At 68.4% G+C, this 53896-nt stretch carries 61 protein-coding genes and 1 pseudogene (1 of these 62 cut by a window edge); 35 read left to right on the top strand and 27 right to left on the bottom strand.

Annotated elements, in window-relative coordinates; translation table 11 throughout:
* Both VMD50_RS22435 and VMD50_RS22430 read right to left on the bottom strand, forming a co-directional pair.
* A protein-coding gene (locus VMD50_RS22435) for an NAD(P)H-dependent flavin oxidoreductase (RefSeq protein WP_325430850.1) crosses the window boundary here: on the bottom strand, positions 1-851 show its 5' portion. The gene continues 136 nt to the left of window position 1, outside the view; the window shows 851 of its 987 coding nt (coding positions 1-851); its start codon is at positions 849-851; the stop codon falls past the left edge of the window.
* Positions 848-1240: a tautomerase family protein gene (locus tag VMD50_RS22430; protein WP_325430848.1), complete on the bottom strand. Its 393-nt coding sequence runs from the start codon at positions 1238-1240 to the stop codon at positions 848-850. The genes VMD50_RS22435 and VMD50_RS22430 overlap by 4 nt, the downstream gene beginning before the upstream one ends.
* Positions 1241-1333: 93 nt before the next feature.
* Between VMD50_RS22430 and VMD50_RS22425 the strand changes: the two genes are divergently transcribed.
* Positions 1334-2197: a LysR family transcriptional regulator gene (locus VMD50_RS22425; protein WP_325430846.1), complete on the top strand. Its 864-nt coding sequence runs from the start codon at positions 1334-1336 to the stop codon at positions 2195-2197.
* A 92-nt stretch (positions 2198-2289) separates the two neighbouring features.
* Here the strand turns inward: VMD50_RS22425 and VMD50_RS22420 are convergent, their stop codons facing one another.
* The 7 genes from VMD50_RS22420 to VMD50_RS22390 all read right to left on the bottom strand — a co-directional run bounded on the left by VMD50_RS22420 (position 2290) and on the right by VMD50_RS22390 (position 6579).
* A complete protein-coding gene (locus VMD50_RS22420; protein WP_325430844.1) occupies positions 2290-3147 on the bottom strand; it encodes a lipase family protein in 858 nt (285 codons plus the stop codon).
* Entirely contained in the window at positions 3147-3755 is a 609-nt protein-coding gene (locus VMD50_RS22415) for a YbhB/YbcL family Raf kinase inhibitor-like protein (protein WP_325430841.1), read from the bottom strand. The genes VMD50_RS22420 and VMD50_RS22415 overlap by 1 nt, the downstream gene beginning before the upstream one ends.
* A 68-nt stretch (positions 3756-3823) precedes the next feature.
* Complete coding sequence (locus tag VMD50_RS22410; RefSeq protein WP_325430839.1) at positions 3824-4285, bottom strand: nitroreductase/quinone reductase family protein; 462 nt, start codon at positions 4283-4285, stop codon at positions 3824-3826.
* Positions 4286-4331: 46 nt separating this feature from the next.
* Positions 4332-4775 (bottom strand): SRPBCC family protein, encoded by a 444-nt coding sequence (locus VMD50_RS22405; RefSeq protein ID WP_325430837.1) that lies wholly within the window; start codon positions 4773-4775, stop codon positions 4332-4334.
* Between the two features lie 37 nt (positions 4776-4812).
* Complete coding sequence (locus VMD50_RS22400) at positions 4813-5826, bottom strand: zinc-binding dehydrogenase (protein WP_325430835.1); 1014 nt, start codon at positions 5824-5826, stop codon at positions 4813-4815.
* 19 nt (positions 5827-5845) lie between these two features.
* Positions 5846-6268, bottom strand: coding sequence for an SRPBCC family protein (locus VMD50_RS22395; protein ID WP_325430833.1), 423 nt, complete (start codon positions 6266-6268; stop codon positions 5846-5848).
* On the bottom strand, positions 6265-6579 hold the full coding sequence (locus VMD50_RS22390) for an ArsR/SmtB family transcription factor (RefSeq protein WP_325430831.1): 315 nt from the start codon (positions 6577-6579) through the stop codon (positions 6265-6267). Before VMD50_RS22390 ends, VMD50_RS22395 begins: the two co-directional genes overlap by 4 nt.
* Before the next feature lie 78 nt (positions 6580-6657).
* Between VMD50_RS22390 and VMD50_RS22385 the strand changes: the two genes are divergently transcribed.
* The 5 genes from VMD50_RS22385 to VMD50_RS22365 all read left to right on the top strand — a co-directional run bounded on the left by VMD50_RS22385 (position 6658) and on the right by VMD50_RS22365 (position 12000).
* Positions 6658-7368, top strand: a complete 711-nt coding sequence (locus VMD50_RS22385) for an MBL fold metallo-hydrolase (RefSeq protein WP_325430829.1) — start codon at positions 6658-6660, stop codon at positions 7366-7368.
* 205 nt (positions 7369-7573) lie between these two features.
* Entirely contained in the window at positions 7574-9862 is a 2289-nt protein-coding gene (gene aceA / locus VMD50_RS22380) for an isocitrate lyase ICL2 (RefSeq protein ID WP_325430827.1), read from the top strand.
* 91 nt (positions 9863-9953) lie between these two features.
* On the top strand, positions 9954-10145 hold the full coding sequence (locus tag VMD50_RS22375; RefSeq protein WP_325430825.1) for a hypothetical protein: 192 nt from the start codon (positions 9954-9956) through the stop codon (positions 10143-10145).
* Positions 10146-10324: 179 nt separating this feature from the next.
* Positions 10325-10684, top strand: coding sequence for a hypothetical protein (locus VMD50_RS22370; protein ID WP_325430824.1), 360 nt, complete (start codon positions 10325-10327; stop codon positions 10682-10684).
* 152 nt (positions 10685-10836) lie between these two features.
* Entirely contained in the window at positions 10837-12000 is a 1164-nt protein-coding gene (locus tag VMD50_RS22365; RefSeq protein ID WP_325430822.1) for an LLM class flavin-dependent oxidoreductase, read from the top strand.
* 4 nt (positions 12001-12004) lie between these two features.
* On the opposite strand, the gene VMD50_RS22360 is transcribed toward VMD50_RS22365, so the two are convergent.
* Positions 12005-13564: an FAD-dependent monooxygenase gene (locus tag VMD50_RS22360; RefSeq protein ID WP_325430820.1), complete on the bottom strand. Its 1560-nt coding sequence runs from the start codon at positions 13562-13564 to the stop codon at positions 12005-12007.
* Between the two features lie 124 nt (positions 13565-13688).
* Here VMD50_RS22360 and VMD50_RS22355 point away from each other — a divergent pair, with 124 nt between their 5' ends.
* Positions 13689-14018: a hypothetical protein gene (locus VMD50_RS22355; RefSeq protein ID WP_325430818.1), complete on the top strand. Its 330-nt coding sequence runs from the start codon at positions 13689-13691 to the stop codon at positions 14016-14018.
* 40 nt (positions 14019-14058) lie between these two features.
* Here VMD50_RS22355 and VMD50_RS22350 read toward each other — a convergent pair whose 3' ends face one another.
* From VMD50_RS22350 to VMD50_RS22340, 3 genes and pseudogenes are all read right to left on the bottom strand, one after another.
* Entirely contained in the window at positions 14059-14526 is a 468-nt protein-coding gene (locus tag VMD50_RS22350; protein WP_325430816.1) for an SRPBCC family protein, read from the bottom strand.
* Between the two features lie 63 nt (positions 14527-14589).
* Positions 14590-16108: pseudogene (locus tag VMD50_RS22345) on the bottom strand (allophanate hydrolase).
* Entirely contained in the window at positions 16108-16293 is a 186-nt protein-coding gene (locus VMD50_RS22340) for a hypothetical protein (RefSeq protein WP_325431118.1), read from the bottom strand. Before VMD50_RS22340 ends, VMD50_RS22345 begins: the two are co-directional and overlap by 1 nt.
* 265 nt (positions 16294-16558) lie before the next feature.
* Between VMD50_RS22340 and VMD50_RS22335 the strand changes: the two genes are divergently transcribed.
* The 10 genes from VMD50_RS22335 (at position 16559) to VMD50_RS22290 (ending at position 24480) form a co-directional block, all read left to right on the top strand.
* Entirely contained in the window at positions 16559-16786 is a 228-nt protein-coding gene (locus tag VMD50_RS22335) for a Rossmann-fold NAD(P)-binding domain-containing protein (RefSeq protein ID WP_325430814.1), read from the top strand.
* Between the two features lie 12 nt (positions 16787-16798).
* On the top strand, positions 16799-17542 hold the full coding sequence (locus VMD50_RS22330) for an SDR family NAD(P)-dependent oxidoreductase (RefSeq protein WP_325430812.1): 744 nt from the start codon (positions 16799-16801) through the stop codon (positions 17540-17542).
* Between the two features lie 37 nt (positions 17543-17579).
* Positions 17580-18323, top strand: coding sequence for a DUF899 domain-containing protein (locus tag VMD50_RS22325; protein WP_325430810.1), 744 nt, complete (start codon positions 17580-17582; stop codon positions 18321-18323).
* A 13-nt stretch (positions 18324-18336) separates the two neighbouring features.
* The gene (locus tag VMD50_RS22320) at positions 18337-19323 is read left to right on the top strand and encodes a sigma-70 family RNA polymerase sigma factor (RefSeq protein WP_325430808.1); all 987 of its coding nucleotides are present in this window, start codon (positions 18337-18339) and stop codon (positions 19321-19323) included.
* A 12-nt stretch (positions 19324-19335) separates the two neighbouring features.
* Positions 19336-19899: a maleylpyruvate isomerase N-terminal domain-containing protein gene (locus VMD50_RS22315; RefSeq protein ID WP_325430806.1), complete on the top strand. Its 564-nt coding sequence runs from the start codon at positions 19336-19338 to the stop codon at positions 19897-19899.
* Between the two features lie 83 nt (positions 19900-19982).
* Positions 19983-21821, top strand: a complete 1839-nt coding sequence (locus VMD50_RS22310; protein WP_325430804.1) for a fatty acyl-AMP ligase — start codon at positions 19983-19985, stop codon at positions 21819-21821.
* 82 nt (positions 21822-21903) lie between these two features.
* Entirely contained in the window at positions 21904-22581 is a 678-nt protein-coding gene (locus tag VMD50_RS22305; protein ID WP_325430802.1) for a metal ABC transporter ATP-binding protein, read from the top strand.
* Positions 22582-22587: 6 nt separating this feature from the next.
* Positions 22588-23349, top strand: coding sequence for a metal ABC transporter permease (locus VMD50_RS22300; RefSeq protein WP_325430800.1), 762 nt, complete (start codon positions 22588-22590; stop codon positions 23347-23349).
* Positions 23350-23388: 39 nt separating this feature from the next.
* On the top strand, positions 23389-24066 hold the full coding sequence (locus VMD50_RS22295; RefSeq protein WP_325430797.1) for a hypothetical protein: 678 nt from the start codon (positions 23389-23391) through the stop codon (positions 24064-24066).
* Between the two features lie 45 nt (positions 24067-24111).
* On the top strand, positions 24112-24480 hold the full coding sequence (locus VMD50_RS22290) for a SpoIIAA family protein (protein ID WP_325430795.1): 369 nt from the start codon (positions 24112-24114) through the stop codon (positions 24478-24480).
* A gap of 17 nt (positions 24481-24497) precedes the next feature.
* Here the strand turns inward: VMD50_RS22290 and VMD50_RS22285 are convergent, their stop codons facing one another.
* The gene (locus VMD50_RS22285; protein ID WP_325430792.1) at positions 24498-24977 is read right to left on the bottom strand and encodes an MPT63 family protein; all 480 of its coding nucleotides are present in this window, start codon (positions 24975-24977) and stop codon (positions 24498-24500) included.
* Positions 24978-25180: 203 nt separating this feature from the next.
* A complete protein-coding gene (locus tag VMD50_RS22280) occupies positions 25181-25948 on the bottom strand; it encodes an SDR family oxidoreductase (protein WP_325430790.1) in 768 nt (255 codons plus the stop codon).
* 57 nt (positions 25949-26005) lie between these two features.
* Here VMD50_RS22280 and VMD50_RS22275 point away from each other — a divergent pair, with 57 nt between their 5' ends.
* Positions 26006-26497: a nuclear transport factor 2 family protein gene (locus tag VMD50_RS22275; protein ID WP_325430788.1), complete on the top strand. Its 492-nt coding sequence runs from the start codon at positions 26006-26008 to the stop codon at positions 26495-26497.
* 9 nt (positions 26498-26506) lie between these two features.
* Complete coding sequence (locus tag VMD50_RS22270; protein WP_325430786.1) at positions 26507-26851, top strand: nuclear transport factor 2 family protein; 345 nt, start codon at positions 26507-26509, stop codon at positions 26849-26851.
* A gap of 156 nt (positions 26852-27007) precedes the next feature.
* Here VMD50_RS22270 and VMD50_RS22265 read toward each other — a convergent pair whose 3' ends face one another.
* From VMD50_RS22265 to VMD50_RS22255, 3 genes are all read right to left on the bottom strand, one after another.
* Positions 27008-27607 (bottom strand): class I SAM-dependent methyltransferase, encoded by a 600-nt coding sequence (locus VMD50_RS22265; protein WP_325430784.1) that lies wholly within the window; start codon positions 27605-27607, stop codon positions 27008-27010.
* A gap of 159 nt (positions 27608-27766) precedes the next feature.
* Positions 27767-28519: a DJ-1/PfpI family protein gene (locus VMD50_RS22260; protein ID WP_325430782.1), complete on the bottom strand. Its 753-nt coding sequence runs from the start codon at positions 28517-28519 to the stop codon at positions 27767-27769.
* A 19-nt stretch (positions 28520-28538) separates the two neighbouring features.
* Positions 28539-29489, bottom strand: a complete 951-nt coding sequence (locus VMD50_RS22255) for a GlxA family transcriptional regulator (RefSeq protein ID WP_325430780.1) — start codon at positions 29487-29489, stop codon at positions 28539-28541.
* Positions 29490-29599: 110 nt separating this feature from the next.
* Here VMD50_RS22255 and tpx point away from each other — a divergent pair, with 110 nt between their 5' ends.
* Complete coding sequence (tpx, locus tag VMD50_RS22250) at positions 29600-30094, top strand: thiol peroxidase (RefSeq protein ID WP_325430778.1); 495 nt, start codon at positions 29600-29602, stop codon at positions 30092-30094.
* 28 nt (positions 30095-30122) lie between these two features.
* On the opposite strand, the gene VMD50_RS22245 is transcribed toward tpx, so the two are convergent.
* Positions 30123-30500, bottom strand: coding sequence for an NYN domain-containing protein (locus tag VMD50_RS22245; protein WP_325430776.1), 378 nt, complete (start codon positions 30498-30500; stop codon positions 30123-30125).
* A 34-nt stretch (positions 30501-30534) separates the two neighbouring features.
* Positions 30535-30975, bottom strand: coding sequence for a hypothetical protein (locus VMD50_RS22240; protein ID WP_325430774.1), 441 nt, complete (start codon positions 30973-30975; stop codon positions 30535-30537).
* A 67-nt stretch (positions 30976-31042) separates the two neighbouring features.
* Here VMD50_RS22240 and VMD50_RS22235 point away from each other — a divergent pair, with 67 nt between their 5' ends.
* The 5 genes from VMD50_RS22235 to VMD50_RS22215 all read left to right on the top strand — a co-directional run bounded on the left by VMD50_RS22235 (position 31043) and on the right by VMD50_RS22215 (position 40062).
* Positions 31043-32227, top strand: a complete 1185-nt coding sequence (locus VMD50_RS22235) for an acyl-CoA dehydrogenase family protein (RefSeq protein WP_325430772.1) — start codon at positions 31043-31045, stop codon at positions 32225-32227.
* 362 nt (positions 32228-32589) lie between these two features.
* Positions 32590-34044, top strand: a complete 1455-nt coding sequence (locus VMD50_RS22230; RefSeq protein ID WP_325430770.1) for a condensation domain-containing protein — start codon at positions 32590-32592, stop codon at positions 34042-34044.
* 39 nt (positions 34045-34083) lie between these two features.
* Positions 34084-35448, top strand: a complete 1365-nt coding sequence (locus VMD50_RS22225) for a hypothetical protein (protein ID WP_325430768.1) — start codon at positions 34084-34086, stop codon at positions 35446-35448.
* Positions 35449-35467: 19 nt separating this feature from the next.
* Entirely contained in the window at positions 35468-36832 is a 1365-nt protein-coding gene (locus VMD50_RS22220; RefSeq protein WP_325430766.1) for a hypothetical protein, read from the top strand.
* A gap of 137 nt (positions 36833-36969) precedes the next feature.
* Positions 36970-40062 (top strand): MMPL/RND family transporter, encoded by a 3093-nt coding sequence (locus tag VMD50_RS22215; protein ID WP_325430763.1) that lies wholly within the window; start codon positions 36970-36972, stop codon positions 40060-40062.
* A gap of 30 nt (positions 40063-40092) precedes the next feature.
* On the opposite strand, the gene VMD50_RS22210 is transcribed toward VMD50_RS22215, so the two are convergent.
* Together VMD50_RS22210 and VMD50_RS22205 are read right to left on the bottom strand one after the other, a co-directional pair.
* A complete protein-coding gene (locus VMD50_RS22210) occupies positions 40093-40788 on the bottom strand; it encodes a response regulator (RefSeq protein WP_325430761.1) in 696 nt (231 codons plus the stop codon).
* The gene (locus VMD50_RS22205) at positions 40770-42467 is read right to left on the bottom strand and encodes a sensor histidine kinase (protein ID WP_325430759.1); all 1698 of its coding nucleotides are present in this window, start codon (positions 42465-42467) and stop codon (positions 40770-40772) included. The genes VMD50_RS22210 and VMD50_RS22205 overlap by 19 nt, the downstream gene beginning before the upstream one ends.
* Before the next feature lie 187 nt (positions 42468-42654).
* Between VMD50_RS22205 and VMD50_RS22200 the strand changes: the two genes are divergently transcribed.
* From VMD50_RS22200 to VMD50_RS22185, 4 genes are all read left to right on the top strand, one after another.
* Positions 42655-43581 (top strand): universal stress protein, encoded by a 927-nt coding sequence (locus VMD50_RS22200; protein ID WP_325430757.1) that lies wholly within the window; start codon positions 42655-42657, stop codon positions 43579-43581.
* Between the two features lie 48 nt (positions 43582-43629).
* Positions 43630-44529 (top strand): NAD-dependent epimerase/dehydratase family protein, encoded by a 900-nt coding sequence (locus VMD50_RS22195; RefSeq protein WP_325430756.1) that lies wholly within the window; start codon positions 43630-43632, stop codon positions 44527-44529.
* A 180-nt stretch (positions 44530-44709) separates the two neighbouring features.
* Positions 44710-45156, top strand: a complete 447-nt coding sequence (locus VMD50_RS22190) for a helix-turn-helix transcriptional regulator (protein ID WP_325430754.1) — start codon at positions 44710-44712, stop codon at positions 45154-45156.
* Between the two features lie 6 nt (positions 45157-45162).
* Positions 45163-45573, top strand: coding sequence for a VOC family protein (locus VMD50_RS22185; protein ID WP_325430752.1), 411 nt, complete (start codon positions 45163-45165; stop codon positions 45571-45573).
* 67 nt (positions 45574-45640) lie between these two features.
* On the opposite strand, the gene VMD50_RS22180 is transcribed toward VMD50_RS22185, so the two are convergent.
* Together VMD50_RS22180 and VMD50_RS22175 are read right to left on the bottom strand one after the other, a co-directional pair.
* On the bottom strand, positions 45641-45895 hold the full coding sequence (locus tag VMD50_RS22180; protein WP_325430750.1) for a hypothetical protein: 255 nt from the start codon (positions 45893-45895) through the stop codon (positions 45641-45643).
* 158 nt (positions 45896-46053) lie between these two features.
* On the bottom strand, positions 46054-47079 hold the full coding sequence (locus VMD50_RS22175; protein WP_325430748.1) for an NADP-dependent oxidoreductase: 1026 nt from the start codon (positions 47077-47079) through the stop codon (positions 46054-46056).
* A gap of 81 nt (positions 47080-47160) precedes the next feature.
* Between VMD50_RS22175 and VMD50_RS22170 the strand changes: the two genes are divergently transcribed.
* Genes VMD50_RS22170 through VMD50_RS22155 form a run of 4 tightly spaced genes read left to right on the top strand, consistent with a single transcriptional unit; the run spans position 47161 to position 49837 of the window.
* The gene (locus VMD50_RS22170; protein WP_325430746.1) at positions 47161-47829 is read left to right on the top strand and encodes a hypothetical protein; all 669 of its coding nucleotides are present in this window, start codon (positions 47161-47163) and stop codon (positions 47827-47829) included.
* A 29-nt stretch (positions 47830-47858) separates the two neighbouring features.
* On the top strand, positions 47859-48728 hold the full coding sequence (locus tag VMD50_RS22165; protein ID WP_325430744.1) for a class I SAM-dependent methyltransferase: 870 nt from the start codon (positions 47859-47861) through the stop codon (positions 48726-48728).
* On the top strand, positions 48728-48952 hold the full coding sequence (locus VMD50_RS22160; protein ID WP_325430742.1) for a DUF2905 domain-containing protein: 225 nt from the start codon (positions 48728-48730) through the stop codon (positions 48950-48952). Before VMD50_RS22165 ends, VMD50_RS22160 begins: the two co-directional genes overlap by 1 nt.
* Before the next feature lie 42 nt (positions 48953-48994).
* A complete protein-coding gene (locus VMD50_RS22155) occupies positions 48995-49837 on the top strand; it encodes a class I SAM-dependent methyltransferase (protein WP_325430740.1) in 843 nt (280 codons plus the stop codon).
* 22 nt (positions 49838-49859) lie between these two features.
* Here the strand turns inward: VMD50_RS22155 and VMD50_RS22150 are convergent, their stop codons facing one another.
* The 3 genes from VMD50_RS22150 to VMD50_RS22140 form a co-directional block, all read right to left on the bottom strand.
* A complete protein-coding gene (locus tag VMD50_RS22150; RefSeq protein WP_325430738.1) occupies positions 49860-50702 on the bottom strand; it encodes a glycoside hydrolase family 16 protein in 843 nt (280 codons plus the stop codon).
* 473 nt (positions 50703-51175) lie between these two features.
* Positions 51176-52333 (bottom strand): tyrosine-type recombinase/integrase, encoded by a 1158-nt coding sequence (locus VMD50_RS22145; protein ID WP_325430736.1) that lies wholly within the window; start codon positions 52331-52333, stop codon positions 51176-51178.
* On the bottom strand, positions 52326-52856 hold the full coding sequence (locus VMD50_RS22140; RefSeq protein WP_325430734.1) for a helix-turn-helix domain-containing protein: 531 nt from the start codon (positions 52854-52856) through the stop codon (positions 52326-52328). Before VMD50_RS22140 ends, VMD50_RS22145 begins: the two co-directional genes overlap by 8 nt.
* 107 nt (positions 52857-52963) lie before the next feature.
* Here VMD50_RS22140 and VMD50_RS22135 point away from each other — a divergent pair, with 107 nt between their 5' ends.
* Positions 52964-53152 (top strand): helix-turn-helix domain-containing protein, encoded by a 189-nt coding sequence (locus tag VMD50_RS22135; RefSeq protein ID WP_325430732.1) that lies wholly within the window; start codon positions 52964-52966, stop codon positions 53150-53152.
* Between the two features lie 363 nt (positions 53153-53515).
* On the top strand, positions 53516-53896 hold a 381-nt coding region (locus VMD50_RS22130; protein WP_325430730.1), incomplete at its 3' end, for a hypothetical protein.

The following is a 53896-nucleotide window of genomic DNA, read 5'->3' as shown; positions in this document are numbered from 1 at the left end:
GTGTCGAAATCCTCTGCAGCGGTCGCATTTTCGAAGGCGTTCACCGCGTCGGGCAGCGCAGCCGACAGCTCGTGTTCGTTGCCGTGCCAGGAGTCGAGGAAGGAGTTGCCCAGCGCCCGCACGGTGTATTCGGCGGGCCAATCCAGCCGCCGCACAACGTCATAGACCCGGGTGCGAACGGTTTCATCCCCGCTGGCAAGAAGGGCACGCTGCTGTGCACGCGGCGACACCGACGCCTCCGGGGTCGCCCAGAACCCGGTCCCCACGAGCGCGCCGTCGGCGCCGAGCGCCAGCGCCGCGGCCAGGCCCCGGCCGTCGGCGATACCGCCCGCGGCCACCACGATGGTTCGGGGCGCGAGTTCGGCGACAAGGTCGACGACGTCGGGCACCAGCGTGAAAGTCGAACGGGCGGTCATTCCGTGCCCGCCCGCCTCGCCGCCCTGAGCCACGATGATCTCCGCGCCGGCGTCCAGGGCCTGGCGGGCGTGGTCGAGGTTCTGCACCTGGGCGGTGAGTGGAACGCCGGCGGCGCGGATGCGGCCGGCGAACGGCTGTAGCTCGCCGAACGACAGCATGATCGTGGCCGGCTGCCGCGCCAGGGCCGCATCGAGCAACTCGGGCGTCCGCGAAAGGCTCCAGGTGATGAACCCGCATCCGACCCTCGTCGGCCGGGCCCGGTCGAATTCCAGCTCCAGCCAGTCCTTGTCGCCGTAACCGCCGCCGATGAGGCCGAGGCCGCCGGCCGAGGTCACCGCCGCCGCGAGCCGGCCGCCGGAGACTCCCGCCATCGGCGCGAGCATGATGGGATGTTCGATTCCGAGGAACTCGGTGAGGCGGGTTTTCAGGCTCATGTCAGCTCTCCGGTCAGGAACTGCGCCCGGCCGTGACCGAAAGACCAGTCGTCGTCGCCGTTTTCGGTGATCGAGACGATCAAGTCCGCCGGGTCGATCCCGCACCGCTCAGCCAGCGTGAGCGCCAGCAGCTCATAGAACTTCTCCTTCATGGCACGCGTGCGGCGCCGGCTGACCACGTGCACGATCACCTGCTGGGCCGAGCGGGTGATGCCGAGACCGGTGTCCCACGCGACGATCTCGTGGGCGGGATGGGTGTGCACCACCTGATAGCGGTCGCGCGGCGGCACCCCGAACGCTTCGACCACCGCCTCGTGAACGGCGTCCAGCAGCGCCCGAACCTCCGACGGCACGCGGCCCTCGATGAGGTCGATGTAGAGCAACGGCATTTTCTCTCCTTCGGTCGGTGTCCTGCTTTCGACGGTAGGTCCGGGGAGATCGGCTGTGAAATGCCTGTTGTCATCGATCTATGCTTCTCAGGCATGGGCACGCTGGACAGTGGCCGGGTCGAGTTGCGTCACCTGCGGGTGTTCGAGGCGGTGGCGCGGCTCAAGTCATTCACCCAGGCCGCGGACGAGCTCAGCATCACCCAGCCGGCGTTGAGCCGCACCGTCCAGCAGCTCGAAGACGCGCTGGGAGTCACGCTGCTCGACCGCAGTTCGCGGCACGTGGAGACGACGCAGGCCGGACGGACGTTCCTCGATCACGTCGAACGAGCGCTCGCGGAGCTGGAGCGCGGATTCGGCGCCGTGCGGCGGCAGGCCAGCATCCGCCTGGGCTTCAGTTGGTTGCTGCCCGACCCGTGGGCGCAGGACACCGTCGCCCGCTTCGAACGCGCCACCGGGACGGCGGTCACGTTGATCCGCGCCGACGACGCGCTGGGTGCGGTGCAGCAGGGGAAGGTCGACGTCGCGGTGGTGCGCGGACAGGTCACGTCGACCGCGGTGCGCGTCGTCCACCTGTTCAACGAATCGAGGGTCGCGGTCTGTTCGGTTCACTCGGCCCTCGCCGGACGGTCGGAGCTGGACTGGGCCGAGGTGCCGCGGTGGCCGTTGGTCGTCAACACCGCCAGCGGCACCACCGGCCCGTGGTCCTGGCCCGCGGGAGAAGGCCCGGAAACCGTTGTGGAGACAAGGAATTTCGACGAATGGATCGAGTCGGTCGCGGCCGATCGCGGCATCGGCGTGATCCCCGACGTCGCCGTCAGGCGCAACATTCACCCCGGGGTGCGGTTCATCGCCCTGCGGCGAGCGCCCGAAAGCCCGGTCTCGCTTGCGTTTCTGCCGCGCGCCCGCAACGCCGTGCTACGCCGCTTCGTCGAGGCGGCCCTCAAGAGCGCTCCCTGAGCGCTCACGACTCCCGTTGTGCACCCACGGCGGGGTCCCTCGGCGTGTCGTCGCCGTGGGCACACGCTCGACCGGCGACCGCGAGCGCCGGTTCAGGGTTTGCAGGCGGGTTCGAGGGCAAGGACCGGGCCGCCGGATTGCAGGGACAGCAGATACAGATAGGTCGCGAGCGAATGTTCGCACAGCACCGAATATTTCACCAGCACCTTCGGCGGAAGTGGCACCAACCGAATCGGGTTCAGGTCGTGCGGGTTCAGCACATGCTCATAGTCGATGGGGGGCGGCAACGCGGTGATGACGTCCAGGCGGTTCGCGATGCGCCACGAATTCTTGACCGCCTGGTCATAGCTCCTCGCAAACAGTGAATCCCCGGTGCGTGGGCTGCCATAGGTGTAAACGGCCGCGACGGTGAACTTCGTGTTCGCCGCCATGTCGAGGGCAAGCAGCGTCGCAAGCGCCCCGCCCAGGCTGTGCCCGCAGAGCGTGACCGAGCCGACGGGTTGCCGGAACGGAAGCTTCGCGAATGTGTTGATCACCGTCGGCGCACCCGACGCGGCGCCGGTCCGCAGGGACACGTACATGTCGGTGAAGCCGTCTTCCGTATGGCCGGCGCCGGCCAGGAACGGGCACGGCACCTGGAGAAACTCGGCGTCGTGCATCCATTCCAGCATCCCCTCGGTACCGCGGATCGCGATTGCCACGTCGCCCGTCTTCTCGTCCTGGCAGATCAGCCCGATGGACACGTCGTCGTCGACGCGCCCCGGATTCATGTCGGTCGCCAGGTCGTTGGCGTAGATCGTCGTGACCACGGTGTAGTCGACACCGCCGGCGCTCAGAGCCTCACCGGCCCTGTTCGTCAAATCGCCCGGCGATGTCGCATAGGCGGCGTTGACGAGCTGGCCGAATCCGATTGCCTCTTCAACATCGAACGTCGGCTGCGTCGAAGGCATCAGGACCCGAACGTACCGGTGAACTGCGCCTGTCCGGATGCGGCCTGCGCTATGGCCTGCGCCGCTTGTGGCCCAACGAGCCCCGGGGGGAGCTCATACGTGGCCGGGAGCTGGTAGAGGGTGAACCGGTAGTGGTGCACCCCGGTGCCCGCGGGCGGGCACGGCCCGCTGTACCCCGCCTGGCCGGCCGAGTTCGGCAGACTGGTGCCCGCGGCGGGAGTCTGACCATCCGCGGTGCTGCCGGGGCCGGGAGGGATTCCGACCACGAGCCAGTGGACGTAGGGCCCGCGCGGGGCGTCGGGATCGTCGACGACGAGCGCCGCCCCCAGCGGCGCCGACCACGTCAGCGGAGGCGCCACATCGGCCCCCTTGCAGGTGTACTGCACGGGAATCGGCGCGCCGTCCGGAATCGCCGGGCTGCTGATCGTCAACGGTCCGTCGGCGGGCGCTTGCGCGACGATCCGGCCGAGTGTCGTCACCTTCGGCGTCAGCGGAGCCGTCATGCGGCTGCCGCCGTTGCCGCCGCAGCCGGGCAGCGCCACGAGGAGCGCCAGCCCGGCCGTGACCGATGCGATGCGGTGAAACGTGCTCGCCTGTGTCGATTTCATAAAGGACAGTGTCGCTCGCCGACGGTTGGTCCGGAAGGACTCGTTCGCACGCAGACAGTGCGCTTTGGCTAGGACAGGTCGCGGAGGGCGACGCACTGCTCGGTGCCGTCGAGCCAGAGCAGAAACCGTGAGGGCAGCGGAAACAGTCCGGCCGCGAGGCTGGTGGGCACGAGGTTCGGGTCGCCAACCGGGATGGTGCGTCCCTGCCAATGCAGTTGGCCGGGTCGAGCCTGCAGGTTGACATACCAATTGGTTTTCGGCCCATAGGTGAGTGGGACGATGAAGCCACCGGGCTGCTCCACCACGCGGATGGGTGTCGCATAGCGCCGGCCGGACCGCCGGCCGGTGTGCTCCAGCACGGCGAAGATGCTGTGTGGTCGGCCGGCGCGGCCCACGCTGGTCACCAGCTTGTTGGCCATCCGCTTGTTGCGATGCCGCTTGGCGTCGATCACCGCCTGGTCGCCGCGGCGCATGCCGGCCGCGATGCGTGCTCGCCGCACGATCGCCGCGACCACCGCGATAGCCGGCACCGCCCGAGCGCATCGGCGCGCTCGACCGCTCCTCATTCCAGCGAGACTACCTGCCGCCCTTCACTTCGAGCACCCGCTTGCGCAGGCCGTCCGTCGCCGTTTCCATCAGCCCCTTGGCCCCGCGCTTGACCAGGAAACCGGGCACCGGCGCGGAAAGGTCCACGGTGAGTTCGAAACGGACCCTGGTCGAATCGCCTTCGGGCGTCAGCGTGTAGCGGCCCTCCTGCGCACGTTGCTGCTTGGAGCTCTCCAGCGTCCAGCCCACGCCGTCGTCGTGCACGGAATAGTCGAGCACCTGCTCGTCGGTGACGCCGACGATTTTGACCTTTTGCCGGGATCTGCTCGGATGGCCGTCCTTGTCCCGCTCCAGGATTTCGACCTTCTTATGGATCGAGGACCACTCGGGTAGCGACTCGAGGTCGAACAGAACGTCCATGATTTCGTCGGGCGTCGCGTCGATGACGACTTCGCGGGTCTCGGTGATGGCCATGGCTAGATTAGATAACCCCTGTCGCGGTGCAGGAAACTCAGGGCACCAGGACGACCTTGCCGACGTTCTCCCGGGCCGCCAGGATGCGGTGGGCCTCGGGCGCCTCGGCGAACGGCACCGCCGCGTGCACGACGGGAGCGATGGTGCCGTCCTCGAGACCCTTGGCCAGGGGAGTGATCCAGGGTTCCAGCGTGCCGCGGTCATCCCACAGCCGCAGCATGTTGAGGCCGATCACGGCCTTCGACTCCGAGAGCTGGTCGAGCAGGTTGAACCCGCGCAGCATCGCCAGCGCGTGCGGCGCCGCCGCGCGCAGCGAGCGCTTCTCGCCGTGCTGCATCGCCGAAACCCCATATCCCACAAGCCTTCCGCCCGGGCGCAGCAGGGCGTAGGACCGCCGCAGCGACGTGCCGCCCAGCGCGTCGAGCACCAGGTCGTAGGGGCTCGAAGTTTTCAGGCCCTTCCACCAGCCGTCGCGGCGGTAGTCGATCGCCCGGTCCACGCCCAACTCCGCCAGCTTCGCGTGCTTGCCGGGCGAGGCGGTGCCGTGCACCTCGGCCCCGGCTGCCTTCGCGAACTGGACCGCGGCGATGCCGACACCGCCGGCGGCGGCGTGCACCAGGACGCGCTCGCCGGCGCGCAGCGATCCGTAACCGTGCAGCGCGGCCCAGGCGGTCGCGTAGTTGACGGGGACGGCCGCCCCCTCTTCGAAGGTCAGCGCGTCGGGGAGCCGCACGGAATCGCTGGCCGCGACGTTGACGATCTCGGCGTAGCCGCCGAATCGCGTGCCCGCCAGGACCCGCTCGCCGACGCGGCCGGCATCGACACCGTCGCCGACGGCCTCGACCGTCCCGGCGACTTCGTAGCCGACCACCGCGGGCAGTTTCGGCGCGTCGGGATACATGCCGACGCGGGCGAGGTGGTCGGCGAAGTTCACCCCGGCCGCGCGCACCGCAACCCGCAGCTGCCCCGGGCCCGGTGGCGGCGGGTCGGGGCGCTGCTGGACCTGCAAGACCGACGGGTCGCCGTGCTTGGTGATGACGACTGCGCGCATCGTGTTCCTCCTCGACCGCTCAGGCCCGCGCGGCGGCGTCGGCAAGGCGGGGGAGGACGACGTCGCGCCAGCCGGGGCCCATCCGGTCGAAGGCCTCGGCCATCCTCGTGTCACTGAGGTCAAAACCGCTGTGCTCCAAGAACACTCGAGTGCCGGTACCTTCCGGCTCCAGGCGCCAGGTCAGCGTCCAGGCCGCGGTGAAGGTATAGACGAAGCGGTGCGGGGGATCCACCTCGAGCACCTTGCATGGTTGCTTGCCGTAGCCCGGCATGTCCAGGGTGAACCGGTGGCCGACCACCGCGGCCACTTCACCCTCGGCCCACCACAGTCGCACCAGCTCCGGTTCGGTCAGCAGCCGCCACACCTTCGCCGGTGGTGCGGCAACGAATTGATCCACCCGAATGGCGGCGGGCGCCTTTCCCGCCAAGCGCGGCTCGGTCATTCCAGCTCCTTAGCTGTCTCGGCGAGCCCGGCCAGCCGAGCGCGCCAGAACTTCTCGAACGGATGCAGCCACTCACCGAGTTGGGCCAGAGGTTCCGCGGTCAGACGGTAGATGCGCCGGCGGCCTTGCGGCTCGTCGGCCACCAGCCCGGCGTCGCGCAGCACCTTGAGATGCTCGGCGACGGCCGGGCGGCTGAGCTCGAACCGGGCGCTGAGTTCGCCGGCGGACAGGGGCCGTCCGGCCAGGATCTCCAGCAATTCCCGGCGCACGGGGTTCGCCAGGGCGAGAAAGACGCGATCGGGCGCGGCCACCGCGCCAAGATACGTCGGGAGTTTCCGACATGTCAACTCGTCCCGACATTTCCCGGCTCCGCGGCTACGGTCCTCCTTATGCATTTCGCTTGGGAGCGGCTGACCGCCGGCGTGCATCGCTGTCGCCTGCCGTTCTGCGACGTCACGATCGGGCTGGTGTGCGGGCGTGCCGGGGCGTTGCTCGTCGACACCGGGACCACCCTCGTCGAGGCGGCGGCCGTCGACGCCGATGTCCGCCGGATCGCGGGACGCCCGGTGACGCATGTTGTGTTGACGCACAAGCACTTCGACCATGTCCTGGGTTCCTCGGCGTTCGCCCACGCGGAGGTGTACTGCGCGCCCGAGGTGGTCGAATACCTGTCGTCGGCGACCGACCGGGTCCGCGCCGACGCGCTGAGTTACGGCGCGGACCCGACCGAGATCGACCGTGCGATCGCGGCCCTGCGCCCTCCCCAGCACGGGATTTACGACGCCGTCATCGACCTCGGGGACCGCGCCGCGACGGTCGCCCATCCGGGCCGAGGCCACACCACGTCGGATCTCGTGGTCATGGCGCCCGGGGGCGACGGCGGCCCGGTCGTGGTCTTCACCGGTGATCTCGTCGAGGAATCCGGCGACCCCGCCATCGACGCCGATTCCGACGTGGCGGCCTGGCCGGCAACGCTGGATCGCGTGCTCGCCATGGGCGGACCGCACGCCATCTACGTCCCCGGGCACGGGAAGGCCGTCGACGCGGACTTCATCGGCCGGCAGCGGGATTGGCTGAGCGCCTACCGCGGGCCGCGATGAGGCCGTCGGCTCGGCGGCGAGCGTCGCACCGTCGACCAAAAGCGTTGCTGGAGACGCCGCCGGCCCGGCGGATTCCGGTGGCCCCAACGCCGGAGTACGGCATGGCAACAGTTTTGGCTCGGGACCATTGACCCCTGATTGAACCGCCAGCTGCGGGGATAAACTCACCTGCAGCGGAATCGTGCTGGAAGAGGAGCGTAATCCCATGGCCATCATCGAAACGGACACAGCGATCCGGACGCCGTTCGAGCAGGACGTCGAGGCTACGCAGCGATACTTCGAGGGTTCGCGCTTTGCCGGGATCACCCGCCTGTACACGGCGCGCCAGGTCGCTGAGCAGCGCGGCACGATTCCGACCGACTACATCGTGGCGCGAGAGGCCGCGGCGGCGTTCTACGACCGGCTGCGCGAACTCTTCGCGGCGAAGAAGAGCATCACGACGTTCGGTCCCTATTCGCCCGGCCAGGCAGTGAGCATGAAGCGGATGGGCATCGAGGGCATCTACCTGGGCGGTTGGGCAACCTCGGCCAAGGGCTCGACGACGGAGGATCCCGGGCCCGACCTCGCCAGCTACCCGCTGAGCCAGGTGCCCGACGACGCGGCGGTGCTGGTGCGAGCCCTCCTCACGGCCGACCGCAATCAGGAGTACATGCGTCTGCACATGACCGAACAGCAGCGCGCCACCACGCCGGCCTACGACTTCCGCCCGTTCATCATCGCCGACGCCGACACCGGCCACGGCGGTGACCCGCACGTGCGCAACCTGATCCGCCGCTTCGTCGAGGTCGGCGTGCCCGGTTATCACATCGAGGACCAGCGCCCCGGCACCAAGAAGTGCGGCCATCAGGGCGGCAAGGTTCTGGTGCCGTCGGACGAGCAGATCAAGCGCCTCAACGCGGCGCGCTTCCAGCTCGACGTCATGCGGGTCCCCGGCATCATCGTCGCGCGCACCGACGCCGAGGCGGCCAACCTGATCGACAGCCGCGCCGACGAGCGCGACCAGCCGTTCCTGCTGGGCGCCACGAACCTGACCATTCCGTCGTACAAGGCCTGCTTCTTGGCGCTCGTTCGGCGCTTCTACGAGTTGGGCGTCAAGGAGCTCAACGGCCATCTCCTCTACGCGATGGCCGACTCGGAGTACGCCACCGCCACGGCATGGCTTGAGCGCCAGGGCATCCAGGGCCTGATCTCCGACGCCGTCAACGCCTGGCGGGAGAACGGGAGGGCATCGATCGACGACCTTTTCGACCAGGTCGAGTCGCGGTTCGTGGCCGCCTGGGAGGACGACGCCGGGCTGATGACCTACGGCGAGGCCGTCGCGGAGGTGCTCGCATTCGGCGAGAGGGAGGGCGAGCCGGTCGACATGAGCCCCGAGGAGTGGCGGCGGTTCTCCCAGCGTGCGTCACTCTACGCCGCCCGGGAGAAGGCCAGGGAATTGGGCGTCAATCCCGGTTGGGACTGCGAGCTGGCCAAGACCCCGGAAGGCTACTACCAGATTCGGGGCGGCATTCCGTATGCGATCGCCAAGTCGCTGGCGGCGGCCCCGTTCGCCGACATCCTCTGGATGGAGACCAAGACCGCGGATCTCGCCGACGCCCGGCAGTTCGCCGAGGCCATCCACGCCGAGTTCCCCGACCAGATGCTGGCCTACAACCTTTCGCCGTCGTTCAACTGGGACACCACCGGCATGACCGACGAGGAGATGAAGCGTTTCCCCGAAGAGCTCGGCAAGATGGGCTTCGTCTTCAACTTCATCACCTACGGCGGACACCAGATCGACGGCGTCGCCGCCGAGGAGTTCGCCACCGCCCTCAGGCAAGACGGCATGCTGGCGCTGGCTCGCTTGCAGCGCAAGATGCGCCTGGTCGAGTCTCCTTACCGCACACCGCAAACCCTGGTGGGTGGCCCACGCAGCGACGCCGCGCTGACCGCCTCCTCGGGCCGCACGGCCACCACCAAGGCGATGGGCAAGGGCTCGACCCAGCATCAGCACCTCGTGCAGACGGAGGTGCCGAAGAAGCTGCTCGAGGAGTGGCTGGCGCTGTGGAGCGACCACTATCAGCTCGGCGAGAAGCTGCGCGTGCAGCTGCGGCCCCGGCGCGCCGGCTCGGACGTGCTGGTGCTGGGCATCTACGGCAACGGCGACGAGCAGCTGGCAAACGTCGTCTTCGACCCGATCAAGGATCGCCACGGCCGCAGCATCCTTACCGTCCGCGATCAGAACACCTTCGCCGAGAAGCTGCGTCAAAAGCGGCTGATGACGCTGATCCACCTGTGGCTCGTCCACCGCTTCAAGGCCGACGCGGTGTACTACGTCACGCCGACCGAGGACAACCTGTACCAGACGTCGAAGATGAAGTCGCACGGCATCTTCAGCGAGGTCAATCAGGAGGTCGGCGAGATCATCGTGGCCGAGGTCAACCACCCGCGCATCGACGAGCTGCTGAAGCCGGACCGCGTGGCGCTGCGGAAGCTGATCACCAAGGAAGACTAAGGGCACAAGATCCTCATAAGCATGCCCGCCAGCAATAGTTGCATAGGCGTAGGATTAGCCGTATAAGCGCCCGCGAGGTGAGGAGCGGCTGATGAAGGCACCAACCAAGACGAGGATTGCGATTTATGGCGGTACGGCGGCGCTTGCTTTGACGGTCGGGGTCGGCGGGGTCGGCGTCATGCCGGCGGGCAGCGCGTCGACGACGACCGCCTCGGCTCCCGCAAGTCCCGCAGGCGTCCACGCGGCCATCCTGACCGGCTGCATTCCCGGCGCCAACTGCTAAGTCCCCGGTCGACCCGGCCGCTGGATCGCCCATGATCCGGCGACCTCGTGCTCTCGGGCCATTTCCGCAGGCCACCGGCGATTCCCATCGTTGCGGCGGCCACCGTTTGCGCCCGCGCGTGCCGGGGTACGGAGAAGTGGACCGCAGAAGAGTGGCGCGAGTGGAGAGTGGGGAAGCTGATGAGATCTGGAGCCAGGAATGCCGTCGCGCTTTTCGGCGGTACGGCCATGCTCGTGCTGGCGGTCGGATGCGGCGGCGGCAATAAGGGGCCGAGCAGCAGCACGACACCATCGACCACCACCACACCCACGTCCAGCGTGGCGCCCGCGCCGTCGACGACACCCGGCGGGGGCGGCGGCGCGCCGGGTGGCCCGACCGGCGGCGGGGGTCCGGGCGGCGGAGGCGGTAGCGTCCCGGGCGGCCCGACCGGCGGCGGTGGCCCCGGCGGCGGGGGCGGCAGCATCCCCGGCGTTGGCGGCGGCGGCGGTGGACCGGGTGGCGGCGGCGGTTGCGTCGGCAACCTCTGCGGCGGCTATTGACGGCTGCTCTCTGCGGGGACTTGCTCCGATAGCCGGTGGGGCCATGGACACCTGGCCCCGCCGGCTGAGCAATGTCGAGGGCCCTCCCTTTTGGCCTGACCCAGGGCACGTTGAGTTATGGTTCTCCGCAACTGGACTGCAAGGGGATCCCCATGGCCAAGCTCAGGTTCGGATACTTCATCGCCCCGTTCCACCGGGCTGGCACCAATCCGACTCTTGCCCTGCAACGTGACCTCGAGTTCGTCGAACATCTGGACGCCCTCGGCTTCGACGAAGCCTGGATCGGGGAGCATCACTCCGCCGGCAGCGAGATCATCAGCTCGCCGGAAGTCTTCATCGCAGCGGCCGCCGAACGCGCCAAGCGGATTCGCTTTGGCACCGGGGTCATTTCGCTCGCCTACCACAACCCGCTCTGGGTCGCCGACCGGTTGATGCTGCTGGATCACCTCACCCACGGGCGCGTGATCGGTGGGGTGGGACCGGGTTCGTTGCCGACCGATTCGGCGATGATCGGGCTGAACCCCACCGACACGCGCGAGCTGCTGGAAACCAACCTCGACATCGTCGTTCGGTTGCTGGCGGGGGAGACGGTGAGCGCAAAGACCCCCACACACCAGCTGTTCGACGCGAAATTGCAGTTGGCCCCGTACAGCGACGGCGGGATCCCGCTGGCGGTCGCGGCGGTCGCCTCGCCGACCGGTGCCCGGCTGGCCGGAAAGCACGGCATCGGCCTGCTGTCCATCGGGGCGACGCTGATCGTCGAGGGCTTCGACGCCCTTTCGTATCACTGGGGAATCGTCGAGGAGCGCGCCGCGGCGTTCGGCACGCGGGCCGACCGCAAGGACTGGAGCCTGGTCGGGCCCATGCACATCGCCGAGACCGACGAACAGGCCCGCGCCGACGTGAAATTCGGCATCGAGTCGTGGTTCAACTACTTCCAGAACGTGGCGGCCTTCCCCCAGATGACCATGCCGGGCAAGCAGCTCGACGAGATGATCGACGTCATCAACGACAACGGGGCGGGGGTCATCGGCACGCCGGAACAGGCGCGGGCCCAGGTGCAGCGGGTCTGGGATCAGTCCGGCGGCTTCGGCTGCTTCCTGCAGATGGGCCACGAGTGGGCGAACCCGGCGGCCACCAAGCGGTCGGCCGAGCTGTTCGCCGCCGAGGTGATGCCGCACTTCCAGGGCCAGGCGCAGCCGACGCTGGACGCCGCGGCACGGGCCGGTCAGGTGCGCGACGACCTGGCGCAGTCTCAGCTGCAGGCCGTCGAGCACATGGCCAAGAAGTACCAGGACGAGGTCGGATCGAAATAGCGGCTCAGATGCCGAACCAGCGCGTAAGAGTCCTACGCAGTTCAGCCAATTCGTCGGCATCGGGTGCGAGAGCCGACGACGCCCACGCCACATAACCATCCGGACGCACCAGCACGGCGGTGGCGGGCAGCTCGCCGACGGGGCGGCCGGCGGCCACGGTGATCCGGTCGGCGATCTCGGCCGCGGCGGCCGCCACAGCGCCGCGTTCGGTGAGGTCGACGAGGAGCGGCCGCCCGTCGCGGGCGAGTTCCGCGACGCGCCTCGTCCCGCTCGCGTCGGCGACGCCGAAGTCCGGCACCCAGCGGCCGGCCAGGGGATGCGCGCCGGGGCCCATGACGTAACGATTTTCGGCCCCGGAGATCAGGTCGGTGAGGCGGCGCACGATCCCCGGATCGGTGACCAGCTCGGAGAACAGCTGGCGCAGCGCGGTGACCTCGGGCCCGGGCCGCACGAGAGCCAGCTGGGCCCGGCTGTGCATGATGACCCGCTCGGCGGCGGGCCGGCGCTCGGCCTCGTAGGTTTCGAGCAGGGCCGGCCCGGCGCGTCCGTTGAGCACGGTGGCCAGCTTCCAGCCGAGGTTCGCCGCGTCCTGCAGTCCCAGATTGAGCCCCGGTCCGCCCATCGGCGAGTGGACATGCGCGGCGTCACCGACCAGGATCACCTGTCCCACTTGGTATTTGGATGCGATCCGGGAGTTGATGCCGGAGAACCGACGCAGATCCAGCGGCGCGCCGGGGGAAACGGGCCGCAGCGGGACGTCCGCGCCGAGCACGCGCTTGGCACTGGCCTCCAGCTCGGACAGGCTCATCGGCGGGCCGTCGGCGTCGTCGTCGCGGGGTTCCTCGCGAGCCGTCCTGTCCAATTCGAAGACGATCATGGCCGCCCTGCCGCCGAGCGCGCCGAACGCGAACACGCCCTGGTCGGTCCGATGAAACTGCAGCGGTGGAACGCGGCCGAACCCCGGTATGTCGAGCCCGCCGTCGGCGTCGATCCATTCGTCCGGCGGGAGCACGTCGAAGCCCATCCGGGCGACCAAGTCATAGGAAGACATTCCGGGGAAGTCGATGCCGGCCAGCTTGCGGGTCATGCTGGTGCCCCCGTCGGCGCCGATGAGATAACGGGCCCTCAGCTCGTAAGGCCCGTCGGGACCGGAGACGTGGACGGTGACGCCGCCGTCGTGCTGGTCGAAGCCGATCGACTTGTGGCCCCAGCGAATATCCGCACCGAGCCCGGCGGCCCGCTCCGCGAACACCCGGACAAGCCTGGGCTGCTGGACGGGGAGCAAGAACAACTGCGCATCCGGCGCCAGCGCGAGGTCGAGCGGGAACGCGGCGAACATCGCGCGCGGGTTGAGCCGGGGCGGCTCGTGCGCGCCCGCCAGCGTGGCGTACAGGCCGCGATGGTCCAGGAGCCGAACCCCTTGGCCGATAATGCCGTTGGCCCGCGGTTGCGGATTGGGCCCGGGCATGGGGTCGAGCACGACCGGCCGGATCCCGGCCAATCCCAGTTCGCCGGCCAGCATCAGCCCGTTCGGGCCGGCGCCCGCGATGACGACATCAATCACTTAGTCCAGCTTAGGAGTCGGGGGTGGGCCGGACAACCGCGCGACCGGGTGACAGCGCGCGATCTCATATGGCAGCGACAGCCGCTTCCCAGCGTGCGGCTAGTCGCGGGCGCGAACCTGAGGCATGACCACCCACCCTTACAGCCGTCGGCTGATGCCGCTGATTGTTGCCGGCGCCGCGGCCCTCGCGATGCTCGCGCTCGTCAATGCAGGACGTCCCGGCGAACCGGTGCGCGTGACCGACGTGGCGCTATCCGCTCCGTTCGGCGGCTTTGCCGCCGATGACGACGACGACCAGGCCCAACAGCAGGCGCAGTTGCAGCAACAACTGGCTCAGCAGCAGCTGCAGCAGTCCATGCAACAGGCCGAGGAGCAGAACGAACAGGCCCAGCAGCAATTCGAACAGGACATCCAGCAGGCTCAGATCGACGAGCAGCAGGCCAACGATCCATAGCCTCGCGCGGCCGAAAGGCCTTGGGCCGCAAGGCAGTCTGCTACCGTCCGCCGGCCGACTCGCGCTCGGCCGCCTGCACCAGCCGGCCCGAGAAGAACCGGACCGCCCCACCCAACGCGGCCCGCATCACCGGACCCGTCCCGCGGGGCCCTTCGACGAACTCGCCGGTCCAGCGGATGTCGGTGCCGCCGGCCGGATTCGGGGTGAAGACCACCTCGCCGAAGTAATCCCTGGCGGGGCTGGGCGGCCCGATCAGCTTGTAGGCGTGCCGGCGATCCTGCTCGTAGGCGACGGTTTCCTCCTGCACCAGCAGGGGCCAGACGCCGACCTTGCGGACCGCCCCGACGCCGCCCGGCGCGGGATCCCCCTGACGCGCCCAACTCGACTGCAGAACGATCGGCTTGGCCCACTTCGACCAGTTGGCGCCGTCGGCCACCAGGCGGAACAACGTCGCCGCAGGCGCGCTACTAGTCCGATTGATTTCGAACGAGAACTTACGACCCGACATGGGGCGTAACCCTACCGCCAGAGGCGGCTATCGTGGGCCTTCGCGGAGCGACGGTTTCCGTGCCTAGGACCCACGTTCGGCGAGCCCGGTGACCGTGCGACCATCCTCGAGTTCGATGTTGCTCAGCGTCGCGGGCGCGGGAAGGTCGGCCAGCAGCCCGGCCCAGCCCGGCCTCCGAGATCCGGAACAGTTCCCCACGCGCCTGCTTGGCGTTGGCCTGGCCGGCGTAGCGGGCGCCGAGTCGTTCGAGCCGCCGGCGCACGGATTCCATACCGAATAGTGCTATGTCGCAGCCGGTTTCGACGAGAAGCGCCGACCCCGCCCCGCTGAGCCGTGCGGCGATGTCGACGGCGACCTGGTCATGAAACGCCGGTACGACGACCATCACGCCGAACGGACCGCCGGTGGCCGTCGGCTCCGCGGGAACGGCGACCGCGGCCATATCGAGCGGATTGCAGAAATTGGTGTAGGTGCCCATGCGGCGGTTGATCGAATAGGGATCGGCCCGTACCTCGGCCAAGCTGGGGTGTTCGGTGGTGGTCGGGAGCAGCGCCGCGTCGAACCCGGCCAGGAGATCGGTGGCGTCGGCCCGCGCGCGTGCCAACGCGTCCGGATCGGCGGCGAAGGCGGAGCCGGTGATAGCGCGCGCCGCCGTGATGATCGACGCCACGACGGGATCCGCGCCGGCCGGTGCGCTGTCGAGGAACTCGCCGACGGCCGCGTATCGTTCGGCGACCAGGGCGCCGTCGTAGAGCAGCCGCGCCGCGTCCAGCAGCACCGAGATGTCGATCGGTTCGACGCGCAATCCGGCCTCGGCGGCGCGGGCGACGCTGCGCTCGAACGCTTGTCGGTAGGCGTCGCTGAGCGCGGTGAGGTTCGCGGCGTCCGGGATCGCCAGCCGCGGCGCGCGGGGTGCGGCGAGGCGAGCGTCGGCGGGCCAGCGGCGGCTGCGGGGATCGCGAGGGTCGGGGCCGGCCATGACCGCCGCGGCGGCGGTGGCGAGGCCGAGGTCGGGCGCCAGCACGGAGACGGCGTCGAAGCTGGCGCTCGCGGGCACCACCCCGTGGGTGGGGATGATCCCGAGCGTGGGTTTGATCCCGACGATGCCGTTGAGTGCGGCGGGGACCCGGACGGATCCCGCGGTGTCGGTGCCGATGCCGATGTCGGCGATGCCCAGCGCGACGGCCACGGCGGAGCCGGAGCTGGAGCCGCCGGCCACCAGCTCGGGATGGCGCGAATTGCGAACGGCGCCACAGGGACTGCGGGTACCGACGAGGCCGGCGCCGAATTGGTCGAGGTTCGTCTTGCCGAGGACGATCGCCCCCGCGGCGCGAAGCCGTTGCACCGCGGCGGCGGTGGTCGCCGGCACGCGGGTGAACTCGGGGCATCCCGCGGTGGTGGGCAGGCCCGCGACGTCGACGTTGTCCTTCACCGCGAGCACCAGGCCCGCCAACGGCAAGCCCTCGCCCGCGGCGAGCCGTTGTTCGACGACACCGGCCTCGGCCAGCACGTCGGCCCGGTCGCGCAGCGTGATCCAGATTTTCGGCCGGTCGACTTCGTCGATTCGCCGGTACGCGGCGATTACCCGCTCGACGGGGGCGTGGCGCCCCGCACGAGCAACGCAACCAGCGCGACCACGAGGAGGGTGAGGATGACCGCGAACAAATAGGGATCGGGCATGAGGCGTTCGACATACCGGACGCACAGCCCGGTGAACCGCTGAATCAGCCCGCATCGTTCGACCGGTCGAGCCTGTGTTGTGGTCATTGACTCCTCTATCCGTCCGTTCTCGAAACCCGGCCCAAGGCAACCCCAATTTTGTTGCGACCAGGTGAATTGTGCGGGACTCACGAACGATGACAACCAAGGTTGCCAGTCGCCGCCGCCCTGTGCGAGAGAACCGGGGCGCGACATCGCGATGAGTTTCGGTCGCGAAACTTGTCTATATGTGTAGTTCGATCGGACTCGGTCGACACATCGCCGAAGCCCCCGCACCCCGGTGCGGGGGCTTTTCAGTTGAGAGAGGCTTGTCATGGACACAGTCGCAGACAAAGCAGTCCTGGTCACGACCCGGGAACTCGACATACCGAAAGCAACCCCGCGGTCCGTGGCCGCCGCCGTCTTCGACGCGCTGCAACGCGGCGAAGAGGACATCTTCCCCGATCCCGTGTCGCAATCGATTGCCCATAGCTGGCGCGGCAGCCCGGCCAAGGAGCTGGAGCGCCAGTACGCCCAGCTGCTCGCGACGGCTCGCGGCTAACAGGAGCACAAGATGAACAACCTATCCGGCAAAACCGCACTCGTCGTCGGAGCAAGCCGGGGACTGGGCCGGGGCATCGCGGCGGCTACATCCAACGCCGGCGCCTCCGTGATCGCGGTGTCCCGCAGTGCGACAACGTTTCCCGAGCCCGGCGGCGCGGGCAGCATCCAAGCGGTCGCCGCCGATGCGGCCGACCCGTCGGTGCCCGGCAGCCTGCTGGACCGATACGATCCGCACCTGCTGGTCCTGGTGGCCGGGGCGACCCCGTTGATCCGCCCGCTGCAGCACCACACCTGGGAGACGTTCTCGGCCAACTGGAACACCGACGTGCGCATGGCCTTTCATTGGCTGCGGGAGGCCCTGCTCAAACCGCTGCGGCCCGGCAGCACGGTGGTGGTGGTCAGCAGCGGGGCGGCGCTGGCCGGCTCACCGCTCAGCGGCGGGTACGCCGGCGCCAAAGCCACCCAACGCTTCATCGCCGGCTACGCACAAGAGGAGGCGGACCGCGCCGGCCTCGGCCTCAGGTTCACGGCCCTGATGCCCCGAATCACGCCGCTGACCGAGCTCGGCCGCCCCGCCGTGCGCGCGTACGCGGCCCGCGGGGGCCAAACAGAGGAGGAATATGTCCGGCAGCTCGGCGAACTGCTCAGCCCGGAGTCGGCGGGGGCGGCCATCGTGGAGCTGGAGCAGGCGGACAGCGCCGGCGTTGCTCCCGGCTACCTGCTGACCGGCGCAGGCCTGCAGAAGCTTGCCTGAAATGTATTGCACCACAATCGAAAGGGCAGAGATGAACATGCAGACACCCCCCATCGTATCGGCGCCGGACTGGGAGGCCGCACGCCAGCAGCTGCTGGTCGGAGAAAAAGAGCTCTTCCGCGCGCGGGACGCGCTGGCGGCTCGGCGCCGGCGCATGCCGTGGCTGCCGGTGGACAAGCCGTACCAGTTCGAGGGGCCCGAGGGCAGGGCCGGCCTGCTGGACCTCTTCGGTGGCCGGCGCCAGCTGATCGTGTACCGGGCATTTCTGGAACCCGGGGTGGACGGCTGGCCCGACCATGCCTGTCGCGGCTGCTCGATGATCGCCGATCACGTCGGCAACTTGGCGCATCTGAATGCCCGCGACACCACACTGGTGTTCGCCTCCCGCGCCGGCCAGCCCGACATCGCGCGCGCGAAGGCCCGGATGGGGTGGCACATGCCGTGGTACACGATCACCGACGACTTCGACCGTGACTTCGGCGTCGACGAGTGGCACGGCACCAACGCGTTCATCCGCGACGGCGAACGGGTGTTCCGCACATACTTCATCAACAACCGCGGCGATGAGGCGCTGGGAACCACCTGGAGCTACCTGGACATGACCGCCCTTGGACGGCAAGAGGATTGGGAGGACTCCCCGGACGGCTACCCGCAGACCCCCGCGTATGCGTGGTGGAACTGGCACGACGCATACGGCGACCAGCAGCCGCAGTGGTGGGACGACCCCGGCCCGGGGGAGCGCAACCCCGACGATCCCCGGCCGCCGCGCCGCGACTCGTGAAAGGCTCTGTGCCATGCCGGACGCCAGCGTCGACGACTTCGCCTTAGTCGCCGAACAATATCGACCCGAGTTGCAGGCGTACTGCTACCGCATGCTCGGATCCGTCGACGAGTGCGAGGACCTCGTGCAGGACACCTACTTGCGGGCGTGGCAGGCCTATGAAAGGTTCGAGGGCCGATCCTCGGTCCGGTTGTGGCTCTACAAGATCGCGACGAACACGTACCTGAACGTGTTGCAGACGCGCAAGCGGCGCCCCCTTCCGTCCGGGCTGGGCGCCCCGGCCGACAGCGCGGTCGCGGCACTTGCCCCGGCGCAGTCCGACATCCCATGGTTGCAGCCCGTCCCGGACAGCCTGTTGTACGGCGCCACCGACGACCCCGCCGTGGTCGTGTCCCTGCGCAGCAGCGTCCGCCTGGCGTTCGTCGCCGCCCTGCAGCATTTGTCGCCCCTGCAGCGCGCGGTCCTGGTGCTGCGCGACGTATTGGGTTGGCCGGCAGGCGAAGTCGCCGAGATGCTGGAGACGTCAACCGCGGCCGTCAACAGCGCCCTGCAACGCGCCCGTGCGCGATTGGCCGAGGCCGGCCCGGCACTCGACGAACTCGGCGAACCAACCGAACCCGAACTGCGCGGCGTGCTCGACCGCTACATGTCGGCCTTCGAACACGCCGACGTCGACGAATTGGCGCAACTGCTGCGCGCCGACGTCGAGCTCGAAATGCCGCCCATTCCAACCTGGTTCACCGGTCGCGCGGCGGTGTGCGCATTCCTGGCGCGGGTTGTGCTGCACACACCGGACCAGTGGCGGCTGGCGCCCACCCGGGCCAACGGCGCCCCGGCGTTCGCCATGTACAAGCGGGCGCCGGATGGTTCGCTTCACGCCCACGGACTGGACGTGCTGTCGCTGACCGGCGGTCGCATCTCGCGCATCGTTGCCTTCAACGACCCGGCGCTGGTCGCCAAGTTCGGTCTGCCCGAGACGTTCGTGGCGCCCGGGATGTGAAGGGCACGGACCGTGTCCGACACCGACGAGCTGTCCGTGCTGGCCGAGGCGACCCGCTACCTGCTCGGTAACCTGCTGCTGGTTCGGAACACCGACCTGTCGGCGCCGACGCCGTGCCGGGACTGGGATCTGCGCCGCCTGCTGCGGCACGTCCGCGCCTCCCTGACCGACGTCGCAGACGTGCTGGTCATGCGCGACGGCGAGGCGGCGGGTTCGGATCCCCCCGACCCGGTCGCCGCGCTGCGGGCCGGGATCGTCGACTTCGTGCTCGCGTCGGCGTCGCTCCCGACGGCGGGCCGCTGGTGTGAGATCCAGGGCCGGACCCTGCCCGCCAAAACCGTTGTCCACGTTGGGGCCATCGAAGCGGCCCTGCACGCGTGGGATATCGCCCAGGCGTGCCGAATCGATCGGCCCATTCCCCCGGACATCGCCTCGGCCCTGTTGTGGGTTTCACCACCGCTGGCCCGGGCCGGGCTGGCCGGGCATGTGTTCGCCGAACCGCTGCGGGCACCGGCGACCGCCACACCGAGTGACCGGCTGCTTGCCCTCTTCGGCCGGCAACGCGCCCGGCCCTAGGTGCGCCTCGTCGCCGCGGACGCGCCGTCCCGACCGCCGCCCGGGGCCACCGACCGGCCGCGCCGGGCACCTACACTGCGCTCATGGATTTCGGTTCCCGGCACAGCGCCGCGGCTCCAAAGGGCCTGCTGCTGATAGAGGACTGCCTGGACGCCGACGGCGGCGTGGCGTTGCCGCCGGGCACCACCCTGATCTCCCTCATCGAGCGCAACGTCGCCAATGTCGGTGACGCCGTGGCCTATCGCTACCTGGACTACGCCCGCTCCGAAGGGCACACCATCGAAGTGACCTGGGCCCAGTTCTGGGTTCGACTGCGGGCCATCGGCGCGCAGGTGCAGCAGTTCGCCGGCGACGGCGACCGGGTGGCGATCCTGGCGCCGCAGGGCATCGACTACGTCGCCGGCTTCTACGCCGCGATCAAGGCCGGGACCATCGCGGTGCCATTGTTCGCACCCGAACTGCCCGGTCACGCCGAGCGCCTGGAGACGGCGCTGCGCGACTCCCGGCCCGCCGCGGTCCTCACCACGGCGGCCGCGAAAGACGCGGTGGAGAACTTCTTGGTCACCCTCCCGGACTTGCGGAAGCCGCACCTGATCGTCATCGACCAGATACCCGACTCGGCGGGGGAGCTGTTCGTCCCCGTCGAACTGGACATCGACCGCGTTTCCCACCTGCAGTACACCTCGGGCTCCACGCGGCCACCGGTCGGCGTGGAAATCACCCACCGCGCCGTCGGCACCAACCTCGTGCAGATGATCCTCTCGATCGACCTGCTAGACCGGAACACCCACGGCGTCAGCTGGTTACCGCTCTACCACGACATGGGACTGTCGATGATCGGCTTTCCCGCCGTGTACGGCGGGCACTCCACCCTGATGTCGCCCACCGCCTTCGTCCGCAGGCCCCTGCGCTGGATCCACGCCCTGTCCGCCGGGTCGAGGCAGGGCCGGGTCGTGACCGCCGCACCGAACTTCGCCTACGAGTGGACGGCTCAGCGCGGCCTGCCCGCGCCCGGTGACGACGTCGACCTCAGCAACGTGGTGATGATCATCGGCTCCGAACCGGTCAGCATCGACGCGATCCGGACCTTCAACAAGGCCTTCGCGCCCTACGGGCTTCCGCGTACCGCGTTCAAGCCCTCGTACGGCATCGCGGAGGCGACCCTGTTCGTGGCGACCATCGACCCCTCGGCCGAGGCATCGGTCGCCTATCTCGACCGCGAACAGTTGAGCACCGGTCACGCGGTCCGCATCGAGGCGGACAGCCCCAAAGCCGTGCCGCAGGTGTCCTGCGGCCGGATCGCTCGCAGCCTGTGGGCGGTCATCGTGGACCCCGATACCGGATCCGAACTGCCCGACGGTGATATCGGCGAGATCTGGCTGCAGGGCGACAACGTGGGTCGCGGGTACTGGGGGCTGCCCGACGAGACGCGGCGGGCATTCGGCGCCACGCTGCAGTCGCGGCCGGAGCGGGGCGGCCACGCCGACGGCTCGAACGCCGGGGGCAACTGGCTGCGGACCGGCGACCTCGGCGTGTACCTCGACGGTGAGCTGTACGTCACGGGCCGAATCGCCGACCTGGTCACCATCGCGGGCCGCAATCACTATCCGCAGGACATCGAGGCCACCGTCGCGGAAGCCTCGCCGATGGTTCGCCGTGGCTATGTGGCCGCCTTCTCCGTTCCGTCCGCCAGTGGCGGCCAGCAGTTGGTGGTCATCGCCGAGCGCGCCGCCGGCACCAGTCGCACGGATCCCCAACCCGCGATCGAGGCGATCGGGAACGCGGTGGCGCGCCGGCACGGTGTGACGGTCTCCGAGGTGCGTTTCCTGCCGGCCGGCGCCATCCCGCGCACCACCAGCGGCAAACTGGCCCGCCGGGCCTGCCGCGCCCAATACCTGACCGGCACACTGGGAGTGCGCTAGCGTCCCGGCCATCCGGCCGAACGCGCGACGGAACCGTTCCACGCAGTATTTTGGGCGGGTCATGTTGCGGGATGAAGAGCCAGTGCTGCGGGTCTCGGACCTCACGGTGACCCTCGAGGGCCGGGCGGTCGTCGCGCACGTGTCCTTCGTCGTGCGGCGTGGCGAGATCCTGACCATCTTGGGGCCGAACGGCGCGGGCAAGACCGTTCTGCTGCGGGCCCTCCTGGGCGTTGTGCCCCACCAGGGTTCGATCACCTGGGCGAAGGGCACACGCATCGGATACGTTCCGCAGCGCCTGCCCTACATCAAGGACATCCCGCTCTCGGTCGCGGACTTCTTCGCCCTCAAGGCGAACGCGGAACCCGACGTCGAAGAAATGCTTCGCATCGTCGGCCTCCCGGGCGAACTCGGCAAGAAGCGGATCGGTGACCTGTCGTCGGGCCAGTTCCAGCGCGTCCTCATCGCGTGGGCCATCGCCGGCGATCCCCAGGTCCTGCTGTTCGACGAGCCCACGACGGGCGTCGACATCGGCGGCGAGGAGACCGTCTACGCCTTGCTCGCCAGGCTCCATCGGGAGCGGAACCTCACGATGCTCATCGTCACCCACGACCTGGCGGTGGTTCACCGCCTCTCGTCGACGGTGCTGTGTGTGAACCAGAAGCTGATCTGCCAGGGCCCTCCCGTGTCGACGCTGACACCGGAGAACCTGCAGCGGCTGTACGGGGCCGAAGTGAAGTTCTACGAGCACAAGCACGAGTAGCGGCGCATGCATTCACTGTTCCTCAGCGTCATGTCGGGCACGTTCATCGGCGGCGCCGCGGGATATCTCGGCTCGTTGATGGTGAGCCGCAGGATGGCTCTGGTTGCCGATCCGCTCGGGCACCTGACCCTGCCCGGCATCGCCCTTGCGCTGCTGTGGGGTTTCGACGTGTCCCTGGGGGCGTTTCCCTTCGTCATCGTGGGGGTCGCGTTGATCTGGCTGCTCGAGATGAGGACGAAGCTGCCGACGGAAGCCTTGACCGCCGTCGTGTTCGCCACCGGCGTCGCGGTCGCCTTCCTGTTTCTGCCCATCGACCAGGCCGAGGCGGCGCTGGTGGGCGACATCACGAAGACCGGCGTGGTCGACACCGCACTGTCCGTCGTGGCGTCGGTCGCGGTGATAGTCGCCGTGCATCGCGCCTATCCGAAGCTGGTCCTCGGAAACATCTCGGAGGAACTCGCCGCCGCCGAGGGAGTCAACGTCAGGCGGTACAACTTGCTCTACCTGTTTTTGATCGCGGTCATCGTGGCGCTCGGGGTGAAGGTGGTGGGCGGGCTGTTGACTTCGGCGCTCGTCGCGATCCCGCCCGCCGCGGCGCGAAACATCGGCAACAACCTCAGGCAGTACACCCTCGGGGCGACCGGCATCGGTTTCGCGTCAGCCGTGGCCGGCATCCTCTTGTTCCGGGTCACCGGGTTACCGGCCGGGCCGTTGATCATTCTGGTGAGCGCCGCGGTGTTCGTCATCTCGTTGCCCTTCGCCAGATGATGCGCCCGGCAGATCGTTCCGGGGTGGCATCCTGGCGGTGTGGGTCTGCTCATCCGGTTGGCGGAGCTCTTGATCGTGATCCTGCCGCTGACGGGCATGGTGATCGCCGCGGTGCGGGCGTTCACCGCCAATAAGCGACGCACCGAAGAGCCGCGGGGTCTGGGTCCGACACGCCCGGCCGAGGCTGTGAGCGCGCCGCCCGGGAATGACAATAACCAAGCGGCGCAATGGCGTTCGCTCCGACGCGTCATCGACGAGCACGGCCGCACCGACGCGCGATGGCTCGAGTACGAGCTCGACGTCGCCAAGCTTCTCGACTTCCCGCTGATGACCGACATGCGCGATCCGCTCACGATCGGCTTCCACAAAGCCAAGCTCCGAGCGGACTTCCTGCGCCCGGTGAAGGCCGAAGACCTCCTGCATGACCGGGAGGCCGCGGCGCGGTATCAATCCGCGGTCGAGGACTACGTCACCGCGTTCAACGTCGCCGAGGCCGAGGCGATGCGCAGACGCCGCAGCGACTTCTCTCCGGAGGGCCGGCAGCGGATCGCGCGGGCCCAGAGCCTGTTGCGGGTGGCGGCGGATCCCGCCGCGGCGCCACAGGAACGCCAGAAAGCCTTCGACCTGGCCCGTAAAGAACTCGACGGCCTCATCGTGTTGCCGTCCACGACCCAGGCCGGCATCGAGCGGGGGATCTCCGGTCAGCTGGAGGGATGACTTTCGCCTCTTATCCGTGCATGCGGCTCAGAGCATCATGACGGCATGATCGACTACGACCTGGACCGTGAGCACAACATCCTGCTGGTGCACCCGGAGTCCGCGCTCGACACGAACGACTTCACCGAGCTCGCCAAGGCCGTCGACCCGCAAATCGAGGCCAATGGCGACCTTGCCGGCCTCATCATCAGCGCGCCATCATTCCCCGGCTGGGACAGTTTCGGAGCGATGGTCACCCACTTCCGCTTCGTTCGGGATCATCAAAAACACATCAAAAAGGTCGCGGTCGTCACCGATTCACACCTCGCGGATGTGGCCGAGCGTCTGGGCTCACACTTTGTGTCGGCCAAGATCCAGCACTTTCCCGCCGGGCAAGTGGAGCAAGCCCGGCAGTGGATTATCAACGGCTCGTAAGTCGCCGGGCTACCGTTCTAAGGACCCCAAACCAGCAAATCTTCCATTCCATTGTTCATCGCAACTATGGTCGGCGCTGGGCCGGTGACGTCGAAATAGATTTTCCCGGTCGATTGCGCGCCCTGCGGGATGGTGGCTCCGCTGATCGTGTTCGGGCTCGCGACTTGCCACAGGACACGGTAGTTCACGCCGCCGGCTGTGCGAGCGTTGAACTGCGAGATGGCGGGGGTGACGGTACCCCTGATGGCTTTGACGGTGGCGGTGGCCTCCCAGAGCTGGCCCGCCACGGGGTAGCCCGGAATGGTATCCGTGCTGGATTTCAGATCGCTGACCGTCCAGCCGAGTTCCACCTGGCCAACCGAGTCGGTCATCGTCAACTCGCTGCCGAGTTTGCCGGTGGTCGGATAGGCCGACTTCGCAATCGGTGCACCGGTGAAAGCGATCGTCGCCATGCCCACGACCGCTACTGCTGTCGTTATCATCGTGGTGATCTTCATTTGTGCTCCATTACCTGTCTGGGCGGCTGGCCATTCGAAGCCGCCCGCCGTAATAGACACCTTAAGCCGCAAATGCGCGATGTTTCCAGTAGTACTTCTCAAACTCATATTGGCGCATTCGGGCATTCGTGTCGGCAATGGCGTGCCACGATGATCCCGGCACCCGGCTCTCTTCGATCGACTGTTCGGCGGATGGCCACACTTCAGGGGCAGGAGTATCCGCCGTCGATGACGATGTCGGAGCCGGTCATATAGCTGGACGCCTCGCCGGCCAGGTACACGTATAGCGCGGCGAGTTCTTCGGGCCGGCCCAGGCGGCCCATCGGTATCTTCGGCTCCCACAGGGCGTGGTACTCCGCCAAAGGCTCGACGAGCTCGGTGAGGATGTAGCCGGGACTGACGCTGTTGACCCGGATCTGGTGCGGCGCAAACTCGACGGCCATGGCCTTGGTCAGGTGGATGACCGCCGCCTTGGAGGCGCAGTAGTGGCCGACCTGCTGCGGGATGTTGATGATGTGGCCCGACATCGAGGCGGTGGTGATGATGACCCCGCCCCGCCCCTGCCGGACCATCGCCCGCGCCGCGGCCCGGGCGGTGAGGAACACCCCCGTCACGTTGGTGTCTTGGATGCGCTGAAACTCCTCCGGCGGCATGTCCAGCATCGGTGTGACGGTGATGATCCCGGCATTGCACACCGCGATGTCGATGCCACCCAGCTCCGCGGTCACCCGGTCCACCATCCCGTCGACCTGGTCCGGCCGCGTCACGTCACAAGAAACGGGCACGACCCGGCCGCCCGCCGCCGTGAGCTCTTTGGCGACGTCCTCCAAGCGCTCGGAATGTCGTGCCGCGATGGCCACTTTCGCGCCCGCCTGGACGTAGGCCAGCGCCACCTCCTTGCCGATGCCGCTGGACGCCCCGGTCACCAGGGCCCTCTTGCCGCGCAAGTCGAACAAGTTCAGCACGCTCATCGAATATCCCCATTCAGACAGTCACCTTGAATCGACACACGTTCTAGTGTGTCCGCCATGGGCAAATTCAGCAGGGCCGAAATCGAGCGAGCCGTCGACAACTACACGACCGTCGTCGAGGGATGCAGCACCTCGGGCGACTGGCGACCGTTCGCCGATCTCTTCACCGAGGACGTCGTCTACACCGAGCATCACTACGGCGTATTCCACGGCCGCGAGGCGGTGCGGGACTGGATCGTCGCGGTGATGGCGCCGTTCCCGCACATGCGCTTTCCGAGCGACTGGATCGCCTACGACGACGACAACGACGCCATCGTCATCATGATCAAAAATCTCCTCGACCACCCGACCGACCCCAACGGCGAGCCGTTCTGGTTCCCCAACTGGACGCGGCTCGTGTACGCCGGCAACGGCCTGTTCTCCAGCGAGGAGGACATCTACAACCCCAACCGGGACGCGCCCCGGGCCGTCGCCGCGTGGCTGCAGGCCGGCGGCCGGCTCGCGTCGGACGAAATCCTGCAACCCCAGCCGACCGGTCCTCAACAGTAGGTGCTCTCGATGAGCGATTCGCCGGAATCGTTGGTACGCAAGTTCTTTGCCGCGTGGACCGATCCCCAGCCAGAGAAACTGGGCGGTTTCTTCCACGCCGACGCCGTGTGGGTAGACGGCCCGCAAGGAGTGCGGCGTGGTGTGGACGCGATCAAGTCCGAGCTTGCCACCCAGCTCAAGGCGGTCGGAGGCGCGCAGGTCGAAGTGAGGCTGCTGTTCAGCGAAGGCTCAACCGTCATGGTCGAACAGGTCAGCAACTCGGACCTATGTGGAAATTCCCCGCTCCGACCACCTCGTCTTTTCTGGGGACGCGTTAGCCATGACCATGAGCCATATCGACTACTGGATTGCTAGGAAACGCCTGCTCGCCATTGCCTAGCTGCCCCAGCGGATACCGGCAGGGTGTAGCTCAGAAGATTTTCCGTGCCGTCGGGCAGCTGTCTGTCCAGCCACCCCAGACGGTTTCATCAAGTGATGGCACCGATTTGCGAAAGAACCCCTTAGGCGTTGTCATGTTTGGCGTCCATCATGTTCGCCCAGTCGGCGTAGCCAGTACCAGTTGGCCTTCTTCTTGGTGAATTTCAGCCCGAACCGCTGGATCGGAAAGCTTTTGTGCTCGATTCGCTCGATGGCGAATTCGTCTTGAAATCGGTTCGAGATCTCGTTGTCGGCGACCATGATGCCCTCCCACATCATCAGCAGGGCACCGGGTTTCATGACGGCGGCCAGTTCGGGCGCGTAGGCGGCCCTACCGTCGGGCGACAGTGAGTGATAGCAGCCGTTGTCAATGACAAGGTCGAAGGGTCCTGCGATACCGGAAGCGGATAGCCTGGTCACATCAGCCTCGACGAACGCGGCGCCCGGGATGCCGCCGGCGTTCCTTTTGGCAAGCTGGATCGCCTTAGGGGAGAAGTCGACCCCGGTCGCGTCCCAGCCGTGTTGGGCCAGATACGCCACGTTCGGGCTGGTTCCGCATCCCACATCCAGCGCGCGCCCCGGTGGCAGCGCGGATGTGCCCTCCACAACATCGCGCACTTCGGGCGGGGTGGGTATGTCCCAGATGGGTCGACCGATGCTATACAGCGCGTCAAATAGCACACGTCGCCACATGATGGTCCTCCTGGAGAGGGTCGGGGGATGGCGGGTCGGCCCGACAACCCTATCTACGGGAGTTGAAGCGTCTCATCTCAGCGGTGGGTGCGGGGAAAACGTTTCGGCCTCAAACCTAAAGGAATACCGCGGGCGCTATCGCTTTACGGATTCGCCCCATCAACCGCCGAGCGGGACTGACGTCGCAGCTGCGAGCCGCCCCCGCCGTGAGCGGACCGCCCTCAGCGCCTGATCCCAGGCCAGCAACGCGGTGGCCTTCAGGTTGGCCGGCTTGACGCTGTCCCTGGACAGCAGCGCCGTGGCGGCGGCTTTGGTGGTCGCCGACGCCTTGGACATGTGGCCGGAATCGAACGGCGGCTGCGGGTCGTATTCGATCGCGAGCTGGATCGCCTTGGCGCGGCCCTCGCCGCCGATCTGGCCGGCCACCCACAGCGCGAGGTCGATCCCGGCGGACACGCCGGCACAGGTGACGATGTCGCCCTCGCGCACGATCCGCTCGTCGGCGACCGGGATCACGCCGAACGCCTTCAGCGCGGGCAGGGCGATCCAGTGCGACGTGGCGCGGCGGTCCCTGAGCAGGCCGGCGGCCGCCAGGATCACCGAGCCCGAGCACACCGACGTCGTCCAGCCGGCGGTCCGGTGCGCGCGGCGCAGCCAGTCGAGCAGCGCCTCGTCCCGCGCGTGCACCGGAGTCGACGGGCCGCCGGGCACCAGAATCACGTCGGGGGAGGGAGTTTCGGCCAGCGAGTGGGTGGCGCCGATGACCAGCACGCCGGAATCGGCGGTGATCGGTCCGGATTCGTGCCACACGAATCGCACGTCGGCGCCAGGCAGGTTTCGCAGCACCTCGTACGGGCCGATCATGTCCAGCGCGGTGAATCCGGGGTAGGCCACGATTGCGATTTGGGTCATCGGTGGGTTTCCTTTCTCATCAGGCAAAAGCCTTGCGGTACTGATCCGGTGAAATGCCGACGCGCCGAATGAAGTTGCGCCGCATCGTTTCCGCGGTCCCGAAGCCGCACCGGGCCGCGATGGCGACGACGGTGTCGTCGGTCTCCTCCAGCTGACGGCGCGCGGCTTCGGTGCGGATGCGTTCGACGTAATGGCCCGGCGCCTCACCCACCTCGTCGGTGAAGACCCGCGTGAAATGGCGCGGGCTCATCGCCGCGCGGCGGGCCAGGTCCCCGATGCTGTGCTGCCCGCCGGGTTCGCTCTCGATGGCCTCCTGCACCTGGCGAATAGAGGTCCGTTTGGCCCGCGGCATCCACACCGGCGCCGCGAATTGGGTCTGCCCGCCCGGGCGGCGCAGGTAGAGCACCAGCCAGCGCGCGACCGTCTGCGCGACTTCGGTGCCGTAATCGTCCTCGACCAGCGACAGCGCCAGATCGATTCCGGCGGTGACGCCCGCGGCCGTCCACACCGTGTCCGAGCTGCGCACGAAGATCGGGTCCGGGTCGACGTCGACGGCGGGGAACTCCCGGGCCAGCCGCCCGGCGAACGCCCAGTGCGTGGTCACCCGCCGGCCGTCCAGCAGCCCCGCCTCGGCGGCGAGGAAAGCGCCCGTGCAGACGCTGACCACGCGGCGGGCGCTTCCGGTGACCCTTTTGATCCAGCCCACCAGCTCGGGATCGGATCGCGCCTCGTCGACACCGCCGCCGCCGGGCAGCACGACGGTGTCGATCGCTTCGCTCGGGTCGGGCAGCGGCTCGGTCAGGAAGGCCAGGCCGGTGGCGGTGGTCACGGGCCGGCCGTCCACCGACGCCATCGCGACCTCGTAGCCACCGCCGGTCAGCAGCGATGCACCGGTGAACACGTCGTGGGGGCCCACCACGTCGAGCGCCTGAACGCCGGGAAAGCCGACGATCACAACCCTGCGAGTCATGAATCCAGTCTTGGTCACACCCCGCCATGGCGTCTACGCCTGGTACCCCACGAATTAGGACATGCGGACCTGACCCCAAGCGTCCGCAGCGTCCTTGGCAGACTGTGCCCATGGCACAGATAACCCTGCATGGAAACCCGATCAACACCGTCGGCGAGCTTCCTGCCGTCGGATCGCCGGCCCCGGCCTTCACCTTGGTCGGCACGGACTTGGGCACCGTCAGCAACGACCAGTTCAGCGGTAAGCCCGTGGTGCTGAACATCTTTCCGTCCATCGACACACCGGTGTGCGCGACGAGCGTGCGGACCTTCAACCAGCGCGCCGCCGACAGCGGCGCGTCCGTGTTGTGCGTGTCGAACGACCTGCCGTTCGCGCAGGCGCGATTCTGCGGCGCGGAGGGCATCGAGAACGTCAAGACGGGATCGGCGTTCCGCGACAGCTTCGGCCGGGACTACGGCGTCAGCATCGTCGACGGCCCCATGGCCGGACTGCTGGCCCGCGCCGTGGTCGTGGTCGGCGCCGACGGCAACGTCGCGTACACGGAGTTGGTGCCCGAGATCGCGCAGGAGCCCGACTACGACGCGGCGCTGGCGGCGGTGGGCTGACGCCGTCGCTTTGCCGCGTCTGCGGCCATCAGCCGCGCGGGTCGATCAGGTCGCGGAAGGCCGCTGCGGGATAGACGGAAGCGCCCAACGCCGCGACCCGATCGGTCAGCCCTTTGTCCGACGTCACCACCCGAATCTCGTGCGGCCGGGCGTCGGCCTGCACCAGCCGGACGATCTCGTCGTCGGCCGAGTTCGCGGCCGGCCTGGGGGCATACGCCACCTCGACCACCGCCGAGGCGAGGGCGGTGGCCGGCGGGCGCTCGAACACCACGGTCACGCGCTCTCCTTGCTTCAATGCCCATCGGTCGAGACTTTCCACCAGCCCGACCATGGCGCGGCCACGGTCCTTCCACCACCCGTCGGGGCGACTCCCGATCACGTTCATGCCGTCGACGATCCACCGCACAGACACACGGTAGGGCAGACCGGTTGGAGGGCAGTCATTTCCAGGCCAACTGGGCAAGGCTGACCAGGACGAGCGCGGTCAGCGTCAGCAATTGGGGCCACGGTCGCCACGGCGCATCCTGGATGGCGTAGGACACCTCCTTCAGCGGCGATGTCGGCGGCGGGGCGGCGCGCTCGGGGGCCACCGGGCGATGGAACCGGTGGAAGTACAGCTGGATCAGCGTCGCGCCGACCCAGAGCCCGCCCAGAAAGCTCACCGGGTCGACGCCGCGCCACAACAACAGCGCGGCGATCGCCATGGTGAAGGCCATCAGCACGACGTCGGACGTGGTGGTGGCCGAGGCCTTGCCGCCGTACTGTTTGTCCAGCAGCGCGCGGCGCCGACGGTAGGGCAGCGCGAAGAAGGCGAACTTTGTGACGATGTGCAGGCCGAGTACTACGACGACGGCGGTCGCGATGGTATTAACTACGGTCACCGGTATCAGTGTTCTCCCCTGACGCCCCGCTGATGCCGGATACCGCAACCGACGATGGGAAACGCCGATGACGTCGTTAGCCGACACGGATGACCGGGTGGTTTCGCTGGCCCGCGGCATGCGGGACCTGGTTCGGGCCGAAGCCGCCGAATCCGAGCGGGCGCGCACGCTCACCCCGGCGATCGTCGACGAGATGTGGGCCAGTGGCCTGATGTCCGCGTTCAACCCCGCGGCGGCCGGCGGCGTCGAGCCGTCGTTCACCGAGATGATCGAAACCTGGATCGAAATGGCTTGGCAGGACGCATCATTCGGGTGGATCGGCATCGCCAACCTGCCGTCCTCCTTCGCCGCCGCGGCGTACCTGCCCGACGACGGGTTCGCGGAGGTGTTCACGGCGCACGGCAACCGCGTCACCCTGGGCGGCCAGTTCTTTCCCAACGGTCAGGGCAGCGCGGTCGACGGCGGTTATCGGGTTACCGGGGCGTGGAACTTCGGCTCCGGCATCGGCCACTCCCAATACATCGCGGCCGGGTTCCTGCCGATGGACAACGGCGAAATGCGTTGGATCAGTGAGGGCTTCCCGGAGATGCGCGTCGCCGTGATTCCTCGGGACCAGATCAGCTTCGACGACGGCTGGCACGTCCAGGGCCTCAAGGGAACCGGCTCCTACGACTACAGCGCCCGGGACGTGTTCGTGCCCGCCGGCCGCACCTTCGAGCTGTTCGTCCGGGAGCCGCACCGCGGCGCGTCTCCGGCCACCCGGATGGGGCTGATGCCCGTGACCGCCGCCGGCCACGCGTCGTGGGCGCTCGGCGTCGCCAAGAGCATGCTCGACGACGTCCAGGAACTGGCCGCGACGAAGTTCCGGATGAGCGACATGGCCTCGCTGGCCAGCCGCCCGACGTTCCAGAAAGGGCTGGCGCACCATCGGGCGGCCTGGCGCGCCGCGCGCCTGCTGGTGCTCGACGCGTTCACCACCGCCGAGGCGGCCGTCGCGGCCGGCGACGACCTGACACCGGCCCTGCGCGCCGACATGCGGGTGGCCGCCGTCTATGCGACCGACACGGCGCGGGCCTGCGCCGAGTGGGCGCATCTGGTGGCGGGCACCAGCTCCATCCGCGAGGGCAGCCGCCTGGAGCGCGCCTTCCGCGACATGTACACGGGAACCCAGCACGCGTTCATCAGCGAGAAGGTGGCCATCGACGTGGCACAGATCTGGCTGGGCATCATCGACGACCAGCCTGGGCTATAGCAGCCGCTCGCCTGGTGGCGGCTCGCGGCGCTCGCCCTCGGCCTCCTCACGCTCCTCCTCGACTGACGACGCGAGCCCCGCGATGCGATCCAGCCGATGGAGCCGACGGCGTTAAGCGAATGAGGCGACGCCACACCTCCTGAGCACAATGCGCAAAACCGGGTAATCGTCGCTTATTTCGACTATCGCCCACAAGAGCGACACCGCCGCCGCCGCGCCGTAACTTCGGTTTCAGCAGATAACCGCATCGCCCGCACGATCGCCGCGCGAAACCGAAATAAAGCTCGCACGAACGACTTTCGCGAGACTCTTTCGCGCCACGGCACGACATTGCGGCATGACACAGAACGGGGTCGGGGAGAATGGTCGCACTGGGAAGCATCAACGGGTGGCAGCCGGGCGAGGGGCCGGTCGTCACGTGGCGAGCCTCAGCCGCCGCACGCGCTGCGGCGCTCAACGCGCCACGCAGCGACTTGGCGCCGAGTTACCAGCGGGCCCGCCACCTGCGGGCCGCCCACGACGCCGCGGGGCGGGGCGCGCAGCTGCCCCGGCTGATGGTCGTGGCGTGGGACATCCCGGGCGCATGCGACATCCCGGCGATGACGGCGACGATCAACGCGCACGTCCGCCGCCACGACGCCTACCAGGACTGGTTCCAGTTCGAGGACGGCCTCATCGTCCGCCGCACGATCGAGGACCCCATGGCCATCGACCTGGTGCCCATCGAATTCGGGAACATGGACGCCGAGCAGGTTCGCACGCACGCCCTGACGACGACGCCGGGGACGCTCGAGTGGGACTGCTTCACGTTCGGCATCGTTCAGCACGCCGACTACTTCACCTTCTACGCCAGCGTCGACCACCTGCACATCGACGGGATGTCGGCCGGCCTGATCTTCTTCGACGTCCACATGATGTACCTGCACCTGTCGCAGACCGGGGCCGAGGCCGTCGCGCTCCCACAGCTGGCGAGCTACCGCAGCTACGCCGCGCGCCAGCGCGACGGACTCGCGGAGTTGACGCTGTCCTCGCCGGAGGTCAAGGCCTGGATCGACTTCGCGTGCGACACTGGGGGCCAGTGGCCGACCTTCCCGCTCCCGGTCGGTGACGGCGGTGCCGGCAACAAGGGCACCTTCGTGACGGTCGACCTGCTGGACGCCGCCGACACGGAGTCCTTCGAGATCGCCTGCCACGCGGCCGGCGCCCGGTTCAGCGGGGGAGTGCTGGCCTGCGCCGCCTTCGCCGAGCACGAGTTCACCGGCGCCGCAACGTATCACGGTTTCACGCCGTACGACACGCGCACACCTGGCGTCGACTCGATGACCGTGGGGTGGTTCGCCAACCTGGTCCCGGTCAGCGTGCCGATCTGCACCGCCACCTTCGCCGAGGCGGCCCGGGCGGCCCAGGAGTCGTTCAACGCCGCCAAGGCCCTTGCCGACGTGCCCGTCGAACGCGCGCTCGAGCTGGCGGCTCCGCTGAAGTTGGGCATCGAGCCACCCGACTACCGGGCAATGATGGTGTCCTTCATGGACTTTCGGAAGATCCCCGCCTTCAGCCTCTTCGAAGAAACCAACTGGGGCACCTACGCCGACAACCTGTCCCACGGCGGAATCAACCTGTGGATCAACCGTCAGACCGACAAGACCACCGCGACGATCTCATTCCCTGACAACGCGCAGGCCCGCAAGTCGGTGCACCGCTACCTGGCGGCCCTGACCCAGGCGTTCTCCTACGCCGTCAAGGCGAACCGCGACTGGGTGGATGTCGTTGCGCATCACGCCAATTCGCCCCACGGCGTCCCCGCCGTCCGCCGCTGAAAACCCTCTGACAAACCCTGACAGGAAAGGACCAAGAAAATGACCAACGTACTCGACCTGTTCGACCAGACCATCTTCCGCTTCGAGGAGGCGACCGGGGTCACCAGCGTGGGGCAGTGCGTCTGGGTGTACAACCGCGCGATCGACCTCGACGGCCTGCGCCGGTTCCACCGCCACCTGCAGCGGGGCCGGCTGGCGCGCCGCATCGAACGCTCGGCCCTGCCGTTCGGCCGCCACCGCTGGGTCGCGCCCACCGACGAGTCCGAGCTCGAGATCGTCGCGACGCCGCGGCCGCGCGAAGAGTTCGACGCCTGGCTGCGCGAGCAGGCGGCGACCCCCCTGGACGCCGAGCGCGGGCCGGGGTTTCACCTCGCGGTGCTCCCGTTCACCGACGGCGGCGCCGGGGTAAGCCTGGTCGCCCTGCACAGCCTCGCCGACGGCATGGCCGGCTGCCTGGCGGTGGTGGAAGCGGCCTGCGGCTACGACAGCGCCATCGACTGGCCCGCCGCCGGTTCGCGCCGCCGGTGGCAGGCCCTGCGCGAGGACGCCCGCCAAACCGCGCGCGACCTGCCGGGCATCCGGCGCGCGGTGAAAGCCGCAATCGCCGCGGCCGGCGAGGCACGACGCGCACGGCGCGAGGGCGGCGCCGAACAGGCCGGCCCCACCGCCGCACCGCCCACCGGCGCGGACGAGCCCGTCACCATCCCGACGACGACGGTCTTCCTCGACGCCGACGAGTGGGACGCGCGCGCCGAGGCGCTCGGCGGGACCAGCAACGCGCTGCTCGCGGGGCTGGCGGCCCGGCTCGCCCAGCGAGTGGGACGGGTCGGCGCCGACGGCTCGGTCACCCTGGCGATCCCCGTCAGCGAGCGCACCGCGGACGACACCCGCGCCAACGCCGTCGCCAACGTGGACGTCACGGTCGACCCCGCGCCTGCGGCGACCGACCTGCGCGAGATCCGCGCCGCGATCAAGCAAGCGCTGATGCACCGCCAGGAGGCGTCGGACGAGCGGGAGGCGCTGCTGCCCCTGGTTCCACTGCTGCCCAAGCGGGTCGCCAAGCGGTGCGTGGGCGTGGCCACCGGCAATGCGACCGGCGTCGTCTCCTCCAACCTCGGCGCCGCCCCCGCGGAGGTCAACCGACCGGACGGCACCGACGCCGACTACGTCTCCGTGACCTCGCTGTACCCGGGCATGACCAAGGCGACGATGGAACGGACCGGCGGCGTGCTGGCCCTGCTGTCGGCGCGTGTGCACGGGCAGGTCTTCGTCTCCGTCCAGGCGTACCAGCCGGGGCGGCGCAACTCCAAGGATGCTCTGCGGCAAGCCCTTTCGAGCGCATTGCACGACTTCTCACTCAACGCAACCAGCGGCTGGGCGGCCCCCGTCCTCGCGGCCCGATAGACAAAGGAACTTCAAGCAGATGAACACCACACTCGACCTTTTCGACCAGACCTTCGCCACGCTGGAGCGGGCGACGAAAGTCCTCGGCCAGCTGCAGTGCATCTGGGTGTACGACCGCGCGATCGACCTCGACGGCCTGCGCCGGTTTCACCACAACCTGCGGCGGGGACGGCTGTCGCGCCGGATCGAGCGCTCGGCCCTGCCGTTCGGCCGGCATCGCTGGGTCTCGGCCGGCGCTCAGAGCGACCTCGAGATCGTCGCGACGCCGCAGCCGCGCGAGGAATTCGACGCCTGGCTGCGCGAGCAGGCCGCGACGGCCCTGGACGTCGAGCGCGGGCCCGGCTGGCACCTGGCGGTGCTGCCGTTCACCGACGGGGGCGCCGGGGTGAGTCTGGTCGTCCCGCACACTCTCACCGATGGCATCGGGTTGTGCGACGCCCTGGCTGACGCCGCCCTGGGGCGTCACGACCCGATCGACTGGCCCGCCGCCGGGTCCCGCCGGCGGTGGCAAGCGCTGCGCGAGGACGCCAGCCAAGCCGCGCGCGACCTCCCGGACATCGGCCGCGCCCTGAAGGCAGCAGTCGCCGCCGCACGGCTCGCGCGGCCCGAGCACGACGGCTCGGTCCAGGCCGGCCCGCCACCGGCGTCGTCCGCCGGCCCCGACGAATCCATCGCGCTGCCAACGGAAACGATCTTCGTCGACGCCGGCGAGTGGGACGCCCGCGCCGAGGCGCTCGGGGGAACAAGCAACAGCCTCCTCGCGGGCCTGGCGGCCCGGCTCGCGCAGCGCGTGGGACGCGTCACTCCCGACGGCTCGGTCACCCTGGGGATCCCCGTGAACGAGCGCACCGCGGACGAGACCCGCGCCAACGCCGTCGCCAACGTCGACATCACCGTCGACCCCGCTCGCGCGGCGACCGACCTGCGAGAGATCCGCGGCGCGACCAAGCAGGCGCTGATCCGGCGTCGGGACGTCACCGACAACCGGCGGGAATTGCTGCCCCTCGTTCCGCTGATGCCGCAGCGGCTGGTCAGGCGGATCGTCGGGGTGGCCGCCGGCAGTCCCACCGCGGTCGTCTCCTCCAACATCGGCGTGATCGACCCGGACGCCTACCGGCCGGACGGCACGCGGGCCGACGAGTTCGCCATCAAGGCTCCCCACCCCGACGTCAGCACGGCGATCATGGACCGGTTCGGCGGAATGTTGTCCCTGGCCTCGGGACGGGCGAGCGGACAGGTTTTCGTCTCCGTCGTTGCGTACCAGCCGGGCCGTCCGAACTCGAATGAGGCTCTACGGCAGGCTCTTTCGCGTGCCCTGAGCGACTTCGCGCTGACCGCCACGATCGGCTGGCCATGCCCCGAGCCGGCGGGTGCGGCGGGGTAGTCGCGAGGCGAGCACAACGCGCAAAACCGGGGAATCGTCGCTAATTTCGACTATCGCCGACAAGGGAGACAGTGATGCGGGCGGCGCCATAAGTTCCCTGTAACCGAAGCGAATCCGCAGATGTGAAGGGTTTCACCATGTTCAAGTCCGCCGCCCCAGACCCCTCGGCAACCCCCGGGATGCGAGCCGGTGCGTTCTCGCTGCTGGGCCGATTCGTCGTGCGCGCGCCCTGGTTCGTCGTCGCCGCCTGGGCCGTGCTGGTCGCCGTGTTGGCCGTGGCGGTCCCCCCGCTGACGAAGGTGGTGGAGGGTCGGCCGCTGCAGCCGCTGCCGCCCAAGGCGATGGCCGCGGCCGAGCAGATGGCGAGGGATTTCGGTGAATCCGCACAGAACGTCCTGGTCGTCGTCCTGACTGACAACCGGGGTCTGCAGCCCGGCGACAACGAGGTCTACAGCAAGCTGGCCGCCACCCTGCGCGGCGACACCGGGGATGTGACCGCCGTGCAGGACGTCGTCACGACGCCGGCTCTGCGTCCCCTGCTGGTCAGCGCGGACAACAAGGCGTTCTACATGGCGGTGAACCTGCGCGCGCCCGCCGGGTCGCCCGAGTCGTTGCGGGCCTACCAGCGGATCACCGAGATCGCCAAGCGGTCCACCCTAGCCTCGGGGATCGCCTCCCCGCTCACGGCGGAGATCACGGGGCAGGGCGCCCTGGCCGGCGACCTGACGATCGTGAGCACCCGTGACGCGCACGTGATCGAGATGGTCACCATCGTGCTGGTGCTGCTCATCCTGCTGGTGATCTACCGGCGGCCGGTGACCGTGTTGGTGCCGTTGATCACCCTCGGGATCTCGGTCACCTCGGCGCAGGGTGTGGTGTCCGGGCTGGTTCAGGTCGGGCTCGGGGTGTCGTCGCTGACGATCGTGTTGATGACCGCCATGATCATGGGCGCCGGCACCGACTATGCCGTCTTCTTGATCAGCCGCTACCACGAGTACGTCCGCTCCGGCACCGACTCCGACCTGGCCGTGCAACAAGCGCTGAGCTCCATCGGCGAGGTCATCGCGGCCTCGGCGGCCACCGTCGCCGTCACCTTCCTCGGCATGGTCTTCACCCGCCTGCCCGCGTTCACGAGTATCGGCCCGGCGCTGGCGATTTCGATCGGGATCGCGTTCCTCGCCGCCGTCACCCTGTTGCCGGCCATCCTCGTGCTCGCCGGTCGGCGCGGCTGGGTGGCGCCACGGCCCGGGCTCACCGGCCGCATGTGGCAGCGATCCGCCGTTCAGTTGGTCCGCCGGCCCAAAACGCATCTGCTGATCAGCCTTTCGCTCCTGGTCGCGCTGGCCGGCTGCGCATTCTTCCTGCAGCCCACGTTCAACGACCGCCTGCAACTGCCGCAGTCGGCGCCGAGCAACGTCGGCTTTTCGACGATGGCGGATCACTTTTCGACGAGTGCGCTGCTGCCGCAATACATCTACGTCCGCTCGCCGCAAGACCTGCGGACCTCGAGGGGCCTCGCCGACCTCGACCAGATGGCGCAACGGGTGTCTCAGCTGCCCGATATCGCTGCGGTGCGCGGCATCACGCGGCCCACCGGCCGGCCGCTCGACCAGGCCAAGCTCAGCTTCCAGGCCGGAGAGGTCGGATCCAAGCTGCAGGACGCCTCGACCCAGATCAGCGACAGGACCGGCGACCTCGACGCGCTGACCGACGGCGCCAACCGGCTGGCGGCAAGTCTGGCCCAGGTTCGCGACCAAATCCGTGGCGCCGTCGGACCTGTCACCCAGCTCGCCGCGACGCTCAACCAGGCGCAGCAGCCCCTCGCCGCGGCGGCCAACATGCTGGACAACATGCGCGGCCTCGCGAACGGGTCGGTGTCGACGCTGGTCAACGGCGTGGCCGCGGCGGCGGGCCCGATGTTCGGCGGTTTGACCACGCGCCCCTCGGTCGACGGCATACAGGCGGGGGTGCAGAACCTGACCGCGCTGTTGGCAACGGCCAGCACCGGTTTGCGGGCCGCGGGCACCAGCGCCGCGGGCATGCAGCAGAAGGTTGCGCAGATGCAGGCAGCCGCCGACCAGTTGGCCGACGGCAGCCGGCGGCTGGCCGACGGCGTGCGGATGCTCGTCGACCAGACCAAGAAGATGGGCCTCGGGATGAACCAGGCGGCCGGGTACCTGCTGTCGATGAAGCGCGACGCCACGGGGCCTTCCATGGCGGGCATGTACATCCCGCCCCAGGTGCTCACGTCGGACGACTTCAAGAACGTCGCGAAGATGTTCATCTCGGCCGATGGGCATTCGGTGCGCTACCTGGTCGAAACGAAATTCGACCCCTTCAGCGCCGGCGCGATGGATCAGGTGGCATCGATTCTCGCCGCGGCACGCGGCGCGCAGCCCAACACCTCCCTTGTGGACGCGTCGATCTCGATGGTGGGCATGACGCCGATGTACAGCACGCTGCGCAGCTACTACAACGACGACTTCCGGCTGATCGTCGTCATGACGCTGCTCGTCGTTTTCTTCATCCTCGTCATCTTGCTCCGCGCTCTCGTCGCGCCGCTGTATCTGATTGCTTCCGTGGTGATCTCGTATCTGTCGGCGCTGGGGCTGGGAGTCGTCTTCTTCCAGTTCGTGCTCCATCAGGCGATCTGCTGGAACGTGCAGGCGACCGCCTTCATCGTGCTGGTCGCCGTCGGCGCCGACTACAACCTGCTACTGATCACGCGAATCCGTGCGGAGTCACGGGTGGGGATCCGCTCCGGCATCATCCGCGCGGTCCGTTCGACGGGCGGTGTCATCACCTCGGCCGGCATCATCTTCGCCGCCTCGATGTTCGGCCTGCTGTTCGGCAGCCTGTCGACCATGATGCAGACCGGGTTCATTATCGGCATGGGTCTGTTGATCGACACCTTCGTGGTCCGCACGATCACGGTGCCGGCCCTGGCGGCGTTGGTCGGGAAGGCGAACTGGTGGCCCGCCAAGGCGATTCGCGCCACCCGCACCCGCACCCGCGCCCACGCCGCGACGACACCGGTGCCCGTCACCGACGAATGCATCCACGGCGAGCTGCCGCATGGCCTGGTCACCAGCAACATCCGCCGCTCCGCGGCTCGCCGGCGGCAGACCCTCGTCCGGCACGGCGTCGCGCCCGCTAACCGTCGCCGATCCTGCGCCGGCGGTGTCGAGCCCGCATACAGGTCGCGGCTGGCCGGCAAGGTCGCGCGCTGAGCGCGGTCTCGGCGCGACCGCGTCCGCCCCTCAGCGGGGTGGGCGCGGTCGCCGCTTGTCGGCCGCGGCGAACTCCTGTTCGGGCCGTCCGGTGGTGCCGTAGCGCAATCCGACGCTGACGTCACCCGTGGTGGCCAGCGCCGCCAGGTACCGCTGGGCGGTTGCCCGCGAAATCCCGATCGCCGCGGACACCTCCGCCGCCGACATCGCCTGATCCGACGTGCGCAACGCTTGCAGCACAAGCTGTTTGGTGGAGGAGGCCGCGATGGTGGCGGGCGCCGGGGGAGCGACTTTGGGACGCAGCGCGTCCAGCGCCGCGTCCACGTCACCGGAGCTCAGGTCGGAGCCGGCCAGAATCTTGCGGTAGCGGGCGTAGCCCGCGAGCCTCGCGGCCAGCTCGGTGGTCGCGAACGGCTTGACGAGGTAGCTCAGCGCCCCCGCCGACATGGCCGCGCGAATCGTGGCCGCCTCGGTCGCCGCCGTCAATACCATGCTGTCGCCGTGCAATTCGCGGACCAAGTCGATTCCGGAACCATCGGGCAGGTACACGTCGACCAGGGCGAGGTCGATGTCGGGCGCCTCGGCGAGCGCCTTGCGCGCGCCTTCGAGCGTGTTCACCGTGGCGGTCACGGTGAACCCGGGAAGCGTGTTGACGACCCCGGCGTGCATATTGGCGACCCGGAAGTCGTCGTCGACCACCAGCACGGTCAGGTCTGCGTCGCCCATTGCGCCTCCTCAACCATCACGCCCGGCAGCCGGGCGATGAACTCCGCGCCGCGCAGCCGCAGCTCCGCGTTGCCGGCGCTGGCCAGCAGAAGATCGCCACCGAGCGCGCGGGTGATCTGGCGCGACAACGCAAGCCCGATACCCCGCCCGCCCGGTATGCCGGAGTCCGGCTTGGTCGTGGTCCCCTCGGTGAAGAGCTGGTCGACGAAGCCGGGCGCGACGCCGTCGCCGCTGTCGGCCACCGTGATGTGCAGCGTCGTACCCTCTTGCAGCAGCTCGACTTCCACCTCTTTTAGTTCATTTTGACCGCGCCCCTCGCTCATCCGGACCGCGTCGATGGCATTGTCGAGCAAGTTCCCGAGGACCGTGGTCACGTCGACCGGCAGGATGAGCCGGCCGGGCACCCAGGTGTTTTCACCGATGGTGAGCGTCACGCCGGCTTCGCGGGCGGCCGCGCCCTTGGCGGCCAGGAACGCCTGCAGGTACGCGTCGCGGATGGCGTCGATGCCGGGTAGCGCGGAGCCCAGCGGGCCCGACCCCAGCAGCTCCTCGAGATATTGCAGCCCCTCGTCGACGTGACCGCCGTGCAACAGCCCGGTCAGCAGGTGCAGCCGGTTGGCGAACTCGTGGCGCTGGGCGCGCAACACCGTGCTCATCACCTGCACCGCGTCGAGCTGCCGGGTGAGCGACTCCACATCGGTTCGGTCCCGGACCACCAAAACCGTTCCCAGCTGGCGCCCTTCTCGCACTACCGGCCGCGCCGAAACCACGACGATGCGCTCGCCCACCGTGGCCAGCGTGAGGGTCGCGTCGGCGGCCTTGAACACGTCGAGCACGCGCGGGGTCAGCCCGAGCTCGTCGACCCGGCGTCCGGGTTCGTTATCGATTTCGAGCAGCCGGCACGCCTCGTCGTTGACGAAGGTGGTCTTCCACGACGAGTCGGCCGCCAGCACGCCCTCGCCGATGCCCTGCAGCACAGCCGCCTGACTGCGCACCAGCTCGGTGATCTCGGCCGGCCGCAAACCCAGGGTCAACCCCCGCCACCGGCGGGCCAGTACCACCGAGCCGGCGACACCGATCAGCAGGAGGACGCCACCCATCGCGCCGAGCACGCGCAGGTTCTTCGAGAACTGGTCATCGAACGCTTTGGTGGAGAAACCAACGATGACCACGCCCAGGACGCGGTTCGAAACGGGTTCCAGCACCGGGACTTTGGCGACGATCGCCCGCCCGAAAACCGTGGCGTCGTGCGACACCACCTCGTGCCCGGCAACCGGCTGCGAGATGTCCGCCTGGATATGGGCGCCCAACCTGCTGCGGTCGGGATCCGCGAGCCTGACGCCGTGCGTGCTGCCGATGACCACGAACCGCACATGCGTACGCTGCTCAACACGCGACGCGACGCTCTCGATCGGACCGGCCGCGAGCTCGTCGGTCAGTGCGGGGCTTGCCGTCAGGGCGGGATCGTCGTAGCGGGAGATGTTGCTGATGACGGTCGGCGACGACGCCACCACACGAGCGATATCCAACGCGTGGACGTGGTATTGGCTGTCCAGGCGCTGCCGATTGAACCACGCGAACATCCCGAACGCGATGATCAACGTCAGCGTCACGATGACCAGCTGCAGCAGCATCACCTGGGTGGCGAGCCGCAAGTCGATGCGACCCCGGGCGGCCATGCAGAGACAGTACCGCGCGAATGAGCACAATGCGCGAAAGTCTGCCGTCGTGTGCAGGCTGTAGTGCCCGATGGATAGGGACTTACGCCTCCTGTGGCGAGGCCCGGACATGCATAGCGTCAAGCCTCATCGCGCATGGCTCGGCGCGCACTGTGGTCTAGCTATGCCTTCGGGAAGGAGAGCTGGGATGTCACCTGAACACACTGGAATCGTGGTCGGTGTCGATGGCTCGCGGCCGTCGATTGCGGCGGTGGAGTGGGCCGCACGGGACGCAGAGATGCGCAGTGTCCCGCTCAGACTGGTGCACATCGCGCCGCCGGTACCGGAATTCACCGGATTTATCCCGGCCACCCCGCTGCCCGCGGACTACTCGTCCCGGCAGCAGGATCAAGCGCACCACCTCCTCGAGGAGGCTCATAAGACGGCCGTCGAGACCGGCTCGCCGAGTCGCTCGTCCGAAGTGAGCAGCGAAGTCATCTATGCGCCGATACTTCCCACCCTCGTGAGCCTTTCCGAGCATGCCGACATGGTCGTTGTGGGCTGCCGCGGTCAGGGGACGGTGTCCCGGGCCCTGTTGGGCTCGGTCAGCTCCGGTCTGGTGTATCACGCGCACTGCCCGGTTGCCGTCGTCCACGATGATGATGTGCTGGCGGCAGTATCGTTCAAAGCCCCCGTGGTAGTCGGTGTCGACGGCTCACCGACCTCGGAATTGGCGACCCGGATAGCCTTCGATGAAGCGTCTCGCCGGGGCGTAGGACTGGTGGCGCTGCACGCCTGGAGCGACATGGGTCCCCTTGATTTCGGACGGCCCGGGCAGGCGCCGATCGAATGGGCGAATTTCCAGACCCGCGAGGAAGAAGTTCTCGCCGAACGTTTGTCGGGCTGGCAAGAGCGCTACCCGGACGTCGCCGTGCAGCGGGTCGTCGTGAGTGATCGACCAGCACCCCGGCTTCTGGAACAGGCTGAGGCGGCTCAGCTTCTGGTTGTCGGCAGCCACGGCCGCGGCGGATTCGCCGGCATGCAGCTGGGCTCGGTCAGTCGGGCAGTTGTCAACTCCGCGCGGATACCAGTGATCGTCGCCCGGATGCCGCGAAAGCACGAACACCGGGGTTGAGCTCGCCTGGAATGAGAAGCGGCGGCCGCCAACGCCTACTATCAGCGCATGCGCGGCTCAAAGATCTTGATCACAGGTCCGACCGGTCAACTCGCCACCCCCATCGCCCTGGCGCTGGCGGCCGAAAACGAGGTGTGGGGCATCGCCCGCTTCAGCAACCCCGCCGCACGAGAAGGCCTCGAGAAGGCGGGGATTCGGTGCCAGGCGGTCGACCTGGCGGCCGGTGACTTCGCCGGTGTCCCGGACGATTTCGACTACGTCCTCAACCTGGCGGTGGCCAAGAGCGGGAATTGGGACAAGGACCTCGGGGCCAACGCGGAGTCGGTCGGCCTGCTGATGGCCCACTGCCGCGGGGCGGAAGCCTTCCTGCACTGCTCCTCGGCGGCCGTCTACGACCCGCCCGACGACGAAGCCCGCACCGAGCAAGCCGCCCTCGGCGACAACCACAAGTTCTTGTTTCCCACCTATTCGATCTCCAAGATCGCGGGGGAGGTCGTCGCCCGGTCGATGGCGCGCATGCTCGACGTGCCGACGACCATCGCCCGGCTCAACGTGCCCTACGGCAACAACGGCGGGTGGCCGTACTACCACATGGAGATGATGCTGGCGGGCATCCCGATCCCGGTCCCGCCGGGCGGACCGGCCCTTTACAACCCGATCCACGAGGACGACATCATCGCGACCGTCCCCAAGCTGCTCGAGGCCGCGTCGGTCCCGGCGACCACGGTGAACTGGTGCGGCGACGAGGCCGTCAGCCTCCAGGACTGGTGCGGCTACCTGGGTTCGCTCGTCGGCAAGGAGCCGGTATTCGAGGAGAGCGCGCACGCGCTGCGGGGCAATCCCACCGACGGGGCGCGGATGCACGAGCTCATCGGTGGCACAAAGGTCGACTGGCAGGACGGGTTGCGCCGCATGGCGGCGAAGTTCCACCCGGAACTGGTCGGCTAAGCCATTACGGCGCAACGGGTTTGACGACGCGCGCCGCGGCCTCCACGGCGGCCGGCGACGACCTTGGCGTCCGTGGTCGCGGCGCGCGCGACACATAACCGGTTGCGAAGAAAACGCCGACGTGAATCGCGCCGGCTTAAGTCTCGGGGCCCGCCGGGTGATGGTGGCAACATAGCCGGGGTGACCGATAGCTCCGCCGAGCGGCAACTGCGTGACCTCGCGCTGCTGCGTCGTGTCCGCGACCGGATCGACCGGGACTACGCGCAACCGCTCGACGTCGAGGCGCTCGCCCGCGGCGTGCACATGTCCGCCGGGCACCTCAGCCGCGAATTCCGGCGCGCCTACGGCGAATCGCCATACTCCTACCTGATGACGCGGCGCATCGAACGGGCGATGGCGCTGCTGCGTCGCGGCGACCTCAGCGTGACCGAGGTCTGCTTCGCGGTCGGCTGCTCATCGCTGGGCACCTTCAGCACCCGGTTCACCGAGCTGGTCGGCATGCCGCCCAGCGCGTACCGGCGCCAGGGGGCGCCCGCGGCCGCGGGCATCCCGCCGTGCGTCGCCAAGCAGGTGACCAGACCGATCAGGAATCGAGAAGCGTCCGCCACCGGCCCGCACCTAGCCTGACGTCTCATGGACATCACGATTCACTCGAGCTTCCTTCCCCACGACGACCCGGACGCCTCCCTGGCGTTCTACCGCGACACCCTCGGCTTCGAGGTCCGCCTCGACGTCGGGCAGGGCAAGATGCGCTGGATCACGGTCGGCCCCCCGGGTCAGCCGGGCACGTCCATCGTGCTGAACCCGCCGGCCGCCAACCCGGGCATCACCGACGACGAGCGCCGCACCATCGCCCAGATGATGGCCAAGGGCACCTACGCGATGCTGCTGCTGGCCACCAAGGACCTCGACGGCGCCTTCGAGCGGCTGCAGGCCTCCGACGCCGAAATCGTCCAGGAGCCAACCGAACAGCCATACGGGCTCCGCGACTGCGCCGTGCGCGATCCGGCGGGCAACCTCATCCGCATCCAGCAGTTGCGCTGAGCGCGGCAACGGGAAAAGTCCCGAATCCCAAGCGGATTCGGGACTTTCCAGTTCCGGCGGACCCGGTTCAACTCCCCTTGGAGTAGCGGGTCAGGAACCCGACGCTCGCGATCCCCGCGATGGCGCCGACCACGCCCCACAGCACCAGCTGGACGGCCATGGCCCCGAAGAACCAGCCGAACGTCAAACCGAGGTAGAGCACCCAGATCAGCCGGATCAGGCTCCAGGCCGCAACCAGGCCGGTGGCGATCCCGATGTACAGGCTGCGCTGACGGTCGACGCGGTTGATCTGCTCTTCGATGTTGGCGGGTACGAGCTTCATTGTCTGACTTCCTTTCACGGGGCGCCGCCTGGTTGGCGTCGTCGTTGCGGCAAGTACAGACCGCCCGACCGGCTACCGATCCCAACAACTCCGGCCGGGGGCGGCGTCAGGCGTGCGAGATCGTCCGCCCCGGGCCCATGAAAAGTGAGACGTCCTCGTCAGTGAGCAGCGTCGTGGTGGATCTTCACCACGAGCTTGCCGACGTTCTTGCCGTCGAACAGCATGTTGATCGCCGTCGGCAGCTGCTCGAAGCCCTCGACGACCGTCTCGAGCGGCGTGAGCCTGCCCTCGGCGATCAGGCCGGCGATCCCGCTGGTCGCCTCCGGCGCCCGGCCGAGGTGGTCGAGGACGATGAAACCCTGCACCGTCGCGCGCTGGATGAGCAGATTCCCGAACGCACGCGGTCCCGGCGGCGGATCGGCCGCGTTGTAGCCGGAGATCAGGCCGCACAGCGCGACGCGGGCGCGGATGTTGAGCCGTGCGAAGACCGCGTCCATGATGTCGCCGCCGACGTTCTCGAAGTCCACGTCGATGCCATCGGGGGTCGCCGCGGCGAGCTGCGCGGCCCAGTCGTCGGCGCGATGGTCGACGGCGGCGTCGAAGCCGAGCTGGTCGGTGAGCAGGGCGCACTTTTCGGGCCCCCCGGCGATCCCGACGACGCGCGCGCCGTCGGCCTTGGCGAGCTGTCCGGCGACCGACCCGACCGCGCCCGCCGCGGCCGAGACCACGACCGTCTCGCCCGGCTTCGGCTTGGCGATGTCGCGGATGCCGATCCATGCGGTCAGCCCGGTCGTCCCCAGCGCACCCAGGTAGGCGCTCGGCGAAATGCCCTCGGCGACCTCGAGAGGGAGGACGAACGCCGCGGGCGAGATGACCGCGTACTCCTGCCAGCCGAGCAGACCCTGCACGGTCTGTCCGACCGCAAAGTTCGGATTCTTCGACGCGACAACCTCGCCGAGACCGGCCGCGCGCATGACTTCGCCGATGCCCACCGGCGGCAGGTACGTCGGCGTGTCGTTGATCCACATGCGGTTCGTGGGGTCGAGCGATATCCAGTCGACACGCACCAGCGCCTCGCCGTCGCCGATCTCGGGTACGGCCTCCTCGCTCAGCTCGAAGGTGTCGGGGCCGATGCGCCCGGTGGGGCGTTCGCGGAGCAGGAAGCGGCGGTTTCGATCGGACATAAGCGCACGGTACTGGACCGGCGGTCGGGACATGCGGCTCTGCCCTTCAAAAACAGGTCAGCCGGACGCAAAATTGGCTCGATGAACGTGGTCCCCATCGCGGTGCTGACAGTGTTGACAGCGGCAGCCCTGTCGCGGCCCGGATCGGCAGCCGCAGATCCGCCACCCACCCAGCAGATCACCGTCGTGGCCGTCGGCCCCAATGGCCAGCCGATCAACGGTTACCGGGAGACACCGCCGGAGGGCAACGTCGCCACCGTCACCGACTGCAGTACGCCCTCGCCGTCGGCGGTGGCCGACGACGTGTACTACTGCTCGCCGACCGCGGCCGGCGCCGGCACTTGCTGGCCGTCGACGCCCGGATCACTGCTGTGCGTGGACGATCCGTGGGCCAAGCGGCTGCATCGGGTGAGCTATGGCGGTCAGCTCCCGCCGGTGCAGCCCGCCGCGACGCCGGACCCCTTCGCGCTGACCCTCGACGATGGCACGCATTGCCTGTTCCGCAACGGCGGCGCGTGGGGCGGCCGCGCCGACGGGTATGTCGGCGTTTACGGATGCGGCCCCGACGGCGGCGCCAACCCCGCGGTGCTGTGGCTGCCCAGCCAGGGCGCCGGGACGTACATCGACCGCTCGTCGCCGGCGTGGACGGTCAAAGTCGGTCAGCTCGGCGCGCCCGACGCCGCCCTTCCACCGCCCCAGACCCGCCGGGTGACCGCCGCGTGGCTCGCCGGGGGCAAGGCCGGTCAATAGCGCGACGGGACTCCTGCTATAACCCACGTATGCCAGCCGCCAGGCACACGATCACCCACGTTTCCGACACGGCCCGGTGGACGGCGCTCCACCGGGCGACCGAATCGGCCCGCCCCGACGCGCTGTTCACCGACCCGCTCGCCGAGCGTCTCGCGGGCGAACACGGCCGCGAAATCGTCGCCAACGTGCCGTGGTCGACGCGCAACGGCTGGTGGCTCGTCGCGCGCACCAAGATCATCGACGACGCCATCGCCGAAGCGATCGCCGGCGGCTGTGACCGGGTGCTGAACCTGGCCGCGGGTTTGGACACGCGGCCGTACCGCCTGGAGCTGCCGGCCGAACTGACGTGGGTGGAGGCGGATCTGCCCGGGTTGCTCGAGGAGAAGGCGCGGCTGCTGGCCGACCAGGCGCCGCGATGCCGGTTGACGCGGACCGCCGTCGACCTGGCCGACGCCGCGGCCCGAGGCGCCTTTCTCGATGAGGCGCTGGCCGGCGCCGGCAAAGCGCTGGTGCTGACCGAAGGCCTGCTGGTGTATCTGGAAGAAAGCGACGTCGTCGCGCTGTCGGCGGCGTTCACACGACCCGAGATCGCCTGGTGGATGCTCGACTTCCCCGGGCCCGGCCTGAAAAAGACGATGAACAAGAGGATGGCCGGCATGCTCCAGAACGCGCCGTTCAAGTTCGCGCCCGAGAACGGATTGGCCTTCTTCGAAGACCTCGGCTGGCGCGCCGTGGACGTGCAAGCGCTCTACGTCGCCGCGCACCGGTTCGGTCGCTTGCCGCTGCGGATGCGCCCGATGACCTGGCTGCCCCAGCCGGACCCGCGTCGCCCGGGCGGGGGCAGCGTCTGGAGCGCGACCGCGCTACTTCGGTCAGACCTCCTCGGTGAAGGGATGTGATGGAAAGAAACATAGGGCCGATCGTCGTAGTGGCCGGCCTGATTCTCGTGGTTCTCGGCGCGCTGATTTGGGCCGGTGGCCTGTCGTGGTTCGGCCGCCTCCCGGGTGACATCCGGATCGAACGCGACAACGTGCGCATCTACATTCCCTGGGTATCGATGTTGCTGATCTCGGTCGTGGCGACGATCTTGCTCTCCGTTGTGCGCTACCTGTTTCGGCGATGACGCCGGGGCCCGCCCGCAGTTGCTGCGGGTAGTTTGGCCTGAATGAGCCGAGCCAACGACAAGGTCGACGCCGGCATGCTGACGGGCGTCTCGGAGACCGCACTTCTGACCCTCTACGGCCGCGCCCACCAGGCGGCCCGCCCGGCCCCGATCATCGACGACCCGATGGCGATCAAGCTCGTCGAGTCGATCGACTTCGATTTCGAAAAATTCGGGCGCAAAGGCCAAGAGATGGCGCTGCGCTCACTGGCCGTCGACGGGTGCGCAATCAGGTATCTCACCAAGCGTCCCGACGCAACGGTCGTCGCCCTCGCAGAAGGCCTCCAAACCAGCTTCTGGCGTCTGAATGACGCACTGCCACAGGCGCGATTCCATTGGATGTCGGTAGACCTGCCTCCGGTTATCCAACTTCGGCAGCGCGTGTTGCCGGATTCCCCGCGGATCACTCAGCTGGCACAGTCGGCTCTCGACTATAGCTGGATGCCCTTGGTCGACAGCGGCACCGGCGTATTCATCACCGCGGAGGGTCTCCTGATGTACCTGCAACCGCACGACGCCATGGGGCTGATCGCAGAATGCGCCAAACGGTTTCCGGGCGGGCAGATGTTTTTCGACCTGCCGCCGGTCTTCGTCAAAAGGCTGGCACCGAGGGGGATGATGTCGTCCCGGCGCTACCGGGTGCCACCGATGCCCTTCAGCCTGTCGGTGCGTCAACTGGCGGACCTGGCGAACACCATGCCGGGAGTGCGGGCCGTGCACGACATACCGATGCCGAAAGGGCGGGGCCTGTTTTTCGGGACCCTGTTCCCCGCGTTCTGGCAGTTCGGCCCTACAAAGCGTTTCCGCGGGGCCTACACCCTGCTCGAATTCGGCCACCCTGCCTGAAATTCGGCCGAGCGCCGGCCGGCTACCAGACTCGTATCCAGTCGATGAGCATGTCCGCGGGATAGGTTCCCGATCCGGGGTCGCCGCCGCCCGAACCGGCGACCGCGAGGTTGAAGACCGGGAAAACGGTGTAGCCGGGGCCGTTGAACGGCCAATCCGGCAGCGAACTCGCCGGAACGTCGAAGTACGGTTGAGCCCCGTCGGCGTAGTCCTTCCAGAACCGGATGCCGGCCTCGTCCCACTGGGTGCGCCAGGTGTGCCAGGCGCTGTCCACCGCGGTGTTGTGGGTCTTCCACTCGCCGCCATTCGCCTTGGCGTGCACGGTGGTGGCCGAGGGCCAGTTGCGGTTGCCGTACCACTCCATGACGTCGATTTCGCCCTGGTCCTCGTTGCCCAGCCAATACGCGGGCCAGGCGCCGGCGGTCAGGCAATTGAGCTTGATCCGGGCCTCCCACGTGTGGCCGACACCGCCACGCCACAGGCTCTGGACCTTGCCGCTGTAGTAGGTGGGACCATCTTTCGCGGCGCGCAGGACCAGGTTGGAGTTGCCGTCGAGAAACACATTGCGGCGATCGTCGCGGTACTGCCCGATGTTCTCCGGACGTTCCCAGTACGTCGGGTCCTTGATCGTCTCGCGGGCCTTCGCCACCGCCCACTTCGACGCATCGGGAGCCGAGCCGGCCGGCCCGTCGAATTCGTCCTGGAAGATGTAGCCCCCGGTCTGGCCGCTGGGCGCAGCGGGCGGCGGGGCGTCGGGCGCTCCCGGTCGGCGCGGGTAGGCCCGGGCCTCGGGAACCGGCAGCACGGCTGCCAGCACTCCGATCCCGGCAGTCAGCATGACGCGGCGGCGGTCGATCTCCGGCATAAGCAAGGCACGATAGCAGCCGGCGCCGTCCGGGCGCGAAACGGGAAATGTCGGTGGCCGTCGCTAGGGTGTGGATCGCCGCCGGCTGAAATCGGACGACGGCGGGCAGTGGTTTTGGAATACGCCCTAATTCATGGCCAATTCTCACCTTGGTGCGTGGTTTGGTCTCAGGATTCGCAGGGCATTCTGGAATCACGAACCGATAACCACTGTTGATAGGTTTTGCAGGTTGCTCGGGAGGAGTTGAAATCGTGGCGGATGCATCGGGGGGCACGGTCATTTTCCTTCAATCTCATCCGGCGTGGATTGCGGCTCGCCGCCAAGAGCGGGAGCGTCGCGCGGCGATGCGCCGCCACCCGTCGTCCCTTGCCCGACGCGCCGCATCCGGGGGCAAAGTCGTTCCGGCTGTCCGCGACTTCAAGGTGTACTCCAACCACGACGCCAGCTAACCGGTCTGACCTGCTCAAACACGTTCACGACGACCCTTCCGTCCGCAGTCCGTCCGCAGCAGTTTTCCTCCGCGCCTTGATGACTTTGCCGACCGCCGTCCGCGTGCTCTCGTCGGCGTCCGGCCACAGATGCGAATAGGTATCCAAGGTGGTGCTGGCCGACGCGTGCCGCAGCCGGGCCTGCACCGTCTTGATGTCCGCGCCGTCGGCGATCAGCAACGAGGCGAAGTAATGGCGGAAATCATGGAAGGTGAACTTCGCCGGCAGGCCGTCGATCTGCCCTCGGATGTTTTGTATTGCGTGTTCAATGTCCCACGGCTTGCACGGCTTCCCGGTGGCGTTGGTGACCATGTGGTCGGTGCCGTACTTTTTCACCGACGCCGACAGCATAAGCGTCAGCTCCCGGGGCACCGGTATCGGTGCGTCACTGCCGTCCGTTTTGAGCGGCTTGTCCCCGTATTGGACCTTGGGGTGGACGATCCCGGCCATGAAGTTGACGTCCGCTACCCGTAGGCCCGCGACTTCGGCGACGCGCAGCCCGGCGAACGCGCCCAGCAACACGGCGGCGCGGTAGCGGTCGGGCATCGCGTCGTAGATGGCCCAGATCTGCTCGGTGGTGGCGACGTAGGGTTTCTGCTTGCCGCGCTCCGGCGCGGTTTTGCGGCTGCAGGGGTTGCGGCCCAGCAGGCCGTCGTATTGCGCGTCGGCGAGGATCTGGGTGAGCCGCCTGTGCAGTGAGTAGATGTAACTGGGCTGGTGGCCGTCAGCCTTGAGCCTCGCGGTCCACGATTTGATCTGCGATGCCCGTATCTCGTTGAGCTGCTTGCCGCCGAACTCTTTGGTGATCTGGGCGATGTGCACCTTTGCGCACCGCACGGTGTTTGGCCGCTTCGAGGCGTAACCCTCCAGCCAGGTATCGCACCACTGCTGGACGGTTGTCTGGGCGTCTCGCGCGGCGACGTGGGTGCCGGTCACCACCGTGGACACCTGGCTTTCCAGCCAGATTTGGGCGTCGCGTTTGAGGTCGAAGCCTTTGGCGTGCTCGGTGCCCAGCTTGTCGACGTAGCGTGCTCGGTAGCGTTTGCCCTTGCCCGCATTGGCCGACGGCACCTTCACCGTCTTGCCGTCTACGTGGATGCTCTTCGTCCACCTGTCCTCGACGCTGCTGCGGGTTCTACGCATCGCCGCCATCCTTCCGTGCCGTCCGCACAATGCGTTGCACGCGGAACTCTTGATGGTCACCGGCCCGGCGCTCCGCGACAGCGCCGCCGCACGCTGCCAACTGCAACGCATCGGTGTCGAGGGTGGTGCACGCCGCCCGGACGGCGGCGATCACCTCCGTATCGGCGCTATCGAGGTCAATCTGCGTGGCTTCGGCGACGCGATCAGCGACGTCACGCAGCGCAACCCGCACCGTGCGGGCCGCATCATCGAGCGACCCCTGCAGCCGGCGCAGCACGAAATCGCGGTCAGCGCCTGGAGACGCAGGCCGGCCCATCAGGGCATCGGTGGAGCAGCCGAACACCTCGGCGTAAGCGAGCAGCTCTTCGGCCGCCAAAACCCGTTCGTTGTTTTCCAGCTTCGCAACCGCGGTCGCATGGCAGCGGAACCCGCGCTCGGTGAGCCTCTCAGCCATTTCGGCCCGCGACCATCCGCGGCCGTCACGCGCCTCGAAGAGGCGGTCCCCAAGTCGGTTTTTGACCACCCGTGATCTACCCACATTAGGTAGCTTAGCGAGATTGGTTGACCCTCGCAACTCGCGCTGTCAGACTACCCAAAGTAACAGCCCAACCTAAACAAGGAGCACGCGCGATGGATTATATGTTCGCCTCCGACCTGGAGCGGGAGTTCAAGCTCCCGGAAAGCACATGGCGGTTCTGGCACACAACCGGCAAACTCCCGGCCACCAAGCTGGGCCGGCGATTGGTGTGGCGGCGCGCCGACGTGCTCGCGTTCCTCGCCTCGCAAGGGTTAGAGGACGCCGAGCCCGCAAAGCGGTGAGCGTGGCGATGGCACCAAAAGACCACGCAAATGACAAAAAAGAACCGGGCGGCTACCGACCGCCCGGCCTGGGAACTCGCCAACGAGCCTGCGGCCAGTCTAAGCCGCCATCGCCCGGCGCCGGGCTGCTGGCCTCATGGCCGCCGTGGCGGTGCCATCGACTCGTCCCTCGCTGGCTGCGCCCCCGGTGCGCGGGTTGCGGCGATGCGCCCGCCAGCAGCGAACCCGACGACCCCACCTTGTGCAGCGAATGCAACGCAGTCAGCCGCGAAGACCTGCGCGCGTGGTGCGCCGAGGACGACGCCATCATCTACCCCGCTGCGGCCCGAACACAACGCATCACGTAGTTGAAGGAAGGAAATTATGACCAGTCAAGACGACGCCATCGAGGCTTTCATTTTCGGGGGAGCCGCCGCGCCGGCCCTGAAGTTCCCGACGCCGGGCACCACCCACAAGGGGACCATCAGCGGCGCGCCCCGGCTGGCCCAGCAGAAGGACTTTCAAACCAAGCAGCTGCTGACCTGGTCGGACGGCTCTCCGCGCATGCAACTCGTCATCCCGCTGCAGGTTGATCAGCGCGACGGGCCGGCCGACGACGGCAAGCGCACCCTCTACATCAAGGGCCAGCAGCTCACCCAGGCGCTGCGGGACGCGCTGGACAACGCCAGGGTGCGCGGGGTCGAGCCGGGTGGTTGCCTGGTCGTCGCCTACGTCGGCGACGACAACTCCGGCGGCGCGGTCAGC

The sequence above is a fragment of the Mycobacterium sp. genome (genome assembly GCF_035506235.1).
Lineage (GTDB): Bacteria > Actinomycetota > Actinomycetes > Mycobacteriales > Mycobacteriaceae > Mycobacterium.
The sequence above is the reverse complement of the archived record's forward strand: the minus strand, read 5'-3'. Positions and strand labels throughout refer to the sequence as shown.

Excerpts from the sequence above, each read along its gene's own strand:
- VMD50_RS22430 (WP_325430848.1), bottom strand. The coding sequence starts at position 1,240 with ATGCCGTTGCTCTACATCGACCTCATCGAGGGCCGCGTGCCGTCGGAG.
- VMD50_RS22425 (WP_325430846.1), top strand. The coding sequence starts at position 1,334 with ATGGGCACGCTGGACAGTGGCCGGGTCGAGTTGCGTCACCTGCGGGTG.
- VMD50_RS22420 (WP_325430844.1), bottom strand. The coding sequence starts at position 3,147 with ATGCCTTCGACGCAGCCGACGTTCGATGTTGAAGAGGCAATCGGATTC.
- VMD50_RS22415 (WP_325430841.1), bottom strand. The coding sequence starts at position 3,755 with ATGAAATCGACACAGGCGAGCACGTTTCACCGCATCGCATCGGTCACG.
- VMD50_RS22405 (WP_325430837.1), bottom strand. The coding sequence starts at position 4,775 with ATGGCCATCACCGAGACCCGCGAAGTCGTCATCGACGCGACGCCCGAC.
- VMD50_RS22400 (WP_325430835.1), bottom strand. The coding sequence starts at position 5,826 with ATGCGCGCAGTCGTCATCACCAAGCACGGCGACCCGTCGGTCTTGCAG.
- VMD50_RS22395 (WP_325430833.1), bottom strand. The coding sequence starts at position 6,268 with ATGACCGAGCCGCGCTTGGCGGGAAAGGCGCCCGCCGCCATTCGGGTG.
- VMD50_RS22385 (WP_325430829.1), top strand. The coding sequence starts at position 6,658 with ATGCATTTCGCTTGGGAGCGGCTGACCGCCGGCGTGCATCGCTGTCGC.
- aceA (WP_325430827.1), top strand. The coding sequence starts at position 7,574 with ATGGCCATCATCGAAACGGACACAGCGATCCGGACGCCGTTCGAGCAG.
- VMD50_RS22375 (WP_325430825.1), top strand. The coding sequence starts at position 9,954 with ATGAAGGCACCAACCAAGACGAGGATTGCGATTTATGGCGGTACGGCG.
- VMD50_RS22370 (WP_325430824.1), top strand. The coding sequence starts at position 10,325 with ATGAGATCTGGAGCCAGGAATGCCGTCGCGCTTTTCGGCGGTACGGCC.
- VMD50_RS22365 (WP_325430822.1), top strand. The coding sequence starts at position 10,837 with ATGGCCAAGCTCAGGTTCGGATACTTCATCGCCCCGTTCCACCGGGCT.
- VMD50_RS22355 (WP_325430818.1), top strand. The coding sequence starts at position 13,689 with ATGACCACCCACCCTTACAGCCGTCGGCTGATGCCGCTGATTGTTGCC.
- VMD50_RS22350 (WP_325430816.1), bottom strand. The coding sequence starts at position 14,526 with ATGTCGGGTCGTAAGTTCTCGTTCGAAATCAATCGGACTAGTAGCGCG.
- VMD50_RS22340 (WP_325431118.1), bottom strand. The coding sequence starts at position 16,293 with ATGACCACAACACAGGCTCGACCGGTCGAACGATGCGGGCTGATTCAG.
- VMD50_RS22335 (WP_325430814.1), top strand. The coding sequence starts at position 16,559 with ATGGACACAGTCGCAGACAAAGCAGTCCTGGTCACGACCCGGGAACTC.
- VMD50_RS22330 (WP_325430812.1), top strand. The coding sequence starts at position 16,799 with ATGAACAACCTATCCGGCAAAACCGCACTCGTCGTCGGAGCAAGCCGG.
- VMD50_RS22325 (WP_325430810.1), top strand. The coding sequence starts at position 17,580 with ATGCAGACACCCCCCATCGTATCGGCGCCGGACTGGGAGGCCGCACGC.
- VMD50_RS22320 (WP_325430808.1), top strand. The coding sequence starts at position 18,337 with ATGCCGGACGCCAGCGTCGACGACTTCGCCTTAGTCGCCGAACAATAT.
- VMD50_RS22310 (WP_325430804.1), top strand. The coding sequence starts at position 19,983 with ATGGATTTCGGTTCCCGGCACAGCGCCGCGGCTCCAAAGGGCCTGCTG.
- VMD50_RS22300 (WP_325430800.1), top strand. The coding sequence starts at position 22,588 with ATGCATTCACTGTTCCTCAGCGTCATGTCGGGCACGTTCATCGGCGGC.
- VMD50_RS22290 (WP_325430795.1), top strand. The coding sequence starts at position 24,112 with ATGATCGACTACGACCTGGACCGTGAGCACAACATCCTGCTGGTGCAC.
- VMD50_RS22285 (WP_325430792.1), bottom strand. The coding sequence starts at position 24,977 with ATGAAGATCACCACGATGATAACGACAGCAGTAGCGGTCGTGGGCATG.
- VMD50_RS22280 (WP_325430790.1), bottom strand. The coding sequence starts at position 25,948 with ATGAGCGTGCTGAACTTGTTCGACTTGCGCGGCAAGAGGGCCCTGGTG.
- VMD50_RS22275 (WP_325430788.1), top strand. The coding sequence starts at position 26,006 with ATGGGCAAATTCAGCAGGGCCGAAATCGAGCGAGCCGTCGACAACTAC.
- VMD50_RS22270 (WP_325430786.1), top strand. The coding sequence starts at position 26,507 with ATGAGCGATTCGCCGGAATCGTTGGTACGCAAGTTCTTTGCCGCGTGG.
- VMD50_RS22265 (WP_325430784.1), bottom strand. The coding sequence starts at position 27,607 with ATGTGGCGACGTGTGCTATTTGACGCGCTGTATAGCATCGGTCGACCC.
- VMD50_RS22260 (WP_325430782.1), bottom strand. The coding sequence starts at position 28,519 with ATGACCCAAATCGCAATCGTGGCCTACCCCGGATTCACCGCGCTGGAC.
- VMD50_RS22255 (WP_325430780.1), bottom strand. The coding sequence starts at position 29,489 with ATGACTCGCAGGGTTGTGATCGTCGGCTTTCCCGGCGTTCAGGCGCTC.
- tpx (WP_325430778.1), top strand. The coding sequence starts at position 29,600 with ATGGCACAGATAACCCTGCATGGAAACCCGATCAACACCGTCGGCGAG.
- VMD50_RS22235 (WP_325430772.1), top strand. The coding sequence starts at position 31,043 with ATGACGTCGTTAGCCGACACGGATGACCGGGTGGTTTCGCTGGCCCGC.
- VMD50_RS22230 (WP_325430770.1), top strand. The coding sequence starts at position 32,590 with ATGGTCGCACTGGGAAGCATCAACGGGTGGCAGCCGGGCGAGGGGCCG.
- VMD50_RS22225 (WP_325430768.1), top strand. The coding sequence starts at position 34,084 with ATGACCAACGTACTCGACCTGTTCGACCAGACCATCTTCCGCTTCGAG.
- VMD50_RS22220 (WP_325430766.1), top strand. The coding sequence starts at position 35,468 with ATGAACACCACACTCGACCTTTTCGACCAGACCTTCGCCACGCTGGAG.
- VMD50_RS22215 (WP_325430763.1), top strand. The coding sequence starts at position 36,970 with ATGTTCAAGTCCGCCGCCCCAGACCCCTCGGCAACCCCCGGGATGCGA.
- VMD50_RS22210 (WP_325430761.1), bottom strand. The coding sequence starts at position 40,788 with ATGGGCGACGCAGACCTGACCGTGCTGGTGGTCGACGACGACTTCCGG.
- VMD50_RS22205 (WP_325430759.1), bottom strand. The coding sequence starts at position 42,467 with ATGGCCGCCCGGGGTCGCATCGACTTGCGGCTCGCCACCCAGGTGATG.
- VMD50_RS22200 (WP_325430757.1), top strand. The coding sequence starts at position 42,655 with ATGTCACCTGAACACACTGGAATCGTGGTCGGTGTCGATGGCTCGCGG.
- VMD50_RS22195 (WP_325430756.1), top strand. The coding sequence starts at position 43,630 with ATGCGCGGCTCAAAGATCTTGATCACAGGTCCGACCGGTCAACTCGCC.
- VMD50_RS22185 (WP_325430752.1), top strand. The coding sequence starts at position 45,163 with ATGGACATCACGATTCACTCGAGCTTCCTTCCCCACGACGACCCGGAC.
- VMD50_RS22180 (WP_325430750.1), bottom strand. The coding sequence starts at position 45,895 with ATGAAGCTCGTACCCGCCAACATCGAAGAGCAGATCAACCGCGTCGAC.
- VMD50_RS22175 (WP_325430748.1), bottom strand. The coding sequence starts at position 47,079 with ATGTCCGATCGAAACCGCCGCTTCCTGCTCCGCGAACGCCCCACCGGG.
- VMD50_RS22170 (WP_325430746.1), top strand. The coding sequence starts at position 47,161 with ATGAACGTGGTCCCCATCGCGGTGCTGACAGTGTTGACAGCGGCAGCC.
- VMD50_RS22165 (WP_325430744.1), top strand. The coding sequence starts at position 47,859 with ATGCCAGCCGCCAGGCACACGATCACCCACGTTTCCGACACGGCCCGG.
- VMD50_RS22160 (WP_325430742.1), top strand. The coding sequence starts at position 48,728 with ATGGAAAGAAACATAGGGCCGATCGTCGTAGTGGCCGGCCTGATTCTC.
- VMD50_RS22155 (WP_325430740.1), top strand. The coding sequence starts at position 48,995 with ATGAGCCGAGCCAACGACAAGGTCGACGCCGGCATGCTGACGGGCGTC.
- VMD50_RS22150 (WP_325430738.1), bottom strand. The coding sequence starts at position 50,702 with ATGCCGGAGATCGACCGCCGCCGCGTCATGCTGACTGCCGGGATCGGA.
- VMD50_RS22145 (WP_325430736.1), bottom strand. The coding sequence starts at position 52,333 with ATGCGTAGAACCCGCAGCAGCGTCGAGGACAGGTGGACGAAGAGCATC.
- VMD50_RS22135 (WP_325430732.1), top strand. The coding sequence starts at position 52,964 with ATGGATTATATGTTCGCCTCCGACCTGGAGCGGGAGTTCAAGCTCCCG.